The organism is Bacteroides sp. 2_2_4, assembly GCF_000157055.1.
In the GTDB taxonomy this organism is placed as follows: Bacteria; Bacteroidota; Bacteroidia; order Bacteroidales; family Bacteroidaceae; genus Bacteroides; species Bacteroides ovatus.
This window is the reverse complement of the sequence record NZ_EQ973358.1, coordinates 373190-430860: the sequence shown is the minus strand read 5'-3', so window position 1 is coordinate 430860 and position 57671 is coordinate 373190. Positions and strand designations below refer to the sequence as shown.

The following is a 57671-nucleotide window of genomic DNA, read 5'->3' as shown; positions in this document are numbered from 1 at the left end:
GTATGGTAGCCTTCGCCCTGCAAGCTGTAAAAGATTTCATTAATCTTTCTCATCATCAAAATTTGTTTGGTTTGCTATTCTTGTCCTTCTGCGCCGCTGGGTTCTTTCTCGTAGATGACAATGTTTCCTTCCGATTCCTGCACTTCTACTTTATAGCATTGAGGAATCTGTTTGCATACCCACCGGGCGATATTCTCCGCTGTGGGGTTAAATGGGAGTACTTCGTTCAGATTTTGATGGTCGAGTTTCTCCATGACCACTTCTTTGATGCGGGTGAAATCTACCACCATTCCTTCGGAGTTGAGCCGCGCGGAACGGCAATAGACGGTGATAATCCAGTTGTGACCGTGTAAACTGGCGCATTTACTGCGATACGGGAGTACCAGCTTATGAGAAGCCGAAATCTCCATGCGTTTGATTACTGTAAACATGAGTGTATGTATTTTAATAGTTACACGCATCTAATGTCACCTCGATGCAACGGCAAAGGTAATATAAAATAGAGTTTTCATCCAGCAAAGAGTGTTATTTTTTCCCTTTTTTTGCACTATCTTTGCCGCATGAAAACTCTATATATTGTTTTAGGTAGTATTTCCCTTGCGCTCGGCATTCTCGGCATCTTTCTGCCGCTACTGCCCACTACCCCTTTTCTATTGCTCACCGCCGCCCTTTATTTCAAAGGGTCGCCCCGATTATATAACTGGCTGCTCAACCATCGGCACTTCGGTCCTTACATCCGCAATTTCCGCGAGAACAAGGCGATTCCTCTCCGTGCCAAAATAATTTCTCTCGTATTAATGTGGGGAACGATGCTTTATTGCATTTTCTTCCTGATTCCTTTTATATGGGTAAAGATTCTCCTGGGATTGATAGCCGCAGGAGTCACTTATCATATTCTTTCTTTCAAGACGTTAAAGTAATGCGATAGTCCCTGCCGTGCATCGGCAAGTTTATCTTCCCAATGTTTCACGGAGTTCTGGCCAATAATGTCAGTCACGTACTTCACGGAAATAAACGGGATTTCTTTTGAACGGCAGACAAATGCCTGTGCGTATGCTTCCATATCTACAACATCTCCGCTAACGTGAGTCAACTCGGTGAGGAAGCCATCTCCCGTATTACAGATCCCATGTTCCGTCCAATGCGTGCAATAACCTTTTTCTTCGAGCAAAGCTGATGAATCGATCTCACACTCCAATCCGAACTCTTTCATTTTCTGCATATCACGGTCTATGAACTTGCGACATACAAAAATATCTCCTACCTGATGATTGACTGTTCCAGCACTTCCGATATTGAGCACCAAGTCCGGTTGTACCTGACGGATTGCCTCTGCCAAATGAAAGGCTGATTTAACTTTACCAATACCTGTACGAACGTAGTAAGGTTCTATATCCGGCCATTTAAGTTCTACAAATTCGCCTTGTACGGCGTAGGTTACTAATATTTTCAACATGGGTTCCTTTATTTCGTAAAAATTACTATTCAAATCCAATTGTACTCAACCGCTCCACGAGATAGACTATAGCCCTATTTATCCAGGCTATTTCATCTGACAAACTTTTGATGTTCCATCTGAATGAACTCCAATTTTCTATTTCATGGATAAACATACCATCAGTTATTTCTGCAAAAATAACTATTTAACTGGAGTTATCTATAAAATGCGGCCAAAAGAGGTATGCTAAGCCGCAAATTCTGCGGTTAACTAACGGAATTAAACTGCAATCAACAAGAACAAGGCATATCCACCACGCTTGGTTTGAAGAATCATTCAAACCAAGTACGAAACTTCCTTATGTGGAGTACCCAATATTACTTTTTACTATCCGGCAACGGATTAATAGCCCCCCTTTGTGTACAAGTATATGCCGATACATCTACCGCTTTGCGGTGTGATTCAGCGACCGACGCCCCTCTAAGTATGTTCACAACAAAGGTAGCAGTAAACGAGTCGCCTGCACCTACAGTATCGGCCACCTCAACTTTAGGTGTATCTATGGATGAAATTTCCCCACTTACATCATATATGCCACTACGTACTGCCCCCTGTGTGAATATAACATATTTGAGCGAGAAACGAGCAATGAGTTCTGCGATAGCTTCCACAAAATCAGTCGAAAGAGAAAGGAGAGAGATCAATAATGGCAATTCGTCTTCATTCAATTTGAGGACATTTGCCTTTTGCAAGGACTCCACAATCAAGTCTGTCGAATAAAAATGTTGCCTGATATTAATATCAAACACCTTCAAAGAGGTATCCGGCACGGCATCTATGAGTCTCAAGATTGCAGCACGTGACTTTTCGCTTCGCTGTGCCAAAGAGCCCCAACAAACAGCATCTGCATCGCCGACAAGTTTCATGGTCGCAGGACTACACTCGATAGTATCCCAAGCAACATTCTCAACAATGTCATATTGCGGTACACCGGCCTCATTCAACGACACAAGCACTTTACCTGTCGGCAAAATATTACGGGAAATATATCCTAAATCAAGTCCGGTCTCTTTAAGCACTGTAAACGTTTCATCGCCGAGTTCGTCCTCACCTATTGCCGTAACGGGATATGATTCTGCTCCCAACTCCTTTGCAAAAAAACAGAAATTGATAGGCGCTCCGCCAAGTCTCTTACCTTCCGGGAAGCAATCCCAAACAACTTCTCCTATACCTATTATTTTCATGGTTTTATAGTTTAATAATTATTTTCATGGATGTTGCACTATGCTCGTCTATAAATTTATATGCCTCGTCATACTGCTCGAACGGGAAATGATTCGAAATAAGCGGTTCGAGACGGATAGCTCCCGAACTTACCTGATCGATAGCCGTAAGATAATCTTCATGGCGATACATCATCGTTCCGTTCACCTTCAGTTCGTGCTCTCCCAAATAGAACATATTAAGCGACGGATCCTTGCCAAATACCGCCACTACAACGATGGTACTCCCTTTTTCAATACACTCCATAAGCGAACGAATACTCGACTCAACTCCGGCAACCTCAAACGCAGCTTGAAAATCTTCATCCCCGAAAAGCCTCTTCGCTCCTTCTTTGAGCGGCGTCTTAGCTACATTGAGCGTATCTATTATGCCACATTTACGAGCGATTTCAAGTCTGAAATCACTCACATCGGTAATAAGAACCCGTTTGGCTCCTCTTGCCTTAGCGAACTGCGCCACGAGGTTACCGATTGTTCCGGCACCCGATACAACCACATTCTTACCTTTCAAGTCCCCGCCACGCATGGTTGCATGCGCAGCTACTGCCACCGGTTCTATCATAGCCCCATAATCAAGTGACATACCTTCAGGCAACACCGCAACCCTGTCATCATCAACCACAAAAAAGTCTTGCGCAGCTCCATTTGCCTGAAAAGCCTGCACTCTTAGCTCTTCACAAATATTATACTCTCCCCGCTGACAAGGCTTGCACTTCCCACACGCGAGTTGCGGACGTGCGGTGACAACGTCACCCGCCTTGCAGATCGTAACCGCCGCCCCCGTAGCGACTACCACTGCCGAATATTCATGCCCCTGAACTACCGGATAGAAAGTTGCCGGATGACATCCGTGATAAGAATGTATCTCACTTCCACAAATACCAATTCTCTTAATATTCAGAAGTACCTGATGTTCTTTCAGGTCCGACGCCTTAGGCGCCTCAACCTCACGAAATTCAATATGTTTTGGTTCTACTAATACCGCTTGTCTCATTTTATACCATATTTACTTAAAATTTCTATTACCGGAGTCTCTATCGACTTCGCCCAAAGTGCATATCCATAACTACTTGGATGAGTTCCGTCGACCGATGTCTCATGCGCATCGGAAGCATCAGGCGTAATCAGATAAACGTCTTTATATTTCGGGTTCGTGCGGATTTTTGCAAACAACTCCTCTACGGTTGCCGCCTTAGCCCGTTCTTTCGCATCAAGAACTGTATCAAATGAACGTCGTTCACGATAGATCGTACGCTGAAATATCAACGGAGTAGCCGGATGTGCCGCTATAAGCCGATCGATAAACGGCATCAGGCGCTCTCTTATCAGTTCTGCGTCAGGATTTGAAAAAGTATCGAATATAAAGGCATCAGCCTTGACTTCCGCAAGAACGTCGAGCATGTAAGGTTGCATCAGGCAACGTCCGCTTGTTGCGAGCGACACGACTTGAAGACCTGTATTACGCATAAATTGCATGGGATAACTCATACCGGATCGATCCGTGCTCACTCCCTGCGTAAACGAAGAGCCATATACCGCTATCCTGTGACGAAAATCGGACTTCAACGGTTCGATAACAGCATCGTCATCTATCCCTATCTTACAAGAAATGACCTCCGAATACATCGGCATATACATCATACATTCGTGCATCGTACCATCCATATTCTCAATGAGCGTGAATGTCTCGGTTTTCTCGCCCTTATACGCTTTCAATGAACCGCTTGCCGCATACTGCCATTGACCGTCTGCATTTTTGATATAAAGATCATATCCTTTATAAGAGATCGGCATGGTTGAATGGCTCGAATATACATATCCCCACTTTGTCGTAATCTGTATATTACGCGTGTTCGTTTTAAACAACACAGCCATACCGGCAGAGCAACGGAGTTGTCGATTCTCCGTCCTGTTAAAACCTTTATAAACCAATGTATCGACTCTATGATACGGATTGGGAGTCGATTCAAACGGCTGACCTATCAGGTTAAGCGTTGACGCCTCCGTCTGTTTTTGTGCCGAAACCGACAATACGCACGAAAGCGACAGAACAACCGTTATGAAAAACTTCTTCATTGCCTTGTATTTTTTAGTTGTTTACTGTAATAAGACCTTCAACCCTTCTGCTACCTGCATAGCATAAAACTGCTCATACTTTTCCATAAACACAGGGTATTTGTCCAGTCCCAATGACACAAAAGGTGATATCTTCAAGAACTCGGCCGGCGATCCTCCCGAAATCAACTTCCTGTCCGCCGGGGTGATGTGAGGTTCGGAGATAGCTATATTTTCACCGGACTCGGTGCGCGCACCTATCAGGTATTTGCAATAAACAGCTATCAGGAAAGCCTCTATCGAAATATCCTTCCCATCCTGCAACATCTGTTTGAGTATGGGTACCACATAAACCGCAAACTTAGCAATGCCATCGCCGCAAAGCCGTGATACCTGATCGCTGATCGCCTTGTTTGAAAATCGTTCGATAAGCTGGTCTTTATACGCTTCAAGGTCAACGCCTTCGGGAACCGGAACATAAGGAGTAACGTCCCTGTTCATAAACAGCTTTATCATTGCACGATACCTCTCGTCTGCCATTACAGCATCGACCTTCCTGAATCCTTCCATATAGGCAGGATAAGAAAGAAGAGTATGTGACGCATTGAGAAGACTTAATTTCATGATTTCATACGGGGTCACATCATGGGTGAATGTAACTCCCACCTTCTCCCATGCAGGACGGCCTGCAATGAAATTATCTTCAATCACCCATTGTATAAAGTCTTCACAACACACATCTGTACCCTTACCCGGTTTTGTTACGGGAGTGATTCGATCCACCATCGAATTCGGGAACGTCACTTTCTTTTTCGCCCACGCTGCCACCTCGGGATATTTCTCTTCGAAGTATGACATAAACGCACATTTGGCGACATTGCCGTTCATCTGCATGTTGTCACACGAAAGAATCGTAATCGGCAAATCTTTCTCCATCCGGCGTTTAAGTCCTTCGGCTACATACCAGAACACACTGCGCGATTGGTTAAAATCAACCTTATATCCCCCTTCGGTAATGGTGAGAGAGATGATTTTTATCTCCTCCGATGCTATTTTAGCGATGATAGGCTCACTATCTATTTCCCCCCATGCCAGTTCTACAAGCGAACCAATCAGCATACTATCCTGTTCGCCGGAAGGGCTGCATGTCGTCAACTGATATATGCCGTCGTCTTTCTTGAGGGCGTTGAACAATACCCCGTCCGTAGGCATAATCATGGCTCCGAATACCCCCCAGCATCTTTGTGACGGATCTTCAAGTAATAGATTTGTGTAAGCTTCGAGATGTGCACGATGGAAGTTTCCAACGCCGAAATGTACTATTCCGGCCTTTATTTCAGCACGATTATAATTAAAAGTCTTCATACGATAATTTCAATGTTTCGGCAAGTGATTTTTCCACCTTGTCGCAATGTTCTATATAGAATTTATAAACCTCATTCCATTTGTAATAAGATGCTTCAACCGCTTCCAACGGCAACCGGAGGTCTTTTTCATTCAGCATAAACTTAACTAAAACGTCCGGATTGCCTTCCGATTGGTAAAAGATCATCTGAAGGTTCGCCCCCATCGGAATATCCCAGTACTTCCAACTCTGCAACGCTTCTTTGGAATTACTAGCCTCCCGCGCCCACGTCCCGGCTTGCAGATTAGTCAAGATGGCCATCAGAACGCCATCGTGGCCGAAGTTGAGATTGATGCCATGACGCTTGCGAACCAGATCTTCGGCAGATTCGTCTAACAAATGGCGTAACGTGCGGGATGCAAGTCCCCAACTACGCCCGTGAGATACCGGTTCAGGACCTTTCTGCGCAAAATACTTATAGTTCTCGATTTCCGCCCAAACCAATATTTCCTCTTCTGTAAAAATATCCCATATAGGCACTTGACGGTCGAGACATTGCATCAGTGACGCCATTAACCAGAAACGATGAATCAGGTCGTACTTGTCATACTCACTTTCTACTTGTGTTACGTCTATAAACAGTCTTCTAAAAAAAGCATCCACATCCAACTTTTCATCTATATATGAACGATATTTTTTATACCAACAGTTTTCCTTACCGAGTATATACTTATCAAGCGGACTCCTGCCGGGACATACGTTACCGTATGGATTCAGTGTGGTAAGGAACGAACGGGAGTTGTCTATCTCCGCCCATTCAAGCCCGGGGCGCAGTGACAAAATGCCCGAATTTACAGATTGCATGGTGGCCGCCACCCGAAGCACATTCGTTGCGTTAGTCTTCAAATAGGGATGGCCTTCAAATACTTCCGGATAGTTTTGTACCATCCTCCGGCCTATCTCCCTTGTCTGACGATAACCGATTTGTGTCAGATCGCCTTCTTTGTAAAACACATTCTTCTTGAACGGTTCAAGACGTTCGTACAGGGCTTTCCCAAAATCGGTAAGGTTGTTTGTGGCATGAGCTTTCTCCAATACGCCGTATATGGCAGGATAAGTCACCTCATCGTCTATCTGACGCGCTCCGTGACGGAAATAGCCGTTTATATAAAAAGGCGTATATCCTTTGGGTGCCGGCGTAACCGGATGTGAAAGATCGGTCACATAATACACGCCGCCCGCACGTTCCGGGTCCCTGCGTATCTCGTCGAGAGGATTTTCGGCCACCGGCTTTTCTTTCGGAAGAGAGAGCTTGAATATGCAAGGAAGATCAGACGTCTTTTTCGCATTCGTATTGGTATTGACATACATAACCCCGTCTTTAACCACAATATCTTCCGGTTCGTAAATAACCTGTTCCTGCACATTGTATCGGGCAGTAATCGTCCGCCTATCCGTATCGTACACCCGGATGCAGGAAGGACGGCTGTCATCCTGTTTCCCAACTCCGAAGCAGAAATAGATTTTACCATCATGCATACAGCCCGCTTGTGTGAACCATACCTCATAGGGGAACACCACCTGATCGAGAATGTCATTTTCGTCGAGGCGCACCTTTGCCCCCTCACTCAACGACGGTATGCGGAATTTGGTGGCGACATACTGGTTTTCCCATGCATGCTTTGTCACCTTCGCCACAGTACGTTTACGCGCCGAGAATATCCATATAAAGCCCCGTTCCCGATCGACCAGCCAGCTTGGCGCACCAAAGATGGAGACATACCCTTTCTCCGCCCACTTCGAGCCATCGAGTTCAATTGTCTGTGCGATTTCGCTGCTAAAACGTTTCCCACGACGGGTGATGCTCTCCACAAAACACAACCATTCCAACTCGCTTCCTACCTTCCCGTTTGTGATATACAAGAGAGGAAACGATGCTCCGCGTTTTGTCTCGACGCCAAAGCATACATTATTTACATGGTTGTCCGGATGGGAGGACGCCAACTCAAAGCCTGCCACAGGTTTCGGATCGGCACTTTTGAAATCATAGATATTCACGTGCCCTCCATCCTCGCACGAGAATATGTAATCATCCCATATTTCAAGTCCTTGCTGTGCCCGCCCCCGTCCTTCCTTTGCCAGGAAGACAGAGCACTCCACCTCTTTCTCCGGCTCTACATACAACTGGGCGATAAGGGGAATAGAGATCAGTAAGCACACGACAGACAAATATATCTTTTTCATAAGTATGCTCTATAAATTTAAAGTATGATTATGTTCTACGTTAATCGAACAGCTCTACGCCTAACGACTCAAGCCGTTTCTGCAACTCTCCTACATCGAGAGCCCGCGGAGTACAGTGCTGTGACGCACTCATGGCAGCAGCAATACCAACTGCCTCTCCCATCGCCATGCAAATACTCATGACACGATATGAAGCGTGAGCTCTGTGAGTACCCGATATACACCGTCCCGCCACCAGAAGCCCTTCCAAGCCCAACGGGAGAAAACAACGATACGGCAAATCGTATGGTTTGCAATATTGGATGGTTGGTTCCGCCTGTCCGGCTCCGTCAGGATTATGTATATCGACAATGAACAATGCTTTATGTACCACCACATCGGCAAAACGGCAGCCTTCCGCCATTTCATCGGCATCGATCACATAGTCGCCCATCACCCTGCGGCTTTCGCGCACTCCGGTTGTTGTACCACTTCCGATCACTCTACAGTTTTCGTAACCCGGCAAATTTTCTTTCAAGAATTGAGTCAGGAGGCGTATCTGTTGCCTAAGTTCAAGATCGGCGGCGAAAATAGAGCTTACCGAAGTAATATCCACTCTATTGACTTGTGTCGTATTTACCTGACGGCAACCCGGTCTGACCGACGGATGCAAACGCACGGCAGCAAGCATCCGGGGAAGTTTGCCCTCATCGGCTTTCTTTTTACACCAATCAAGAAAACACTCGCCATTCAGTTGAACATTGTCTACATCTCCAATGCAGATAATTCCTTTCGATTCATCTACGCCGTCAATGGTGTATTCAAGGGTTACAGGCTGCATGAGTCCGTCAGCACGTCCTTTTTCTATTTTTGCACCGGCAAGAAAAGATACTATGGCATCACCGGTACAATCAATTGTAACCGCGGCTTCAAAACAGAGCGTCCCCTCGTTACTTGCACACTTAATGCCTTTTACCACCTTTCCGTCACGAATAACATCCGACACGCAACATTGCAAAAAGACATCGACGTTCTTTTCCCTGGCGACAAATTCTGCCAATGTAAGTTTTGCCTCTTCGAAATCGTGAGCATTTCCATGTTCGCCAATCCAGTCATTGTCTTTGACGCCAAGAATAGCACAAACCTCATCGCGCATCGTGTTCTTGCTTACACTACCGAGAATAGGGCCGACATACCCGGCGGTCAGGTTACCTCCGATGACTCCGTATCTTTCGATAAGGGCAACACGTGCTCCTTGCCGGGCGGCGGCTACAGCCGCACATATCCCGGCAGGACCTGCACCTGCTACTATTACATCATAATATTTTGTATTCATTATCTGCTTGTATATGGACCGGAAATAGTCTTAACAGTCATTGCCCCGTCAGAATCTGTGATTGTCACAACTCTGTATTTGTTTCCCCCATCGGTCACACGAACTACAATATGTCCATCATATCCCTTTACTCTCGCAGCCTCTTCCGCCGTAACCCGGTCGTCTACTCCGCTGGGGCGATCGCCCTGCCAGAAGTTAGTGATAAACATGTCACACGCAGGGAGTGTTGTCTCCATCGAATTCAGTATATCGGTACGGGGATGACAATCTACCCACGAATTGACAACAATCGTTTGTGGATTGAGTGCTTTCAGAGCATCTACTTGATTGGTGTTGGTTACACCGTGATGGTTAGCTTTCAAGAGTTCCACCTGACCTACTGCTTTTGCACAGGGCAGTTCGGCATCTTTCCACGCATGACTCGAACGTCCGTTATACTGAAGGTCACCACCGGCAAAGAAATCAAAGTTGCCATACGAAACTTTCATCACACAACTGGTTATATTCTCCGGCGGACAATTGTCACTGGAGGTAATGTTCTTACTGTTTTCGTATGTAATCTCCGAGAGTTCAGGGAATGTCTTCTTTGTGGTAGTGCCCGAACCTGTCCAGATCTCTCCATTCACTGCCACGTTTTGCACCTTTGCAGTAGGATACTTTGCAGGATTATACTTCTGAACGATCTGATCATTCGCCCCTGCTTTGAATATCGCAGCATCGAACTTTTGATTGGCGACATGCCATTTCACTGCATTGATATAGTTGCTGCAACTTGGAGCATTGTCTGCCATTGTCGCCATATTGAACGGATAGTTATAATCGGGATAGCCACGATCGAGAAGCGTACCAATCTTGAAATTATCGAAAATCTCGGCAAAACCTATCAACGAATAAGTACTGGAATTAGCTGATTTTGGCAAAGAAGAAGTATAACCGCCAAAGTGGTCATTATGGAAGTGGGTAAGTACGGCATAATCAATCGTACTGTTACCTGTCCATACCATACACTTACGAATGTAATCAGTTATAATCTGTGAACCACGGGTAGAAGTCAGAGTCGGATCCCAACGACTACGGATACCGGTGTTGGTCGTATTGCTATTAGAGTTGGTCGTAACACTCGAACTTGCGGCATCAATAAGCATTTGCGTACCATCCGGGAATATTACAAACATGCTTTCACCGGTAGTTGTATTGATGAAATGAATATCCATCACACCCTCCTGCCAGGCAGGAATCGTTTTACCTATCTCTATTTCAGTGGCAGCATCTTCCCCACCTCCATCCGGACGAATCAAAAATGAGTGAGACTCATTGGAGCTGCATCCTACAATCGCAAGAATGAACAGACTAAGTATAAATATTAACCTTTGCATGCTATATGAAGATTTAAAAACATCTCTCCGCCTTCAATGCTGACGGCAAGACGAATATAATTACCAAAATTTGAATTTACCTTTATAATATGTTGGCCAAGTCCTTTGAAGATTACAGGATCACTACCGTCGTCAGCCCAATGTATACCGTCTTGCGATAGTTGCACACGACCTTCGAATACGGGATCTCCTTCTATTTTCTCAACCATAACAAAGAATATAGCCTCATCTGCCCAACCAGCCTCGTAAGGATGAGTGAAGAAAGTACCTTTAAAGAACTTCTTTACCTCAAGATGGGAATCATTAAACATTTTCATATATTACATTCCTCCTTTTATTCTTGTGAAACAACAACAGAATCTATATAAAAGAATACACGACGATTGGTATCAGTACCCACCCAGAAAAGAGGATTGATAAGATTGTCGATGCGTCCATATCCGTCAACGGTATCGGCTGCAATGCCACGCATATCCCAAATTTTGTCCTGACATTGGAACTCTACATATTCACGAAGCTCTGTGTCAAGTTTCAGACGCATGTATTGCCAATTGAGTTTACAGTCGGTCTCATTGTAAATGAGTTTCTGATGACCATCTTTCAAATCCTTGAATCCATCGTGGTCGCCATTAGGATAACGGCGGCCGAACCACCAGGGATCGACTCCCCTCTTACACCAGTCTCCGTCAAGTCCATAAGCCCAATCGCGGTCGGTTATGTCTTCATTGGAATGTTCATACTGCCACTTCTGCATTAATTTGCCATCTACTGCATTGAGATAACGAATTCCTACATGGTAACGTTTTCCACCCTCCTGTACATCGAATCCCATACCAAAATCGCGGATGGAACTCTCATGTAAACCCGGTTGCGGACGGTCACCGCCATCCACCACATCCTGTTCCGCCGTGTATGTAAACCAACATTCTATCTGCAAATATTTGCAGCCCGGACGAGAGAACGAAAGCCGCTTAATGGCATGTCCCAGACAACCTTCCGCCGGAATCTCCGTATAAGGAGCGGCAACAGGTCTTGTCGAAAGTTTAAGAGAGTAAGTGCCGGACATAGCTCCGTGAGTGCCCGGATACCTGAAAGTAGCGGAACTAAGCATGACCGGTGGCCACTGGTCTTTATTGACCAATGTCTTGGGAACATCAAAATCGGGATATTCCGTAAAGTTAGGCATCAATGTCATCCAGCCGTTAAAGCCGGTGTTGAATACATCATAGCTCAACACCCTTTTCAATGGTTGATAGCGACTGCGCAATAAAATTTCTCCAATGCTCATAATATCATTTATTTAATAAAGTTAGTACCCTGGATTTTGAACAAGTTTGCCATTCATTATCAATACATCATCACTTGGCAATGGCCATAAATAAATCTTCTCATCATACTTACGTTCACCATGCTGGACGATATAGGTTCCGTCGGCCATCGCTTCAAAAGAAGGAAATCCGTCTTTGTCAAATGTCGGAGTCTCCGGCCAAAACCAGTTGCCTGCCGCAAAGTATTCCTTTGCCCTGTTGGCTGTACGGGTAAATCCGTACATATTGTGTCCGAAAGCATTCTCAAACTGATGCCAACGAAGCAAGTCGAAATAGCGCAGATTTTCCCATGCAAACTCCACACGACGCTCACGGCGGAGCACTTTGCGCAATGCCGTCTGATCGGTTGTCGTGATGGACGGATAGTCGTTGGTTTGTGTACGGGTGGTGCCATAAGCACGGGCACGGACATCGTTGATGCAAGCAAGGACAGTAGCGTCAATCTCCCCCAGTTCAATCTTAGCTTCGGCATACATCAACAAAACATCGGCATAACGCATGAGAATAACGGGGTTGTCGTTATACAAAGTAGTACGCCATGATTCTTGCGCGCCTTTGCGCAGGCAACAACCATTGTAAGCACAGTTGGAAGCATCCGAACCGCCTTTGGAATCTTTGTTTGTAATCATACGATTTTGCGTATAGTCCATTACTTCGAGTGCGTTTGGCGCAGGGTTCCACTCAATACCATAGATACGGCTGCCGGGAGCAGCAAATGTTTCCAGGCAACGGGGATCACGGTTGGCAAATGGAGCGTGAGGATCAAAGCCACTGCCCGGTTCATCAATCGTCTTGCCATTCGTCATTTCGTAGACAGCAAGAAGTTCCCACGAAGGTTGTGCATTATGTGTACCGCCTGCCGAACGGGCAATAAAGGAACCGATAGCCTGTGTAGTAGGTTTACCGTTTTCATCCAACTCAAGGTCGCTTGAGTGAGCAACAGAGAAGATAACTTCTTTGCTTCCTCTTGTCTTGTCGCGGAAAAGTTCTCCATAATCAGGGGCCAAGTCATATACTTCCAGATCCATACAGTCTTGCGCAGCGTTTGCGGCAGTCCCATAGTCGTGTTGATAGAGAGCGGTACGAGCCTTGTAAGCATAAGCCGTTCCTTTGTCCACACGGGTGGCGCCGCTATTATTATTTGCGACCGGCAAATTTTCTGCGGCATAGTCATAATCTTCATAAATTTGTTTCAGAACGACAGCTTTGTCGGTACGCCCCATCTCAAATGCTTCCTCCGGAGTAATCGAAGTCACGTAGAAAGGAACATCTCCCCAAAGAGTAATCAAACGTGAATAAGCAAATGCCCTGAAAAAACGGGCTTCGGCACGAAGCGTATTCAGTTCAGTGGTGGAATATTTGCCTTCAAGTTTGTCGAGTGCCTCCAAAATTCGGTTGGCACGACTAATGTTCTTATACGTGTAACTCCAAACAGTCTTGATGTTAGGATTACTTGTAGAAGACGCATTCAGTGAACCTGCCGCAATGGTATAAATGTTGGTTCGTTGCGCCCAGTCATCCGTATTACGATCCAGCGTCCAACCTTCTTCTATAACAAAGAAGGTACTGCGATAAAAATCGTTCAATGAGATTCGAACTTCCTCCGGTGACGAGAACCAGTTTTCACTGGATGCGGCTGAAGGAGGATTCAGATCGAGGTTCACACAAGAAGTTACAGATAGAAGAGCTATCATGCAAATCAATACATGTATTTTTTTCATATTATGTAATTTTTTCATACTCCATTAGAATTTGATATCCACTCCAAATGTATAAGTGCGTGTGATATAGGTAGAAGCGCCTGCTTCAGGGTCCCATCCCGAAAGATAACTATCAAAGCAGTATGGATCATCGATATTGACGTACACCCGAAGTCCCTTGATTCCGACTTTAGAGACGATTTTTTTAGGAACTGTATAGCCAACGTTGATATTCTTTATACGCATATAGGCACTACTCTTGAGCCAGTAATCCGACATTTTGTAGTTGTTGTATTCACCGCCCTGATGGCTCAAACGGGGATAGCTGGCTGCCGCGTTCTGCTCTGCAGTGTTATACACACTCCAATAATTACGGCTGCCATTGTCGTTCAGAAGGACTGACGGAGCCGGAAGCCATTGTCCCTGCATGGGGCGAATCATACTTTCGGTGAGGCGTGAAAGTTGTTTCCCGACACCATTGAAGAGTAAGGAGAAGGAGAGACCTTTCCAGCCCAAACTAATAGAACCTCCATATAGATAGTGTGGCAATGAGCTGCCAAGCACTACACGGTCGTATGTCTCATTGATAATTCCGTCAGGAGTGCCGTCCGGACCGCTGACATCTACATATTTCACATCACCCGGTTTGGTAGAAGCCGAAAGCAGAGCGCTTTCACTGACTTCCTCTGCGGTCTGGAATAAACCAGCAGTCTTATATCCATACCAGGAGTTATATTCTGCGCCTTCGGTAATAATGGTACCATCGCTGTTAAACTGCTGCCTGCCATTAAGATTATCTATTATAGACTTGTAATCAGAGATATTAAAACTTACTGCATAAGTTACATCTCCGATACGATCAGACCAGCCGAGTTTCACCTCCCAACCACGGGTGTGCATTTTACCTACGTTCCTGTCAGGTGCCGAATAACCTGTAAACGACGGGATTGCCACCGACAAGAGCATATCTGTTGTCTTCTTATAATAATAGTCTGCGCTAAAGTCTAGACGATTGTTAAAGAAAGCGGCATCCACACCTATATCCCAGCTCTGTGTTTTCTCCCAATGGATATTCTCATACGCATAATCCTGTTGAGCGGCAGACATCGAAGATTGGGGCGTAGAACCTGCACTGTCATACATAATGGCATTATTGAACGAAATGTATGTCTGATAAGGATAATTTCCAATCCGCTCGTTACCGAGAGTACCGATAGAGGCACGGAACTTCAGATAGTTTATCGGGGTTATGTTTTGCATGAATTTCTCGTTAGAGATGACCCAACCCACCGATGCGGACGGGAAGAATCCCCAACGGTGATCCTTGTGAAAACGTGAAGATCCGTCTTCACGAGCATTGAGCTGGAGGTAGTAACGGCTGTCGTAATTATACATGACACGGCCAAAAAATGAACGGTATGCATTCTGATAAGAATTACCGGCTACGGCAAGAGCATTCTTATTCGCCAAATCAAGATAAGGGAAAGAAGACAAAGACATATCGTTTGTCGATCCCGACATCGTTTCATACGTATAACTATAATCTTCATAACCGACCATGGCATTGAAGTTATGTACCTTGCTGAAGGTCTTGTCGTATGTAGCGATGAATTGTTTCTCCAATGATTTGATGTTACGACGTTCTTCACTTAGCGAATTGGAAGTATATCCTGAAACATATCCCAGCATAACATCGGTTTCGTATGCATCGTAAACAGGTATGGCTTTCTTCATCTCCTTGATCGAAACAGTTCCGACGGTAGGAGTCAGGTTGGCAGTAAGGGTCAAATCTTTTATGGGCTTATAGCTCAACGAGAATTTACCGGTCATTGTGTTGGATACGGTCTTCTTCTCTCCGCCTTCCAATAAGGCGGCAAGCGTATTGCTAAGACTGCCGTCTTTACCGGGACCTACACGGCCGTCCGGATAAAGTCCCAAATAAATGGAAGGATACATATAAGCTGCACGAATCGGACTACCGGAAGTCGGGTCATTTTTCGTGGCATAACGTACCGAGAAATCGATAGAACCGGAGAGCTTATCGCTAATCTTGAGATTATTACGCGAACGGATAGAGATTCTTTCGTGGTTTGAACCTTTATAGATAGCGTCGGCATTTTCGTAGGTAGCGGAAGTGTGGCTCTTGATTACCTTGTTGCCATACGTCATGGTCAAGTTGTGCTTATGGCGCATAGCGGTATTCGAAAGAATAGCGTCTTTCCAATCATAGATAGGATATTGAATGGGATCATACCTGTTGTTGGTAGCATAGTTGTCGATGTAGTCCTGTGAATAGTTGGCAAACTCGCCTCCCGCAGGATTACCGGCATCGTTCCACGACCATTCGTTATACATTGTCATGTAGTGATAAGGGTCTGTCAGGAATTTCGGAAATTCGGTAGGAGAAGACAACGAAATCTCTCCGTTATAACCGATCGAAAGCTGTCCCTCGGTTGCCTCCTTAGTCGTTATCAAGATAACACCGGCAGCAGCACGGGCACCATAGATGGATGCAGAAGCTGCATCTTTAAGTACAGTAATCTGCTGTACGTCTTCGCTTGCTATATTGTCGAGGCTACTGACCATCATACCATCGACAAGGATAAGCGGACTCGAATCAGACATTGTTGTCACACCACGCACCTGAACCGTAGCACTCGCTCCCGGCATACTGCTCGAACGGGTAACCGTCAGTCCCGGAATCAGTCCTTGCAAAGATTGTGAAAGTTGAGACGTGCTCTGTTTCTCGATAAGCGAACTGTTGATTACACCGACCGCACCTGTAAGATCTTTCTTCTTTACAGATCCATAGCCGATAACAACCGTCTCTTCAAGTTGTACAGCATCCTCTTTAAGTTTTATATTTACTACACTTTTACCATCCCATACCACAGTCTCGGTCACATAACCAAGATAACGGAATTCTATTGTATGGCCTGATTCAGCGCCATTGAGCGCATACTTTCCCGACATATCGGAGGTAGTACCTTTTGCATTGTCTTTATCGTGGATCACCACTCCGACAAGAGGACCATTGGCATCGCTAACGACACCCTTCATTACATTCTGTGCAAAAGCCAGATTGATTTGCAGGAAACATGCCAATAACAGGCTTAATATACTTTTTTTCATACTCTTTATTCTACGATTTCAAGCAATACATGTTGGTTATACTCTTTGATTGCCGCACCTGTTTCAGGATTACTCGGATGTTGCGCTGAAAAACGTGTCTGGCCGCTTGCATGTGTCCAGTCGATATATTTTCCGGCATATCTGGCACCACTAAGACATAAACGGCCTGCCTGTCCGAATCTTAGCACAATCTCATCCATATCCTTAGTCGTGGTAAATATTCCTTCGGCAGGGATATATGCGCCATTGTTACTGCTATCGAGCAACATTCCCGCAAAGTTGTAGGTAATAGTCGCCGAGTAATTGATAGGTGCACCCGACAGTGTCTCTGTCGCACTTTCCTGAAGAGTCGAAGTCGGAAGAGCCGGTTTCCATTCTTCTCCATCCTTGAACTCGATCATCCAGTAGTTGGAACACATCGTTCCTAATTTGGTCACAAAATAGAAGTGTATCTTGGTACCGGCAGGAATGGTCGTACCTTTCATATCCCCATAGACATACCAATAATCACCCGGAATAGCTCCTGATACATACGGGTCACCATTAGCACCCACGGCACGGCTGCATACGACTTTCTGCGCTACATAACCTGTCCGGTCACATGCCCAATACTCAATCTTACCACTTCCGGCACTCGGAGCAATATACTTGCCATTGGTTCCCGGGAATACCGATTGTGCCTCATCATCAGCAAATGTTCCACTTGTGTTGGCAGTTAAACTATTCAAGTCCCAATCAGCCAAAATGCCCGAGAAAGCATCTTGTACAAGAGTATAGGTATAGTCTGTATCATCCTGGATGGTTACCGTTACTTTAATTGTCCTTTTGGTAAATGTCTTGTTCTCCGGGAAAGTAAGTTTAATATCACATTCGCCTACCCCATTTGCAGGAGAAACGGTCACATCCGCATCTGTACACACAGCCTTCCACTCTTTATCTCCAAAGACTTTGAACGAAGATTCTGTTGTAGTTGCGTCAATCGATTCGGTGGTAGGACTGATACCTTTCGGAACAATCATCTTTTGGGTAATAACCAGCTTTAGAGGAGTTACATCATCGCCAATGAAACGAATGGCACCGACACGTGAACTAGTCGATGAATTTTCAGAGACTTTGATTGTAAACTTAGTAATCTCACCTTGTGTCTCATGCGAATCAACAACTGCCCAATGGCTATCGCTTCCATCAGTCTGACAGTCGTTATTGACTCTGTAATAGACATTAGATGAAAGGTCAACAGTGAAAAGCCCACCTTCTGCTTCTACATCAAGTGTCTTTGTCGCGAGTGTCATATACGGATCATCCGAGTTATGACAAGATGCAAAAAGCACAAGCGACACACTTGCAAACAATAACATCTTTAGATTCATTTGATTAGTATTTAGGGTTATTAATAATTGACTAGCTAGACATTTTCAGACGTCTTGCATATATAATTCTGTATATCACATAAGCAAGTATCATGGCAATCATCAGTACGATACTTCCTATCACAATTCCTTTGACCGCAAGGGTCTTCGGATCGCCGGCAATAAGCAGACCTATCAGTAAGAGCGCAACGACACCAATGGTAATACAGAAGCAGTTAACAGCCAAATGCGAATAGATTAATACCGCTTTCTTCTCCTTTAATGTCGGTTCGCGATCGGCTTCAGGATCAGTATATTCACAAATGGCTTGATAACCATTGTCTTCATACTTTTTACGTGCCGACCAAACTTCCATAATTGCAAGGATAAGTACAGGAAGTACACAACCGGCAACTGACTCTATAAGGCTTGGACTAATAACGGAGGCGGGAATTATGACGCGAGCCATAATACCAACGAGCCAGGTAAGAATCATTGCAGAAATAAGTTGGTTGCCTGTCAGCCGCTTCGAGAACAGTCCCCATATCGACGGAATATATAAAGGACACATCACCATAGTAAGAAGGGTTACTACCACCTTTTCGGCACCTCCGGCAAACGGGATGAGCATTGACAAAGCGATAATCACAAGTCCAAAGACAAATGTGAAGAGACGTCCTACCTTGATACGCTTTTTCTCATCTGCCTGACGGTTTTTCTCTTTGTGTCCCCAAATATCATAAGTATATACATTGGCATATACATTCAAAATGCCCGAAACATTACTCAATGTAGCCGATAGCATCGCTGCCAACATCATGCCGACCATTCCTTTCATGAGCACGAGTTTGCTCATATTCACATAAGCGTGTTCGCCGTTGAAAGTCATTGTGGTTGCATCCAAATCAAGCGCAAGTCCGGGTTCCATCACACGATAAATCATGGTAGGAAGATACCAGATGAGAGGAGTGACGATATAAAGAATTCCGATTAAATAAGTACTCTTTTTTGCGTCTCTTGTAGTAGGCACGCTTATGTATCGCTGTACAAACGGCCAGTCGCCGCCAATCATGGACACATTGAGAAATATCCACAGTAAAAGCCACCCCCATGTATAGGTCGGAGATGTGCCCGAGAAGAATCCCGGTATCTCACTGGCCTTATCAATAAATGCACTTACGCCTCCAACTGCATTAAATGAAAGAGGTATCATAAATACAACCACGGCCAGAAGTACTCCGAACTGAATTACATCAGTCATTAGTACCGCAAGAAATCCTCCGGCAATGGTATATCCAAGAGCGATGGCACCAAGGATGAGAAGCGCCCACCAGATACTTAGGTAACCCATCGGTGAATCGCCCATCATACCTGTACTTGCAAAAATACTGCCACCATCGACTTTGATTAATGCACACATCACAACCGCTACCGCATACAGAGACACTGCCGTATGTACCGCACGGGCTATAATTCCTGAAATCGTGTAAAAACTCACCGTGCGGTGTCCGAACCGGATAGTAAGGAACTCTCCCGGCGATTTAATACGTAGCTCCCGCCATTTGCCCGAGATCCATTTACCGACAATAAACGATGCTATGCCAAGACAAAGTGCAACAACTACCGCAACAAGTCCCGATTTATAAGCAACGCCTCCCCAAACGACAAAGGTACTTGCCGAGAAGATAGTCATGTAGGAAGAGACTCCCGACAGCCACCACGAAGAATTTCGCCCGGCAATAAACATATCTTCGGAGTTTTTGATTTTCCGGGACATCACAACACTCACGGCAATCAGTCCGAGAAAGTAGAGTAAAATAATAATATAATCTAACTGTTCCATATTCTGGTTCTTCTTTATATAATTGCTCCAAGTTTCTTCAATTCCTCTATGAGATTGTGAATATCAGCCTTTTGTACGGTCACACCTGCCTTTATACATTGTGCGGCTGCTACTCCTGCGGCTTGTCCTACCCCCATACAACTTGCCTGAACGCGAAGTGACGCAAAGGAAGTCTTATCAGCACTAATACAGCGCCCTGCTACGAGCAGATTCGGGAAATCTTCAGCTATAAGAGCGCGATAAGGTACATACGCCGCTTTTTTAAGGAAAGTTACGCTCTGTTCCGCACCTGCAGCGACATGGATATCTATAGGATGTGCGCCGCGTGATATGCTATCAGGATATTTATAAGCATTCACATATTCTTCTGCTGTAATGGTATGTACACCTTTGATACGACGTGTCTCACGAATACCGGCATGTACGGCGACGGTCGTCACATAACTGTTTTTAAACTCTTCAAAGTTCTCTTTAAAGATTCGTGCTATTTTAAATACGTCTTCCCGTAAGCGACATTCCGCTGCGGTAAAATTTCTATTATCGATGGCATTTCCTGCAGTACGGGTCATATTAACCGTTACTTCGCCCGGACGAAGAGTGGTGCAAAACCAAGGACCTCCGAATTCGGGGATGCCAAGTGCCTCTTTCATTGCTAAAAGTTTCTCACGAACTGCAATGCAATGACAATTCTGCCCTTGTTTATTATGGTGCATGGCATCGATTATCATGGGCGAATCTGTATCCACACCTCCTAATATAAAATAGGTGGAAAGAGGTTGCAGCGGTTTACATTCATCAGTTTGCATCGGAACACCCGCCATAGCGGCAAGGTCACCATCCCCAGTGCAGTCGATATACATATCGGCACTGATGGCTTCTGTCCCATTCTTATTCTCAAAGAGGATACAGGATATTTTGCCGTCTTTTGCCTGACAACCGCTTAAGTAAGAGTGCATATACATATCCACGCCGGCTTCCAGCATCATTTGCTGGCATAAAAGCTTGTAAAGCTCCGGATCAAAAGCTACATTGCCAAGAGGTTTCTCAATGATACAGCCTCCCATCTTCTCCAGCCGTTCGATAAATTCCCATGGAATACCGCCTATCACCTTTTCATTATTATAGGTGAAAACACTCAAAGGAGTAACAAGCCCCATTGTAGCCATTCCACCTAAAAACCCATATTGTTCCACAACAGCAGTTTTCGCACCACTGCGAGCAGCCGCAATGGCCGCTATGAAACCAGCTGGTCCGCCACCGCAGACAACTACATCATAGTTGCCCACAATTGGAACCCGTTTCGAAATTTCTATACTTCGTACTTTCTTGTCCATGACCGTTTTTTATCCTTTAATTATTACCAATTCAAATAGATGGTAAACTTTGATGTGCTTTCGACCGCACTTATAAGAAAAGAGGTGTGTTTTCATAGTTCTTTTTCTTTAGTTCGACATCATGTTGATGTAGCAAAGATAAAGAACAAGAGCTTGAAAAAAAGTTTTTTCCTAACTCTTTTGCCTGCAAACGATTGCGGGAACGTTCCCAAAATCTGCAAACGTTACAAAAGCATTACACAAAGGCAAATGGGATTCGTATTTTACTCCAATATTAGGATTTATTGTTTGAAATCAATATCTTTGCTTTGATTTAAACAATCATTCAGCATGAAGTATATAACCATAAAAGACATCGCTCGACATTTGTCAATATCCGTCTCCACTGTATCTCGTGCATTGGGAGATGACAAGAATATCCGTAAAGAAACGAAAGAAAAGGTGATAGAAGCAGCTAAAAGATTGGGATATAGACCCAACCCTGTAGCAATCAACCTTAAATACGGACATACCAATACCGTGGGGGTGATCGTTCCTGAAATGGTTACTCCGTTTGCTTCACGAGTAATAAACGGCATACAAGAAGTGCTTCACACCAAAAATATAAAGGTGATTATTGCAGAGTCGGGAGGAGACCCGGAAAAAGAAAAAGAGAACCTGCAACTGATGGAAGGATTCATGGTGGATGGCATCATCATCTGCCTTTGCAGTTATAAAAGGAATAAGGAGGAATATGCCCGTTTGCAGCAAGCGGGAATGCCTATGGTGTTCTATGATCGTATTCCCTATGGACTTGAAGTCCCGCAGGTAATAGTGGACGATTATATGAAGTCATTCTTTCTTGTAGAAAGTCTGATCCGAAGCGGACGCAAACAGATTGTTCATATACAGGGACCGGACGATATTTACAACTCCATAGAACGTGTCAGAGGATACAAAGATGCTTTGGCTAAATTCGGGATTCCTTTTGATAAGAATAATATGCTAATAAAAACCGGTATGACTTTTGAGGAAGGGAAAAAAGCTGCGGATATATTAGTGGAAAGAAATATTCCTTTCAATGCTATTTTCGCTTTTACGGAAACATTGGCCATTGGAGCTATGAACAGATTGAGGGAACTTGGAAAAAAAATACCCGAAGAAATCGCCGTAGCCAGTTTTTCAGGAACCGAACTTTCCAACATAGTCTATCCCAAATTGACTACAGTAGAACCGCCTTTGTACCAGATGGGGAAAAAAGCTGCCGAACTTATTTTAGAGAAAATCAAAGATCCGGCATCTCCCAATCATTCAATCGTGTTGGATGCGGAAATCAAAATGCGTGCATCGACGCCACGTTTGGAGGTATATTAATGACTTATCTATCAGATATTATATCTTAATACTTTCCTGAAAAACAGACCGAAGTTACAAAAGTTTACTGAATAGTATTTTTTACGATACCAACAAAAAAGAAGAATTCAGATTTATATAGTTTTGAATCATTCAATGCTCTTTCTCTATAATACGTCCAATTCTTCCAGCTCCTTCACTTTTCTTCTGTATGGCCGATAAACAAGCTGTTTGCAGGTGAATAGCCGCCCCTTCACCTGCTCTTCATCGTGAATCAAATCAAATTGCAGCCTCCAGATTCCACCATTGAGTAAAATTAGTAAAGCTATTTCGTAATTAGTTTCAACCTTGTTTGAAACTAAAAGTTTCAAGGCGGGAAACACTTTGTTTCAAGTAGCGAAACGAAGTGTTTCTCGGTGTGAAACAGATTGTTTCAAGCCTTGAAACTATTTTTGAAACTACTCGCTACAGGTGAAGAGATGGTGAAATTGTTACTCTTCACCCGCAAACTCCTTATTCATCGAAGAGACAGAGAAAAGGTGAAAGAAGAAATAGAAAGATTGAAAATAAATACCCAGTAGAAAAATTTAATCGATTTTGTAATGATTCAGAATCGTACAAAAATGAATGACAATTCATTTTCAATTACTAATTCGCATTAATTTAAAATATACCATAATATTATAAGCAGTCTGTATTTGCTTCCTATGCAATACTCTACTTTCCCCTCCGTTCATAGCTAATTTAGACGAAAAAGAACATTTTCTCCCGAAAAGTTTTTGTAATATCAGAGTTAATCGTATTTTTGTGTACAATTTTGGTGTAGTGATGACAGAAGAAGAAAAAAAGTTATTGAATTCCTTTGAAACGCAACTACGGCATTTGATTTATTTGCACGATGAACTTAAGCGTGAAAATGCCGAGTTGAAGAAGCTTCTCGAAAATGAAAAGCTGAAAAACGAGAAGGTACAAGCTCAATACGATGAATTGGAAGTCAGCTATACAAACCTAAAAACAGCTACGGCAATCAGCCTTAACGGCAGCGACGTAAAAGAGACGAAGCTGCGATTGTCAAAATTAGTGCGTGAAGTCGATAAATGCATCGCTTTGTTGAATGAATAAGAAGAAGATGTATGAACGATAAAATAAAGATAAACCTGCAGATAGCAGACTCAAACTACCCGTTAACCATCAACCGTGAGGAAGAACAAATGGTACGGGAAGCCGCCAAGCAGGTAAATATCAGGCTTAATAAGTATCGGGAAGTCTATAAAAATCTGGAACCCGAAAAAATTATTGCCATGGTAGCCTATCAGTTCTCGTTAGAGAGACTGCAATTGATGCAACGTAATGATACCAGCCCCTATGTGGAGAAGGTAAAAGAACTGACAGAATTGCTGGAGGATTATTTTAAGGAAGAATAAATCCCGACCGGCTATTCGCTGATAAGAGATAAAACAACCACGCACTGCACAATATCCAAGCAAAAATAATTGCTTTGATATTTGGCGGTGCGTTTTTATTTATATACTTAAATTAAATGTAGAATGATAGCAATAATAGCAACAGCAATTGCTTGCTTCATCGTAGGAGGAGTCCTTTCATATATACTATTCCGGTATGTACTGAAATCCAAATACGATAATGTCCTGAAAGAAGCGGAGACGGAAGCGGAAGTAATTAAGAAAAACAAGCTGCTGGAAGTGAAGGAGAAATTCCTGAATAAGAAAGCGGATCTTGAAAAGGAGGTAGCATTGCGGAATCAGAAGATTCAGCAAGCGGAAAACAAGTTGAAGCAACGTGAAATGGTACTTAGCCAGCGTCAGGAAGAAATCCAACGTAAAAAGATGGAAGCCGAAGCGGTAAAAGAGAATCTGGAAGCGCAACTTGTGATTGTTGACAAGAAAAAAGAAGAACTCGATAAACTGCAACAGCAGGAAATCGATAAACTGGAAGCAATCTCCGGATTGTCTGCCGAAGAGGCCAAAGAACGCCTGGTAGAATCACTGAAGGAAGAAGCTAAAACGCAGGCACAATCATTCATCAACGACATTATGGATGATGCTAAATTAACTGCCAGCAAAGAAGCCAAACGTATCGTTATCCAGTCTATCCAACGGGTGGCTACGGAAACTGCCATTGAAAACTCTGTTACAGTATTCCATATCGAATCGGATGAAATCAAGGGACGTATTATCGGACGTGAAGGACGTAATATCCGTGCTCTGGAAGCTGCTACCGGTGTTGAAATCGTTGTAGACGATACCCCGGAAGCAATCGTTCTTTCTGCCTTCGACCCGGTTCGCCGTGAAATTGCCCGTTTGGCCCTGCATCAGCTTGTGACTGACGGACGTATCCATCCGGCCCGTATCGAAGAGGTGGTAGCTAAAGTACGCAAACAGGTGGAAGAAGAAATTATCGAAACGGGTAAACGTACTACCATCGACTTGGGTATCCACGGTCTGCATCCTGAATTGATCCGTATCATCGGTAAGATGAAATATCGTTCTTCATACGGTCAGAACTTGTTGCAGCATGCACGCGAAACAGCCAATCTTTGTGCTGTGATGGCATCAGAACTGGGACTGAACCCGAAGAAAGCAAAACGTGCAGGTTTGCTGCATGATATTGGTAAAGTGCCTGATGAAGAACCGGAATTGCCACACGCATTGCTGGGTATGAAACTTGCCGAGAAATACAAAGAAAAACCGGATATCTGCAACGCTATCGGTGCTCACCATGACGAAACAGAAATGACCAGTCTGCTGGCTCCTATCGTACAAGTATGTGATGCCATCTCCGGTGCACGTCCGGGGGCACGCCGCGAAATCGTAGAGGCTTATATCAAGCGTCTGAACGATCTCGAACAGCTGGCAATGGCTTATCCGGGTGTAACAAAGACGTATGCTATCCAGGCAGGACGCGAACTCCGCGTTATCGTTGGTGCAGATAAGATTGACGACAAGCAGACAGAAAGCCTGTCAGGTGAAATCGCCAAGAAGATCCAGGATGAAATGACTTATCCGGGACAAGTGAAGATTACCGTCATCCGTGAAACACGTGCGGTAAGTTTCGCTAAATAACGTAACGATTCAAAAGAAGATTCATATAAGGGCGAAGAAATTCGCCCTTTTTTAATACACGACTATGGGAAAGTATCAATTTGAGATTTGTACCAATTCAGTGGAAAGTTGCCTGGCCGCACAGAAAGGTGGTGCAGACCGTGTGGAACTGTGTGTCGGAATACCGGAAGGTGGAACAACGCCCTCCTATGGTGAGATCGCCATCGCAAGGGAAGTACTGACTCATACCCGCCTGCACGTTATTATCCGGCCTCGTGGAGGAGATTTTCTGTATTCGGATATCGAAATCCGGACAATGCTGAAAGATATTGAAATGGCACAGAAATTAGGGGCAGACGGAGTGGTATTCGGTTGCCTGACAGCAGAGGGTGAAGTAGACTTGCCAGCAATGCAGAAACTAATGGAAGCAGCTCAAGGGCTATCTGTGACTTTTCACCGGGCATTTGATGTATGCCGTAACCCGCAGAGAGCATTGGAACAGATCATCAAACTGGGGTGCAACCGTATTCTGACTTCCGGCCAGCAACTTACGGCTGAACAGGGAATCCCCCTTTTAGAAGAGTTACAGAAACAGGCTGTCGGAAGAATCACATTACTTGCCGGATGCGGAGTAAATGAAAATAATATCGCACGCATTGCCGCAGAAACCGGAATCAACGAGTTTCATTTCTCGGCACGCGAAAACATTCAAAGTGAGATGAAATTCAGAAATGAAGCCGTCTCTATGGGAGGCACGGTACACATCAACGAATACGAACGAAATGTAACTTCCATACGAAGAGTAAAAGAAACGATTGATGCCGCTTTACATGGATAAATATGGCAGCAAGGGATGAGATATCGTCTCATAATAGTACTAATACAAGACAGAAATGGTGAACATACAGCCTTCAAGCCTTTTGTTCACCATTTCTTTTTTGCATCATTACCAACAGTATCTCAAAAAACTGCTATACTTTTATTTATAAATATGGAATTATCGTAATATAAATACCAGTAATAATAGCCGAAGTAATTACTCCCGAGATATTAGCTCCCAAAGCATCTCCCAGAACAAATGAGTCCGGATTATCTTTGCTTACAATCTTTTGTGCAACCTTCGCGGTAGTGGGTACACAGCTAACAGCTGCAATACCGATTACCGGATTGTAATTACCCCGTTTAATAATATACATGATATATCCTCCGATTATTCCTCCGATACCGGAAAGTAATAATGCTACAATACCTAATACTAATAGTTTCAAGATCTTCGGATCGAGCAACAGATGTGCATCACAAAGTACACCCAGCAGTACGCCCAACATAAAAGTGGAGCCATAAAGCAACGGACCACTCACAAAATCATAGATATGTTTCATACCCGACTCACGAACAGCAACACCCAGGAACAAAGAGAAAAACAAAGGAGAAGCTACCGGGAACAAGAAACAGAGAATAGCACAAAGAACAGCAGAGAAAGCCAGTTTCACTTTAGCGTCGTAATTCTTCGGAGCTTTCTTTGTCACCATCTTAATAGCGCGGAAGCGTTTGGGAACCAACAGTTTTACCAAGTAAGGATAGCCTCCATACGTCAAGCCCAAATAAAGATAGGCAACCACCGTAATAGGGACAAAGAGATGCTTTGCCAATGCCAACGAAGTAAACAACACCATTGGTCCGTCGGCTCCACCCACCATAGCCACAGATGCACTTTCTTTCAGAGTCAGACCAAGAGCAGAAGCAATAGGTACTGTCAGGAAAGTGCCCAGCTCTGCGCACAAAGCCAGGAATATACTTGCAAATGGTTTCTGAAGCAGGAAGCCGACATCTAGAAGCGTCCCGATACCCATAAAGACAAAACAAGCTATCAGCCCGTTACTAAACGTCAGGGTATAAACAGGTTGCAGGAAATCTATCTGCATAGTATTCATTAATTGGTCCGTATCTGAAAGCATCGGATCGAGAAAGAGATTACCCAGTGTACCGTCGGGCATAATGAGGGTTCCGCAGTTGATAGCTACCATTCCCAGTCCCATCGGAATCATTACCATCGGTTCGAGTATACCTTTCCAGCCTAAATAGATCAGTAACAAACCGAGAAGTACTAAAAAAACTCTTGCAGAAGCAAGCACCCATCCGCTTGCCATCATTGTACCAATACCTTGAAACAAGGTAGCAAAATCTATATTTTCCATAAATTAGTTTTCTTTTATTGTTTGTTGTTAGTAAGTTTCTTTGAGTTCTTCTTATTGACATGTGCCTGCTCTTCTTCCCGAAGAAAGAATTCGCGGGTATCCTGTGAATAATAATAATTCATCAGATTATTTTCAGAAGCTCCCGGACTCACGCCATGATAATAGCCGGAATAGCCAGTAAAGTTTCTGTCGATCCCCTTACTGTAATCTTCACGGAAATCTCCCAAAGCATCTTCATCTGCAATGGGAATCTGTCGGACTAATCTCTCCACCTTTTGCCGATGCTGACGCCAGCGTCGCAAACGGAGTAGCTCCAAACGGTGAGAACTATAAAAATCAAATGAATCGGCCGCATAGGCAATCAACTTAATGACCGTAGCGACAAAAAAACCGATGAGGAACGTAAGCCCCATCATCGCAAGAGTAGATAGTAATAAATGAATCATAGTAATATAAAAAATTAGGTTGTATAATCTTATTCAAAAAAAGAAGAGGCGCCCAATGGTAAAACCATTACAAAATTTAGACACACATGAAAGTTAATCCCATTGGGCCTTCCTCATCACCATATAGAAGCAATCGGCGGATAACACTTGCCTGAAACCACTTCGGTATATATCCTTGCTTTTATACGACGTAACTCCCGTTTCACAACGGGAACACAATATTTTAATCCTTAAAGACAGGCACATCAATATCCGTCCTTTGTTCCAAGTCATAGGAAATACATTCTTTGTTTTCCATGTTAACATGAATAAAACTAAGATAATAAATAAAGGAAATGATGGTAGATGGAGGAGCTGAATAGGCACCTCACCTTACCCAAAGATAAGAATATAGTCTAAATGAGAATATGCGCCAATGTATAGACGTAATACTTACACGAATATTTAGTGTAATTGACATCAAGGCCGGTATGCCCCAAACGATTCTCCGGAAGCATAACATTCAGAGAGCTCAATATCTGTATAATGACAGTATTGGTATTGAACTTCAGGTTCTTGAAAGGAACAATGCTCCTCGGAAAAGAGATATTGTCAAAAATGCAGTCACTAACTTTGCAATTGGATGTCTCGTCAACAAACTGCGAATGAGAATCTTTACCTGGCTTGTCGAAGCCGGCAGAAGAAACGCAACAGCATGACACTGCTTCATATCGCATGTCATTAGACGAGGTCTCAGTTTTTTTCTGAAATCCCTGCAATTCTTTATTGGAAACATTACTAAATCCCAATACCAGAAATGCACATGCTAATATGCAAAAAATGTACTTAGTCATAATTTGCTGCAAACGTAATCATTCTTTTCCGAAAAAACGCATTAAGGGCAAGAATTAACGATTATTGCATACCTCCTCTTTTCTACAACCCATGTACAACTTTCATCAATTGCTCACCCAAACCGATTGTATATCCTTGAGAAACAAAGACTACCCTATTAAATGTATCTGCAATGATAAACACCGGCAGAATAGAATTGTTTAAATTCATAGCCTGTACAATTTCTTTGCGGATGCTATCATCGACATCAATACCGTAGGTGATGGTAGACGGAAGTCCTTTAAATTCGTCGGCATTAAATTTCTTGTATTGTTCTTCCGAAGGGAAAAGAAAGACCATCTTACGCCCCCATTGTTCGAAATCATTGCCCAAAGCGGCTATATCTCTTAGCGCATGATTGGTAGGTTCCTGCCCTACTCCAAGCACAGCTACTACAAAATAACCACGTCCACAGGTTTGCAGAATACTCCGCTGTTCAGTGCTGTCAACCGGACGATAGGTCGCTTCCGAATTAAAATTGCCGATCACTTGCACCTGATCTTTGCTTTCACGCATCACAAGGTCAACGGTGGTTGTCTTACCGGGTTCTATAGTAAAAAATGTACTGTTGGAAAGCACCGCACCACTTGCCAACCGAGTTCCGGTCACCATCATATAATAGCCTTCATCAAGCTCTCTCCCATATTTTAATAAATTACGCCAGGTAGTTCCATCCCCCATATCCGTCTCTCCTTCGTCATAATTAAGTAACTGGAATGTGCCGTTTTTAAACTTGGAAAGAGTGAAATGCGAATAATATTTAGGATCTTCCACAGAACGGATAGGCGTGTAAGTCGCTTGTAACACTCCCTTTCGAGACTGTGCAGCTTCTGCCGTATCGAAGTTGACATCTTCCTTTGCAAATTCTTCATTTAGAATCTGCACCTTTCCGGTCACTTCATCAATCCAGGCAGCGGACGCCCATCCCATGCTCCGGTAAGCTGCCACAAAGAATATATCACGCGACTTTTCATCAGCCACCCGTGCTTTCCATACTCCCATCGGAGAGATAGGAATCTGTTGGGAATTCAGTTCATTATTGATTTTAATCTCTTTTCTGCACCATTCTATTAATACTTTGGGATCACGTTTCATGCTATCGGGCACAGACTGGTACACTGTTTTTTCAATGGCTTCACGAAGTACCTTTTTATAAGGAGTCAACATTTCATTAGCTATACGAGGAGGATTGAGGTACATTCTTTTAAATAAATCAGTCTCTATCTTCTCCCAATCCGAGATATTAGTCAGCAGATGATCATTCAATACATCCAGAGTTACATCGCGGAGATCTTTAGCCGAAAGACTCTCTAATATCCATATAGCCCGTATTTCTTCCCATGAAACAGCGTCTTTCTCTTTTCGGATAGCTGAAAGGAAGTCTTTCAAGGTTTGGTGGTTTCCTCGCGAAGCAACCAGGAAGTTTACTAATTTTTCTTTCTTTTCCGATTGTAAGGTATTTCCATATAGTTGATCTATCCACTCTTTGGCCTGTTTTTCCGTCATCATTGTTGCTACATACGCATTGCGGATTGAATCTTCCTGCGCCATCCGCCGATCATTTTCCGCCCGTTGTTCGGGAGTGACTTCGGGAATATTCGCTCCTTCCACCGGAGGTACAAGATCCATTGGCAAGGAATAGGCTTCACCTTCTTTCCTATTTAAAGAGAGTTGCAATGCATCATCTTTTCCAAATGAGATTTTGGCATAACCAAATTGTCCGTTGCGGGATGCCCAAACCAACATATCTCCTTTACCGGCAGTCAGGCTGGCTTTCCCCTCTGCATCTGTATATTTCGTGGCTACTGTATAAAACTCCGCATAATTGTATATCTTAAATTCGACTTTGGCATCTGCTACCGGTTGACCGTCGGCATCCGTCACCGTTACGATAGCTTTGGCAGTAGGGGCATAATTATCAATCACATTGATTTCTGTATAATTCGGCGTCTCAAGCATAATCTCTTCCGGACCGTTGTAACGTCCGAAAACCTTGGTATGCATCAACATTCCCCGACTGGCAGGGGAATTAAACCATCCCAGGTTCAAAACCGGTTCCGGTTCACAAGCTCCAAAGAAGTACCAATGTCCATCCGCCCATGCTTCCACCCAAGCATGGTTATCATCCGTATGCGCCCAGCGGGGCGTATACACTTGCCGTGCCGGAATACCGACTGCCCGGAGCGCAGCCACCGTAAATGTAGACTCTTCGCCACAACGTCCATACGCTGTTTTGACAGATGCCAATGGTGAGCTGGTGCGCGCATCACTCGGACGATAGACCACTTTCTCGTGACACCAGTGGTTCACCTCTAATATCGCGTCTTTCATCGGCAGCCCCTTCACCCTGTCTTTTAGTTCACCATAAAACACACGACGGGAATCATCCAGATTCTCGTTATTCACCCGGATCGGCAGAACAAAATGACGGAACACTTCATCGGGAATCTCTTTGCCCCAAGGCATCTCGTCACGTGTCTGCTTCGACAGCCGGACATTCTCCAAGTAATAATCTCCCGGATAGTCCGTCACATCCCCTATCGGCATATAAGCGTAGAGAAACATCAATGCTTCGCGCTCGTACACTGACAGAGCGGAATCACCAAAGATCGCAAATAAATCTCCATGAGGAAGTGCCTGTTTTTTCTGCTCAAAGTCTTGAGCTACTTGATTCCGGTAGGATTCTTCTTTGAGGAAGTGAGCATTGTTACAAGCAAACAGTACAATCGACAAAATCAGGACGCACAAAAGATGGGTGAATGTTTTCATATAAGTGTTTGGTTTATTCTATTAATAAGGTTGCTGACTGACAAAAATAGAAGAATATTTTCTGAATACCTAGATAAGTACATAAAAATGTGATAGATAAGAATAATATTGTCATTGATGGGAAAATCCGGGAATTTTGTAACAGGTTTGTAATATAGACCGTGTTCGAACCCTTATAAAAAGAAAATTCAAAAGAAAAAGAAGATTTTTATGTTTTACAGCATATAATTCGAAAACAATTTGTATCTTTGCAGTGTTATTAGAGAAAACAAGATGTAAAACCGCTCTTCAAAACGTGGAGGGCAAAAAAAGAGGAAACAAATTATGAAAAAGAATGCAAATGAAAAAATTATGATGTTACAGTACCGTATTAAACGCTATCAAGCAATGGGAAATGGTGCCATGTGCCAAACATTAAACGGTAAACTTCAAAAACTGCTGTCACAGCAGGTTGCCATGTAAATAAACACACTAATTATAATAAATAGAGCGAGGAACTTTCGAGTATCCTCGCTTTTTTTATACATTTGCAGAAGAAAGATAATAAAACACATTATGAAAAAGCTATTTATGTCGGTTGCGCTCCTCATATTGGTCGTAACCTCTTTTGCACAAACACCCGGTTATGAGTTCACAACCGTTGTATCTCACCAAGCAACGCCTGTCAAAGATCAGGGTTCCACAGGAACCTGTTGGTGCTTTGCCACCGCTTCTTTCATGGAGTCGGAACTGCTCCGAATGGGAAAAGGAGAATATGATCTCTCGGAAATGTTTATCGTCCGCCAAAAGTACATGAATCAGATGGAGGACAATTATCTCCGTCGTGGTAAAGGAAGTATCGGTGAAGGAAGTTTGGCACACACTTTCAAAAACGCTTATAAGAAAGCGGGAATCGTTCCGGAAGAAGTGTACACCGGATTGCCGGGCGATAAGAAAGACCACAATCACGGTGCATTGTCACGCTACCTCAAAGCATTGGTAGACGCAAATATTGAATCTAAAAAGCGTACTCCGCAATTTGATGCGCTTATTAATAATCTGTTCGATATTTATCTGGGTAAGATTCCCGAAAAGTTCACTTATAAAGGAAAAGAATATACTCCTCAATCTTTCACAGAAAGTCTGGGATTGAATATGGATGATTACGTTGAGCTGACTAGTTTCACTCACAAGCCTTATTATGAGACATTCTCACCTGAAGTTCCCGACAACTGGGAAAACCAGCCGATGTATAATCTTCCGTTGGACGAACTGATCGGGGCTATCGACTATGCACTGAACAAAGGGTATACCGTATGTTGGGATGGTGACGTTAGCGAACAGGGTTTCTCTTTCAAGAACGGAATCGCCATCAACCCGCAAGTGGAGGATGTGAAAGATTACTCGACCACCGACCGTGCCCGTTTTGAAAAAATGCCTAAATACGAACGAATGGACGAAGTGTTCAAGTTTGAGCATCCTTATCCGGAAATCAACGTAACACCGGAAATCCGTCAGGATGGTTACGAGAAGTTTGTGACAACTGACGACCACCTGATGCACATCACCGGCATTGTGAAAGATCAGAATGGTACTAAATATTATATCACCAAGAATTCCTGGGGAGCGGATAGCAACAAATCCGGAGGTTATCTGAATATGTCTGAAAGCTATGTACGTGCTAAAACAATCTGTGTGATGGTACACAAAGATTCTCTGCCTAAGGAACTGAAGAAGAAACTCGGTATTCAATAAATCGCATGAAATCAGTCCCGAAGGGAGATTGGCTGTTTCATACATTTATTTATTCGGAACTCTCCATTATATTCATATAACAAAAGAAATAGGGCAACGAAGTATCACTACTTCACTGCCCTATTTTTTTGTTAACCTACTATATTAAATCCTTTGCTCTTTATTTCTTTTTCAATGTCACGTCGCTGATTTCTACAACACCGCCTTTGTTCTGGGAAAGAATAGCCACATAACAATCTTTCAGAATAGCAGCATCATCGTCTGTATCAGACACTTCCAAGTTAGCATTTGCTTTCTTGCTGCTAATAGCATTTACCACTTGTCCCATATCATAATAAACCACTACTTTAGTCCATTTACCGGCCTCTTTAATTTTAAAATTGTATTGTGCACCCGAAGCATTCGGTTGAGCATCCGCGTCATAGTCTCTACGCATGAAGAAAGTGGTATTGTACTTGCCATTATCATTCTTTTCCTCATTGGTCTGTTTGATGTATACACTGACCGGAGTTCCTGCTTCTTTAGCTTTTGCATAGAAAGTAAGAACATAGATACCTTTGTCCAAACCATCGGTAATACGTTGTCCCAGGAAAGCTTTATACCAAGAGAGATTCTTTTCAGCACCGGAGTTATCCAATTTCATTGCATTCGGATATTTGGCATCTCCTGTTTCTTCCCAGGCAATAGTAGTTACTCCGTCAGCTTCATTATTCATGATAAACCACTCTCCTGCGGTAGCTTTGTTGGCATTAGTCACTTTAGTCTTTACTTCAGTGGCGAATTTTTCGTTTTTTATCAGGTTCTGCGCACTTACGCTTACTCCTGCTAGGACCAAAAGGCCGGCAAATAATACTTTTTTCATCTTACTGTGATTTAATTGTTTATACTTTATTTTTTCTAGCTTTAAAAATCTATTTCATCCTACTTCACTTGTTGAATAACAAATCCATATTTACCAGTCACTTTCTTTTCTTCAGTCTTTAGTGTGATGCGGTAAATCTCTTTGCCCCATACGTTAGACAGGCGCGGATCATCCAGTTTGATTGTTTCCAGTTCGGCTTTAAACTGCGGCGGATAGTTCATTTCCACCTTTTGTCCCTTTACTTCGATGCGGATTTTTCCGGCTGATGGGAAAGTCACATTGCCCCAAGTTAAAAAATTCATTTGATTAGGAGCAATAGCTTCATCCAACGTATAAATATCACCAATAATGAGTTTTTTATCATCAAGAGCATAAGAGCGAACCCAGCTTTTCACTTTCGCTTCTGCCGGATAAGCAGTAGCTATATCCGTAGAGAACATCCGTTTCTTCTCATTGCAAACGGTATTGGTAGCTTTATACTCCTGCCCGAATTTCTGCGGTACTCCGTTAATCATCGGCAAGTTATGATAGTTGCTCTGCATGGTCCAGATGGTATAGCGGTCCTTGCCGAACGTCTGTTTGGTATATGTACCTACACCGGCATCAATAATCACAGGAATTGTATTTACATATAAAGAGAAGGTTCCTACATCGTTGTGGTTATGGCTTTCGTTATTAAATCCGCCTTTAGCGGCAACAAACATACCGTTCTTGTTCTTCATATAACAAAATTCCGTTTCGGGATACCAGGTCACATCCGGCATATCATGTTTCGGAGTTGCTTTTGCCAGCTCATTACAGCAAAGTAGAGATTGAAGCGAACGAAAAGCATCGTTGCCCATGGTAGCATACGGTTTTCTTCCATTCAACAGGTATGCGGCAAAGTGCATCATTTCATCGCTGTTTACAGCTTTACCGAAGCGATAGATTAACAAAGGATCGCCCCCGCCTTGTGCCGATGCATCAGCAAAATTCACCACCCAGCCATTGCCCACGTATGAGCGGGACATATATTCTCCCATCCGGCGAATCATCGGTTCATTGAACAGAGACAGTTTACCGCCTGTGCCATCAGAGAGTATCTGCAAATAGTCGTAGAGCTTTCCGGCAGCATGTCCCCAGTAAGAGGTTCCCTCCTCACAGGCACCATCGGATTTCACGAAGTTGATAAACTTATCGACTGACTGCATGGAGCGATAAACAGCTTTCGCCAACTTATCCTTATTGTTCTCCATCAGTAAGAAACATTGCAGGGCATTGGAGTTACACCAGGGATTCCAGTTGTTGATGATTTCTCCCGGTTTCCAGTTAAAAGCCATCCACCACATTTCGTCGTCGTTCATATACGGATCGAGAATACGTTCTTTGATTGCTTTACGCATTTGCAAGGATACCACAGGATTGATTTTGTCGAATGGTTTGCGGAAGAAATAGTGTACCCAGGCCATTAAAGCTCCGTATCCGCCTGAACCGAGGTCGATAATCTGTTCGCGGAAGTCGGGAAGTGAACGTTTGCTACTCTGGCGGGGCAAGTGTGCGGATAGAACCCATGAATTCATTTCACAGCTCATATATGCTCCGTTCAGTAATTGGTCGATAAAACGTCCTTTCCCTTCGGCCAGTTCGGCGAGCATCAGGGTGTTGAGTGCCTGGCGGTTGGCGTCATAAGGAACTTCCATCACTTTGCGGTTACCGCTACGTTCGTATTCCAGATAGGCAGTGGCAGGTATCAGTTGCCATTTGTAGTCGAGAAGTTTTTCACCGGCTTCGATGAGACGTTGTTTGTTGGGTCCCATCAAGGAATCCCAGGCGGCACGATCGGTATAAGCAGGATAAGGCACCCAAGCCTGTTTCATTATTAACACGTTTTTCAACGTAGTCTCGTCAGCCGCTTTTTGCAGCATATTGCGTTCGGTATAAGCGTTTGCCTTGAAAGAGAAACTCCCCAAAGCTGCTACCAGAAAAACACAAAGCAAATGTTTCATTCGAGTCATGGTATTTTCATTCATTTAAGTATTGCAAAGATAGTGTATCTGAAGAAAAATGAGGTGAGTAAATCATACGAACCTGATGACAAAAAAGTACAGACGACAAAAATAGTACTCATAATTGCTATATTTTAGGCTTTTAAGTCATAGTAAGAACGATTTAAGCCATACAGAAACCGGGGACTCATTTCGGAAAAACAAAGGTACAGTTTTAAAAAAAACAGAAGCTCCGTTTGGGGAAAATAGAGGTTCTGTTTACTTCAAATAGAGGCTCTGTTTAGTGCAAATAGAGGCTCTGTTTTGACATTCTATTCTCTTCCTTTTTTCATTCGTTGATTCCCATTTTTTCATCCCCTACTCTTTCCTGTTCATCCCTCTATTTCTTCCTCCTCTTCGCCCTCAATCCCAATCGCTAAATTCAAAGCTCAACTGTTCCCAAACACCGTGTTGTTCATCGGCTTCCTCTCTTGGATTGGAGACAGAAAGGCCGATGAGCCGGATTGGATGTTGCTCGTATTCCACGCTTTTAAGTAGTTCCTTTGCCAATGGAAGTATTCGGTCTAAAGTCGTTAATTCCTGCGATTGAGTCAAACTTCGGGTTATCTGACTAAAATCATGAAACTTGATTTTCAAGGTAAGTGTATTCCCTTTGAAGTCTTTTCGCTGAAGACGCTCAATCAGCTCTACTGCAACGTGATATAATTCGATTATAACTGATGAATGGGCTGAAATATCACGTTCCAATGTACGTTCGCAGCCGATGGATTTACGGATACGAATTGCTTCGACAGGGCGTTCGTCAATTCCCCGTGAACATTCGTAATACAACGCGCCGGCTTTTCCGAAATGGGCTGTCAGCATTTCAAGAGAGCATTTCCGTAATTGCAGTCCGTTGTGGATGCCAAGTAGATGCATCTTTTTCGCAGTCACCGGCCCCACTCCCCAAAAAGATTCGATAGGAAGACGGGCGATAAAATCAAGGGCTTGTTCCGGATGAATGGTACATAAGCCATCCGGTTTGCGATAGTCTGAAGCTATTTTAGCCAGAAACTTATTATAAGAAATTCCGGCAGACGCAACAAGGTTGAGTTGTTCCCTAATCTTCTGCTTTATTTCCTTTGCTATATCCACAGCCAGGGAAATATCTTTCTTATTTTCAGTGACATCCAGAAAAGCTTCATCCAGAGACAGAGGTTCGATGATATCCGTATATTCGTGGAAAATCTCATGTATCTGACGGGAAACGGATTTATAAACATCCATCCTGCCAGGTACAAAAATGAGTTGGGGACAAAGTCGCTTCGCCTTTTGCGAAGCCATAGCGGAACGGACACCGTAACGCCGGGCTTCATAGCTGGCAGCAGCCACAACTCCCCTCTCTTCTGCATGACCTACCGCTAAAGGCTTGCCACGAAGTTCTGGATTATCACGCTGCTCTACAGAGGCATAGAAGGCATCCATGTCGATATGTATAATCTTTCTCTGCGTCATTGTTTGGGATTAGCAGAGCAAACTTACTACAAATTCCCGAATAATTCCTGTTTATCGGTTCAAGAAATAATGCGCTTATGATTTTTATAGAGATAAATCAAAAAACATTCAATATCCTGTCAAATCTAGTTCTTATAATATTATATTTGCATATCGTCTATTCAAAATATAGAAGTAGTTGATAAGTTTGTGCCACCATACAACTCTTTAAGATTATGAAAAACACATTATTTTGCTTATTCATATTTTGCAGTGTTTCCACATTCGCTCAAAATGGAATCACTTTTAAGGTCGAAAAGCTTTCAAAGCCCGAAGAATTACTTAATCTACACTCCCCGAATGAAATTTATGAGAGTCTTATTTTATCGGATATGAACATAGAGCCTTATGAGATAAAAGAGAAGAATATCAAGGTTCCTTATCATATCATTGCAAAGAGCGAATCTCCCGACAGTCCCGTTTCTTTTGGCCCTAATTCTTTTTTCAATGGTATGTATCAGGCTTATGCGGATCACAGGCCATTCGTATTGTCTCCGGACATGATTTGGCTATTAATCAGCCAGGGATTTGCACGGCATATCAATGCCAATCAGGAATCTATGAGAAATGAACTTGTTGATTTCTCCGGCAAACTATCCTTAATTGTAAGAGAAGACAAAAAGCTGGAAGACCCTACTCTTTCGTGGGAGAAAATCTTTCCGCAATTTACAGAACAAATATCCCAATACGCCGGTAAGCATCTGACCGAACTGCTCACCTGCAATTTTTCAACGACTACCTCTTTAGAGAAAGTTGCTTCCGAAATAACAATCATGGAAGCTGTAAAACCTTACTTTGAGTTTATCATCATACGCATTGTCTGTGGAATACCTGAAATAACTCTCGAAGGAACACCGGAGGACTGGGAAAAACTACTGCACAAAGCCAGAGGGTTGAAAGAATACAAACTCGATTGGTGGATTTCAGAACTGGAACCTCTTTTGGAAGAATTTGTCAAAGCATCTAAAGGAGAAGTCAATAAGGACTTTTGGCGCAACATGTTTAAATATCATTCACAGAAACGATACGGAGCCCCAAACATTATTGATGGATGGATCGTGAAGTTTTTCCCTTATGATAAGGAAGGAAAAAGAAATAATCTGCAACAGCTTGAAGGCAGAAATTGTCTTCCTGATGAGATAGTGAAGGTAGATGTAAAGTATCAGGAAGTATATACCGATGGCGTCAAAGAAACTCCATTAGAATTTTGGGCGGGTTTCATCGGATTAGAGCAAAACAGCAAGACTTTTGCTCTACGACCGCAAATTGGTTGGATGGTCAGGAAGAAAGATGTTAATAAGGATGGATTAAAAAGTAAATTAAGTACTGATGCTCAAAAGGATGGCTGGGGAAGCGGCATCAATATCAGAGTAAAAGAATTTCCGGCTGTACTGTTAGAACTCAAAGAAATAAAAAGGTTGGATATCCAATTTATCGACACAATTGATATACCTGATGAAATATCAAAGATTAAAATCGGATCGTTGAGTTTATATGGAAAGATAACCAAAGAGGGAATAGAACGTATCAAAAGATTATTGCCTGATACTGATATAAAAATAAACAGTTCGCGAGAAGTAATAAAACTCCATTGATAGCTCCATAATAGTAAAGAACACTCAATGTTGCAAAAGCAGCAATGAGTGTTCTTTTTATATATACTAATTATTTAGAAATGGTTGATATACCAAACGACTTCTTATATTTCGTCCAAAAGCCAACTAGCTGGTGATTCCCAATTATAGCTCCGATTATAGAAGTATATAGACGCAATAACTAGTTTGCCCTATACACACAGCGTATACGATTTATATTCGTTCTTAATTGTTTACCCGGATCATCGACAGGAGTGACCGGATTAATCTCCTCACGAGGATTTCCCCAAGTAACTGCCTCAAATATCGATGGTCTTCTGAAATTGAATTTTATCAAATAATCACTCATACCGCTTTTTACAGTATTGTATACAGAACTCTGATAATCTATCTTGGTAGCTCTGGCACTATATAAATTGTCGTTGAAAAAGTTACCATCTCCCGAGTTGAGTCCTCCAAGCCCTCTATAATGATAGGTATAGTAATCATAAGCAGGTTGAGACGACCAGTAATACTTATTCTGAAAATCTGTAAAAGTGCCATAAGCCCCCATAACGATATCTTCTATTTCGTCTATGGCGGGAAGATACCATTTTATTTCGGATACTATCCCTGCAGCATTACGCTTGTTCTTGTTATAACAATATTCAACGGCACTTCCTGCTGTTTCATTCAGCTTTAAAGGTCCGATACCTGCCGTAGCAACAATGTCACTTGTAAATGCATGTCCGGCACGCTCGTTTATTGTAACTCCATTGGTTCCCACTGTCGCTTCATCACGAGGTGTATAAAAGTCATAAAGATAAAATTGTGGATCAAGTTCTCTCAATAAACTTTTTATATTATTGGTAATAGAGTTAGATAAGATACCATCATACTTGAAAGCATCTCTCCGGTGAGAAAGTTGCATGCCATCGAGGCCCCAAAACATTCCGTCCGTCTTATTATTGAAAGGATCGTTGGGGTCGAAGTTATGGAGATACTCTTCATGAAATTCGATGTAATAAGTATGTCCATTGTAAGCCACCTCAAACAGACCTTTCTGCAAGAAAGTATAGGTAAGCACTGTCTGGTCACCCGTTGCTGTCTCAATGTAGGTGAATATGATTTTACCTATTCTATCCGACGTAGAAGTATTCTCATCAAAATAGGCCCATACCCGAAAATCGGAAGTGAAAGGCCCATAACTTTTAGGCAAGGTTGAAATCAGGTTTGTAGTGAAATAATCCCGTTTGACAACCTTACCATCAGCTATTGTTTCCCTATCCAAGCCTATCCAGCTCTGTGCCGCAGGATCTATTGCAACATTCACCGTATAACCGGGAGTTATATAAATATCCAGCGGACGAACTTCATAATGGCAATCAAGCTGTGTATCCCGCTTGACCGAAACGACTACCGGGCCGGAATTTACTGTGACGCGGGCATCAAACGAAACAGTCGATTCATCATAGCCACTGTTACTGGTCACTCCTTTGATTGTTATATTATTGTTATACTGATTATCACGCAGGATATAGAAATCATCCACAGCGTTGGCGCCGAGATACAGCTTGTAAGTGGTCTCGTGCGTGACAAGCTGATGATCGACATATATTCCGTTGATAATCATATAGGCAGCATCCGTATCTTCGTTCACAAACTTTGGTTTGAAACGCTGTTTGGACATTTCGTCGATACCTTCCAGATAATTCACGGTGTTCAACTTATTGCGCTTGTGCTCCAACATATAAAAGGTATAGGACAGGGATTGGGAGACTCCCACCGGATTGGAACCGGAGTATAATCCCGAAGGGCTGGAAGGTATCTTATCACCATGCGAAGGTGCGGTTTCATCGGTAGCATCGGGCGCACCGAGAGTTGCATAGCGCGGAGCGTTCACGACCTCCCAGCTAATCATCCGAAAGCTCTGGTCGTTTCCGGACAAATGTTCCTCCGGACGTATTTGCAAATTCACAACGACTTTAGCATAGATGCTCACCATGAATATATCCTGAATATTATTACTTGTGGAAGGACGCTCCAAACTCAAGTCGACCTTTTCCTGTGTTTGTCCAATCATAACCAATCCCTTAAATGAAGGATCGGCATCCGGATGAATCGTTGTCGCTTCGACTTCGAAATTATAGAGTTCCGTAAGACTCCGTATACCGGCAAGATCTCCATTATTCAAATTACCCACCAAAAAAATATCACACTGTAGAAGCGCCTGTTGATCGTGATTGACAAAAGACGGACTATGTGTATCTATCAAGAAATCAGGCACACCACTGGCTATAAATTGCGGAACATCTACCAACTGCCCGTTGGCATCAAAGATGAGCATATATAAGGTAGAGAGTTTAGTCTCGAACTCATTCTTTCCCGAACGAGTCGAAACTTCCACTTCAGAGAATCCTTTGGGATACCCGTTTATACGTATATACCGGCTTTCGGCCTGTCTCTTCTGTTCCACAATATCGCTACTGCATCCAAACAGTACACCAACCGATAAAACGAGTATCAACAAGCGTGTATAGCTAATTATTCTTATCATTAAATCAAACCTTCCTTAATCAAATTCTATTTCACTATTATTATCATTCCACTCATTATTTCGAATGATTCTGAGATGAATGGCATCTCCTACGAAATAGAGCGTGAATGTATACCTATATCCTGCGCGATACTCCGTGTCGGGGTCGTTGAATTCAACCACTTTCGTAGTCGTTTGTCCGCCCTGAGTGACATCGAAAGAAATAGTCCCCTGCAAACCTCGCTGCGGAATCAGCATTAAGAACCGATCGGCATCCGTGATATTTATCGCCCCCGTTGCCGATGTATTGGATACATTCACGCTGCTTGCCATCAGGTAAGACGCATTGGTGATGGTTCCGCCAGTATCCGGTTCGCTTTTATCCATCTTTATCCTATATGTGCTGTATAAAGGGGATGTAAACCGACATATCACATTATCCAACCGGATGGCCTCATCACGATAATTATTCACTGCGATATTGATGCAGAAAAGTATATGCGAAAATTGCATCCTGACCTGACCGGTATTCAATGCCGTACAGTCGAATGTTGACGCAACCATGACATCCTGATGTTGCGTCGGGTCATTGGCCGACAGACGATACTCGATGTAAGGTGTCGATTCGTGATTTGCATCGGAAACAGTTACACCGAGGGTATTATACGGATAATAACCGAAAAATGTGTAGTATTTGTTATCCAGCCATGACTGGATAGGGGCATACGTACAGACTCCCGAATCACTACAGTCAATCCTCACATTATTCCAATCAGTGTCTGGCTTTGCATTATATCCTGCTGCAGCCCATAGGTTATCCAGTATATAAGCCTTCACACCAAAGCTCTCGCCACGCAATTGAGTGACAGGCAGAGCACGCGTAGCCGTCCCCAAACAGAAAGTGATGGAACGTTCGGGAATAATCTCTATTTCTTCATCCGGATTATCAGGGATTATATTACTGCCGTTACACGCCGCCAACAATATGGCAATCATGAAGTTACCGGATAATAACCATATATATTTTAAAATAATAGATTCTTTCATACTCCATAGTTTAATTTACAATGATGGTGCCACCTCCTGATGGACTGTCAATCCACGGTTCAACGATAGGTTCACCTATTTCAATATAATTTTCGGGTTTAAGTGTCAATACATAGGTTATTTGTTGACCGGGTTGCCAGTCTGCTCCCGGCAGAGTTATATTATCCTTATCATACGAATAGGTCAGGTCATTGTGCCGACGTGTATAACTCAAATATACTGTGATGCCGGAAATCTGTTGAGGTACCATCAAAGCACCATCCTCCCAGGCAATAATTCCTTCGTATGAAACTTCCTGTGGGTTTGTAAATCCTGTACTGTATCCAAAGGTATTTGTCGGGGCGGATGATGTGTCCCAAATGATCCGGTTGCCGTTATGGGTACAATTACCGGATGATTTCAGGTTATACATACGCAATACGTTTAAGTGAAGCGCATCAGTCAGGGAAGATTCTTTCTTTATTCTAAAATTAATTCTTGTCAGCGCCGGGTCGAATGTAAATACCACTGGGGACATATCCAAGCCACCTGCTCTTACCTCCCGGTCAACCGGATGCGAAAGCAAGAGAGATTCCTGATTGTCAACATTCTGACTTACCATGAAACCTGTTATCATCGGAAATCCTTCCGGATTGAATGAGAAATTCCGGGAGGAATTATAAGGAGCATAAGCTCCGAACTTGTGATCGGCTTGTGTATTCCAATATTTCAATGGGGAATAAACCCAGAGGGTACTCTCGTTATTATACTCTATCTTCTGATTATTGAAAACAACCGAAGTATTGCCGGCATCTGTTGCAGTTCCGTAAAGAGCAAAGGTACTCGATATAGTATTTAGGGATGCACGTGTCCGGGCACCGTCAAAAGAAATGGAAGCTTTTCCGGCAGGAGTGTCGGGAAGCTCCATAAAGCGGTCATCACTTCCACTATTGCAGGCGGTCAATAATGATATTAAACCTATAATGAAAGCTGTTTTTTTCATTATACTATCCATTCTTCTTTTCTATTGTTCAAATAATACATCTTAATCAGTATATAACGGAGTATCTGTCATTCTGGGCGTGGCCGAAGATTCTCATTTCCGTGTATTCATGCCAGAGAAGGAACCGCCCGGAAAGCACAGAATGACAGGGATTAATATTCTCTCATCATTAATTGATAGAAGGAACTTCTACATCCGGGATTGTTGTTGTCCAATCTTCTACTGTAGGATCACCGAATTCTATCGCATTGGCACTGATAATGAAATTATACGTTATTTTCTGGTTCTGTCCCCACGCAGCCGGATTGTATGTTCTGTCCGAAGCGTCATAACTAAGGTCGAGCGTCCTTGTAAACGGCTGTTCAGCTCCTGATTCACCAAGATTGTAAGTGACATCCACTTTCACACTGTTCGTATTCTGCGGAATGAACAGCATATCGTTAAACGTTACTGTTGTAGCAACATCAAGTACATTGTCATTTGCCAGGTTCTCCAGATTTGAATCGCTTGCTCCTACTAAATCAGTATCGGATATAGCCCATTCAGGTACCTGCGACTGAACAAAAGTACCTTTTTTACTCATCCCGTAAATCTTCACTGTCTTCAATGTAACCTTGGTTTCAGCAATGCCAACATCTTTCTTAAAGGAAAGATTGATATTCGACAGTAAATGATTAAAGTTAAAAGTAACCTGATTGACAGGAGCATTGGCCAATCGTGTCACTTTGTCTGCAAGCATCAAGTCTACGTGATTGGCAACTAAAGGTTCTACGGTGAAATCTGTAACGGTGATGTTTTTATTATCATCGATAGTCACTCCACTGGCTTTATAAGGATAATAAGCATAGAACTCATAGGACGAACGCGTATCCCAGTATTTCAAAGGCGAATATTCCCATGCACTTGTAGTTCCATTATACTTCACTTCCTGATTCAGGAATACATCAGTATCCACGGTTTCAAAAGTAGAATACCCCCAGACTCCGAATGCTTTCCCATCAGTCTTGAGCGTGCTACCCGTTTCAGCTGCACGTGTGTTCTTGTTGGCAAAAACAGAAAAGTCCAGCACTTTCTGCTCTGGCATTGCCACATCTTCGATATTGGTGCATGCGGTAAACGTCAATGCAACAACTGCTGTTAAAACAGCAAACAAATTGGTTTTTCTCATCATTCTTTCTTTTTTAAATGGATTCAATAATTAAATTAATTACTTATTTATATTTATGAGATGGGAATATCCACATCTACATTTTCTTCCCAATCGTTCACATCCCCGTCGAATCCGGAGCCGCCGGGTCTTTCTCCTTCTTCAGGAGTGACTACAATGCCATTGACAACAATGACTCCTCCCTGGGGTTGTCTGCTAACTTGATCAGTGACATCAAACTCCACCATTTTAACTTTACCACTCATCAGTTTCAATTCCAGCACAAGTTTATGCGTGGCGGCCGTCTCCGATCGCCCGAAAGAACGAGCAATGGTTTCGACGCCGTAATCACAGGTATAGCAATTGAGCAACAGGGTAACTGCTTTGTCGTTGTCGGTATGTCCATCTTTCAAAGAAACTTTCCCTGCCATCCCCGATAAGTAGGCACGGGCTTCGGAAACATACTCCCGGCCTGAAATGAATTCATATCTGATTAGGTAAGTCCATGTTCTAGGAGCCAGTTCAACCTTCATCCTCGCATAGGTTGTCTCTCCATCTTCATTTTTCACCAATTCCTGTTCGGACAGAAATGCGGCAAACAGCATATCCGGAACATTAGCGGTCAATTCATCGGGATACTTGTTCGAATAGGATGCCGAACGCGTTCGGGTACGTGTAGTTGCAACCGCTTCGTTTACCGCATGCATATTTTCAAAGATGATCCCTTCCGTATCATTATTGTACAATAGCATATCATAACGTCCGCTATTGATTGCCACACGACCGCCATGATGCTCGAAATTGTGACTTGAAATGGGAGTCTTATCGCCGTAGTCGAAAACATGGAGCCTGACACCTTCCGGTACCCGAGGCAGCATCCTATCCCAATCTACCGTCCACTCGGCAGGCCATTTCTCATTCCAGTTTTCATCACATGGCAAGTGCCAATCCAAGGAATAAGTGATCTCCAGATGCAAGTCTACCTCCTTGAAATGCTCGTAATATAAATCCTTTCTACAACTTATAAAAACAGTCAAAACAAGTATATAAAACCAATATTCATATCGTCTAGTCTTATTCATTATAAAAGATTAGTTCACCTTTTCTGATACAGAATATTCCATATCAGAGTGATACCCGCTTTTGTCACTCCCCAATAATGCGTCTTATGCCTCGATTGGTATACGTAGCGGTTATCTACAGGCAAATATTTATCATAATTCGTGAATATATATCCTCCACCAATAGTGAATTCCAATGACATCTTCCCATTCAAGTTAAGACTGTATCCGTAGGTGAGACTCGTTCCTATGAACTCACCATAATATCCCGTTTTCTTATTTTCAAGATCATAGATACCACCATGGATATTGGCTCCCAGAAAATGTTTCCTTCCGGCAGCCTTGCTGTTCAGCCAATATCGGCCTTCCACGAGGTATTGCCTGATCTGATAATACTGGTGTTTGGATTTCCTTTTCCACCAAGGCATAGTAAAGGTACCCGATATAGACCAATGACTGTCCGGGAAATAATACTCGGCAGTTACATTTGGTGCAAGTGCCGCCCAATATAGTAGATTAGTACCAATAGTAAGATATGCAGGCATATTGTTTATTGTTTTCGTTTCTTGTCCGACATTTTCCGAATAAGCTACCCTAACAGCAAGAACAAAAAGCATCATTACACATAGAAACTTCTTTACTTTAAAAATCTCTAATTTATATCGCCATTTGGCTATATTCATAATTCTCCCTCTAATATTTGATTTCTGGAGCTTCATATAATTAGTCTAAAATGTCCGTATTACAAAGAAAACAGTTACATTCGAACTGTATGATAGTATTTGAGACGTTTAATCTACTTTGTTTACGGAAACATAAAACATACACTAATAAATGACACAATAACTGGGATTATAATAAACAAGCGAAAAGAACCTATTTCACTTTTTGAAAAAACGGGAAATTATTGTTCAAATTATCGAACTAAACATTATTGCTGTCGTTTTATATTTAGATGCTTAATTTTCATATTTACAATATTTAATAATACATTGACTCATGACTATGAATTTAAATAAAATTGTTTTGACAAAGATTCTGGATATCATGCCGGAAAATTTAAAACCGGTCACTTTGCTTATGGATGTCTTAGACATTGGCAAAGAATCCGCTTACAGGAGACTGAGAGGTGAAAAGCCATTCTCTATGGAAGAGATTTATAAACTATCTCTGGTGTTAAACTTTTCACTGGATGAGATTATCAGTAATGATAAAAGTGATGCCGCTGCATTCAATCATATAGGTACAATCAGACAAAACCCAAGCAAAAATCTTCTGGAGTTTTTTCGCTACTATGAAAGCTACCTGCAACGCTTGATTGACTCGGAGAATTCCGAAATCACCTGCACACTAAATCATTTTCTGCACACCATGTTTATAAACTATGAACATTTATTCAAATTTATCTATTACCGATGGATGCATCAAATGACAGATGTACCACTGAACTATCTATATTCGGAGGTAGTCATTCCCAAAGAGATTAAAGAAAGCTGTGAAAGAATGAGCTTCTTGAATACTAAAATAAGAAAGCTGTCTCTCATAGTTGATAATAACCTGTTTCTTAATCTGATAAAGGAAATGCAATATTTCTATGTGAGAGGACTGTTGAACGAGATAGAATTGGATACGCTCAAGGTAGAGCTGCACAAATATTTGGATGATATAGAAACAACTATAAATAAAGGCATTAATACCACCGGAACTCAAATTGAAATTTATCTATCAGTGTTATACATCAATAGTACCACTACTTATGCGACATGGGATGACAGTAGTGAATCTGCTTTCTGGCATCACTATGGTTACCCGATATATACAAGGAATAAGGAAATCACAGCCAGACACAAATTGTGGATAGATTCTCTGAAGAAGTATTGCACCGTCATATCGCAGTCCAATGAACTCCTTCAGGCTGAATTCCTGAATAAGCAGCGAGAGTATATAGACAACATAGCAGTAAATATCCTGCTCTGACAGTTCCTTTCAGAGCGCAATGTCATGCAATAAATATTCTTGTTGACCTAAGAAAACATTCCATTGCTTATCATATAAAGCATTTTTCTTTCATTCAATCATTTACAAACAAAGAATCCTATAATTCAATTGATTACAGGATTCTTCTTTTCATTATAATGTTGTGGAGCTGGAGGGAATCGAACCCTCGTCCAAACGAGGAAATCATAAGCTTTCTACATGCTTATCTTTGCCTAAATTTTCGTGCAGGAACAGAACCAAAGCCATCAATTCCTGCCTTATCCTCTAAAGTTTCATCAAAAGTGCGAGGCCGCCTTTGACTATCCCCGATGTAACTGCACCACTGAACCGGAATGCTTCGGAGCAACAGCTTCCGAGTGATGTCTCGTCCTGGCACCTAGTGCCTGGATTAAGCTAATCTACTGTGATTCGATTAAGCAGCAAGAGCGTAATTAGTTTCGCCAGATAAAATTTTGATAACTGATATTTAAGTGGAAATTACCGACCCACTGCATGCTTACCTACCATTTCTGCCCGCTGTCAAATCCAGTCAACCCCAAATTTTTATTCGTACAGAATAGCGATTGTTTAGAACGCTTTCCAAGGGTGCAAAGATAGGAAATGTTTTCTAATTTACGAGAAGACGTTAGCAAATATTATATCAAAGCACTATCTTTACGGAGCTATTTTATATTTAAGGTGAAAAAGCATCATGAAAAATCAACCAATAATAAGCTACTTATGATTAAGACATATCTATCTAAAACATCTATATTCAAAGCATTTGCCGCTGTTTGCATATTCGGAATCAGTATCAGTGGCTGTACTTCTAAAAAAAAGACTCCTATGGAAACAACCGATACAACGAAAAACGAACTAACCATGTTGGTGGGTACTTACACATCAGGAACCAGTAAAGGGATATATAGCTACCGCTTCAACGAAGAAGACGGGACTGCTACTCCGTTAAGTGAAACGGAAATTGAAAATCCTTCTTATCTTGTTCCGTCTGCCGACGGAAAATTCGTCTATGCAGTCAGTGAATTCAATAATGAACAAGCTGCTGCCAATGCATTTGCTTTCAATAAAGAAAAAGGTACTTTGGAATTATTAAATTCACAGCAAACGGGAGGTGAAGATCCTTGCTATATCATTGCCAGTGAAAATAATGTGATAACTGCCAACTACAGTGGTGGCAGCATTTCTGTATTCCCTATCGCAAAAGATGGTTCACTCCTACCCACTTCCGATATTATACAATTCAAAGGCGCGGGAGTAGACAAGGAAAGACAAGAGAAACCGCATCTGCATTGTGTCCGTATCACTCCAGATGGTAAATACTTGTTTGCCGATGACTTGGGTACAGACCAAATACATAAGTTTATCATTAACCCCACTGCAAATACAGAGAATAAAGAAGCATTTCTGAAAGAAGGATCGCCTGCTGCCTTTAAAGTGAAAGCCGGTTCGGGTCCCCGTCATCTGACTTTCTCGCCAAACGGCCATTATGCTTATCTGATTAATGAGTTATCGGGCACAGTAATCGCCTTTGAATACAAAGACGGAGATTTAAAAGAGATGCAAACAATCGCTGCCGACACGGTAAACGCACAAGGAAGTGCTGACATTCATATCAGCCCGGATGGAAAATTCCTGTATGCCAGCAATCGTTTGAAAGCAGACGGTATTGCTATATTCAATATCCACCCGGATAACGGAATGTTGTCAAAAGCAGGCTACCAACTGACAGGAATTCATCCACGCAATTTCATCATTACACCTAATGGCAAATACTTATTGGTTGCTTGCAGAGACAGCAATGTGATACAAGTCTATGAAAGAGATGCAGATACAGGACTATTAACAGATGTACAGCAGGATATTAAAGTAGACAAGCCGGTCTGCATACGGTTTGTGCAATAAGTTATTTCTTACTCTGGACAATCCGGTTATCAGGAGTATGCGTCTTCACAACGATTTTACTCCCGTTCTTGGTACACTTGATACATTCTTTCCGCAATGTTCTCTCTTTTAAGTCAAAAATGAGATTCGGATTAAAATGTTGCCCGTTAATACGGGTTTCGAAGTGTACATGTTCGGTAGTGGCACGACCGGTACGTCCTGTCAGTCCGATGGCTTGTCCGGCTTTTACAACATCACCAGTTTTAACCAGATTCTTGAAATTGTGGCTATAAAGTGTTTCCAATCCGTTAGCGTGGCGAATTACAACGATATTTCCGTAGGCATAATAGGGTTTCGACATACGCACCACTCCATCAAAAGCAGCACGAATCGTATCTTTTGCACAGGTCTTAATGTCTGTTCCCGAATGTCCTCCGCGAGTTCCATAGGCAGAGATTACTTTTCCTCCGGGTAATGGGAATGCATATTCGTGGTCTTTCAGAGAATCCAAATGCAGATAGATATGATTGCTTTTAGCAAATAACCCGGGAGTAGCTACCCGTACATCAGCCATTTCGCGGGCAGAGAAGGAAGGTTTATCCTGCCCGTCGGCAGTCAGTGGCAATAATAAAACTGTCAGTAAGATAAGTATGTTTTTCATGTCTTTTTTCTTAGAGCACTCATTCTAATTATTCGAAGAATATGATTTCGCCTCCATCCGATTCTGTATAGTTTCTTAATAAGGTTTGTATCATTTCAACAGCTTCTTGCAAACCATCTTTCCCATTATAACCGTTGACTATCGCCAGGATATGAGTAGTTCCGAGATCCATCTTCGTACGTTCGTGATCGCTTGTCGGTGTTCCGATTCCTCCGAATGAATCGCGATATACGGGTAATCCTTCAATATTCAACACACCGCGACCGATACCTTCAAACGGTTCTCCAGCTTTGCCGATACCGAGTTCAAGGCGTGTACCTTGTATTTTATCCGCATCGAAACCACCAATAGAATGTCCCGTACGAAGAGACACGAGGTTAATCAGGTCTACCAGTGTATCAATCTGATATAAAGGGATTCCGCGCATCAGGCGGCGACGCAAAGCTTCGGCTGACGGACGATAACGTCCGGGGTCTTTGCCACAACGTTTATAAGCCTCACGGGTAGCAAAGATAACAGGTTGATGTTTGATGTCTTCCATCTGTGTAGTGGAAGTCAGTTGTTCGGTGAAAGCATTGATTTCACGCCAAAGACCTTCGCTGTAAGCAGTATTCTTCACTGCAGCATACACGGCGGCTCCGGCGAAAACCGGGCATGCGTCTTTTATTTCTTTAGATACTTTTATTTCAAACATAACTTATCATAAACCAATCATCAGCGTCCTGCAATTACGGACACCAATTATTACTTTCTAATCATTATTCCCGACAAGATACGACCGGAATCTATTCCCAGTCTACGTGCGGAGAAGAATTCATCATGATGAATATAGGTACAGATGCCAGCTACTTCTATCTGTTCTGCAGGCACTCCGGCATTCAGTAATTCAATCCGGTTGGCTTCCCACAAATCAATATGATATTTGCCCGTCTCCTTCTTCTTCATAGAAATAAGAGACATATCGAAACCGCTTTCTTTAAAAGCATCATACACCTCATCACCTACTTCAAATGATTCGAGCGAAATGCTCGGCCCGATGCAAGCTACCACATCTTCGCCTTGCGTCCCGAATTTCTGATTCAAGTGATCCATCACATGACTGACAATATGCTTCACAGTTCCTTTCCATCCGGCATGAACGGCAGCCACAACGTGTTGTTTTTTGTCGTACAGCAATACAGGAACACAATCCGCCGTCGTGACGCAAACGCAATACCCCGGCACATTAGTTATCAAGGCATCCATTCCTCGCAAAAGTAGCCGTCTCATTTCTAATGACTCTTTAAAAAATGATTCATTGATAATCAGACTGGCACAACCATGGCTCTGTTCAGGAATAAACAACTCCTTTATCTGATGATTCATGCACTGAAACAACCAGCTCTGATTGCGATTGACGTTCATGCATGAGTCGTTGGTATAAGGCGAACAGTTGAAAGAGCCGTAAGCTCCGGTGCTTATACCTTCGTGACGCGTTGTTACGAAATGAGCTACCTCGGGATATACATCCAGTGACTTATATCCCTTCAACTCATTATTTTTTGTAAGTGAAATCATTTTTCTTCCCAATCTTCTTCCTCGTATTCATAGTCGATATCATCGTCATCATCATCAACATTGTCATCATATTCATAAACGATGTCTTCATCTTCGCCCATGTCTTTGAGCTCCTGTTGCAGACGGGTTACGTCCTTCGGACGGTGAACGATGTCCTCTATCTTATTGCTTTCCTTATTCAGTTCTTCCCAAAGAATGTCTTTCAACACCGAGATACCCAAACCGGAAACAGAAGATATGAATACGTGGGGAATGCCTTCCGGCAATGTAGGTTCTATTTCGTCCATCAATTCCTGATCGAGCATATCGCTCTTGGTGACAGCCAACACACGTTGCTTGTCCAACATTTCAGGATTGAAAGTACGCAGTTCGTTCAGCAAGACTTCGTATTCCTTACGAATGTCGTCACTGTCTGCCGGAACCATAAACAGCAGTAATGAATTGCGCTCGATATGACGCAGGAAACGCAGTCCCAAGCCTTTACCCTGACTGGCTCCCTCGATAATACCCGGTATGTCCGCCATCACGAAAGACTTTCCACCGTGATAGGAAACGATACCCAAATTGGGTTCGAGCGTGGTAAACGGATAATCAGCAATTTTCGGTTTGGCAGCCGAAATAGAAGAAAGCAAAGTTGACTTACCCGCATTCGGGAAACCTACCAGACCAACATCGGCAAGCAGTTTCAGCTCCATGATAACGGTCATTTCCTGCATCGGTTCTCCCGGCTGTGCAAAACGCGGAGCCTGACGGGTTGCCGTCTTGAAATGCCAGTTACCCTGACCACCGCGACCGCCTTTGAGCAAGATCACTTCCTGTCCGTCTTCTGTTACGTCACAAAGATATTCCCCTGTCTCGGCATTATAAACGACCGTTCCGCAGGGCACTTCTATTACTTTATCCGCACCGTCTTTTCCGAAACTACGTCCTTTACTCCCCGATTCACCATGACCGGCCATTGCGTGACGGTCATACTTCAAGTGCAACAATGTCCAGTAATTACGGTTACCGCGCAAGATGATATGACCTCCTCTTCCACCATCGCCCCCATCGGGACCTCCGTTAGGACAATATTTCTCGCGCCTCATGTGCGTAGAGCCTCTTCCGCCCTTACCCGAGCGACAGTATATCTTTACGTAATCAACAAAATTCGATTCAGCCATATTCTTTTTAAGTAGTTAAAGTAGTCAGTAGTTAGAGTAGTTAAGTAAAATACTCCGGCTACTGACTGACTTATTCATTTATAATAGTGTATTGATAATTAGTAAGATTACTAAATTACAATTTATCTACTGCTTCGCAGATTTCAGCAAAGATACCTTCCATAGTACCCAAGCCGTTGATGTGTTGGTATTTCTTTTCGTTCTTGTACCAGTCGATCAGTGGGGCAGTCTGTGAATGATATACGTGCAGACGTTTTTTGATTGTCTCTTCGTTATCATCAGCACGACCGGAATCCTTACCACGTTTAATCAGACGTACCATCAGTTCTTCTTCCGGAACATCCAGGTCAACCATTACAGAAACATCCTGTCCTCTTTCTGCCAACATTTTCTTTAATGCTTCAGCTTGTGCAATCGTTCTTGGGAAACCGTCGAAAATTACACCTTTGCTATCTTTGAAGCTGTCGAATACGCTTGCCAGAATATCAATCATTAATTCATCAGGAATCAATTGACCTTGGTCGATGTAACCTTTAGCAGTTTTACCCAATTCTGTGCCATTCTTGATTTCAGCACGCAATACATCTCCTGTTGAGATGTGATTGATTCCATACTTTTCTACAATACGTTCGCTCTGTGTTCCTTTTCCTGAACCCGGAGCACCGAAAATTACGATGTTCAACATTTTGTTATTTACAATTTAACGATTTACTATTTACCATTTAAACTGGTACCTATTTAATATTAACTGTTTAATCTACTACTGTATAAATATCGGGATAGTTGCGTCCGAAACCATCATAATCCAGTCCGTAACCTACGATAAAGTCGTTCGGGATTTCCATTGCTACGTATTCGATGTTCAGATTGACCTTGAGTTTTTCAGGCTTCACTAGCAGAGAAGCAATATGGATTGCTTCAGGGTTGCGTGTACCCAATGTATCCAACAGGCGTTGCATGGTTAGCCCGGTATCCACAATATCTTCTACAATAACTACTGTACGTCCGGCAATGTCTTCATTCAGTCCGATCACTTCCTTAATCACTCCGGTGGAAGTCACTCCCTGATAAGAAGCCAGTTTCACAAACGAAATCTCGCAAGGGATGGTGATGTGCTTCAACAAGTCGGCAGTAAACATAAATGAACCGTTCAACACACTAAGGAAGAGCGGATTCTTACCTGCCAAGTCGTGGTTGATTTCGTTCGCTACGCGAATCACTTCTTTCTGAATATCCTGTTCCTTAATAGAAACAGTGAACTGTTTGTCTTTTATCTGAATGGTATCCATAACCGGTAATTTTAAAAATAACCTTGCAAAAATACGATTTTTTATTCTACCCCGTGCATCATCTTCTGTAATTTCTTCGAGAGAAGGAACAGAATCAATGAAGCAACACCGGACATGACAACGAATACCATAAAGAAATCGTACATGGTAGCAATCTGATAACCAAAGATTGATTTCACTTTTCCGGCTTCCGGATAAAGTCCACTCAACATGCCTGCAAATTTATTGGCTGTGGCAGTAGACAGATACCAGATTCCCATCATCAAAGAGGCGAAACGTAGCGGACTCAACTTATTTACCATTGAAAGTCCGATAGGTGACAAGGCTATTTCACCCATTGTATGAATAAAATAAAGTCCTGTCAGCCAAATCATACTTACCTTCACTCCGGGGATAGCATCTTTCACTCCGAAACAGATGAAAAGATAACCTAAAGAAAGAAGTAACAAGCCAATCGCTTGTTTGGTAGGAGAAGCAGGTTCCATCTTTCGTTTGTTGAGGAAGCTCCACACACCCGGCATTATATATGCCAGGACAACAACAAACAGAGGATTGAAGGATTGAAACCACGAAGCCGGCATTTCCCAACCTAAAATATCACGATTGGTCTGTTCGGAGGCAAAGAGAGTTAAAGAGGCTCCTGCCTGTTCGTAAGCCGCCCAGAAGAAAATGACAAAGAAAGCTACTATATAGATAACGAAAATACGACTACGTTCGATCTTGGTTAATGAACCATCCAATAGGATGAGAACAGGGAAAACAATGCAGGCGGTAAAAATACCGATGCTCACCCAGTCACCCTCAAAAGCGTAATTAAAGAAGGCTATTAAAGCAACTGTAAGAATAGTGATTACAAGGGTATTACGCAACTTGGTACGCTTATCCATCTTCGGGTGTGAGATATGCTCGGCTTTATCCTCTTTCTTTTCACGTTTGGCATCGGGGATAATACCGATTGGCTCTCCGGAAGGAGAGAAAAGATATTTATTCTTTTGAGTTTCAAAAAGTACAACAGTGAACAGTGTCATGATTCCGGCTGCAAGAAATCCCCATTTAAAATCGTGCGGGTCACCGGTATCACCCAGATAACCACAAATCAAAGGGGCGGCAAAAGAACCTACATTCACTCCCATATAGAAGATGGTATATGCAGCATCCAGCCGTCTGTCTCCCGGTTCGTAGAGTTGACCTACGAGAGAAGAAACGGTAGGTTTGAAACAACCATTTCCCAAGATCAGGAATCCGAGTCCGCCATACATCATCCAGTGAGCAAGTTCCGTATTATCTAAAGTAGAGGCACTCATAAACATCAGGAATTGTCCGACTGCCATCATCATTGCTCCCCAAAACACAGAGCGACGGATTCCCCAATATTTATCGGCAATGTATCCGCCAATCAAAGGAGTTAAATAGACTAACCCGGTATAACTACCGTAAATGGATGCTGCCGCTTCTTTGTCAAACAATAATGCCTGCGTCAGGAAAAGAATAAAGATCGCACGCATACCGTAGTAACTGAAACGTTCTGCCGTGCTTGTCGCGAAAATCAGATAAAGGCCTTTCGGATGCCCTTTCAATGCACTCATGAATTTATGTGTTTAGTAGTTTATGGGGTGCAAAAGTACGAAAAATAGATTAAATGCTTCAAAAAAAGAAAGTTCTTATCAAACGGGAATATAGGGGGAATAATAAAAATGGGCATAAAAAATCCTACTGATCCACTTCATTATTTTTTTAGCTGTGTAAATAACAAAGTGGAGATCCATCTTAAATATAGGTTAGCTACCACCTTAGCCAAAAGTAAATTCGACATTTTCGATACTGGCAAAAAGCATTCCTTCTCTTTTCCTCAAAAAGATTTTGTCTTCTCGGGCCAGCCAACCAATAGCAAGAGCTACGTCTTCAAACGTCAAACTTAATTCACGGCACAAATCGAACATTGAAAGTTCACCTTTTTCATTTAAGATGCGCCATACTTTCCCGGCATTCAAGCCAATTTTTGTCTTTTCCATCATGCAAACTTTAGAAGATTAAACAATCCGTTATTTAGATTCTAATTCATTGTGAGCACAGGAAATTAATGTGATGCACATTATCTATCTCCAAAGATAACATTTTTATCGGAAACGGCAAATAATCAAAGGCTTAATCAGGGGAACCGCATTAAAAATTTGTTTAAGAAGGTATGGAGATAAACTAAACACAATTTCCATCCGCCCCTCTACAGAAAAAGATTTTT

The 57671-nt window shown here is 42.8% G+C and carries 49 protein-coding genes and 1 other RNA gene (1 of these 50 cut by a window edge); 11 read left to right on the top strand and 39 right to left on the bottom strand.

Annotation, left to right across the window (positions count from 1 at the left end):
* A protein-coding gene (locus BSCG_RS17835) for a 7-carboxy-7-deazaguanine synthase QueE (protein WP_008775565.1) crosses the window boundary here: on the bottom strand, window positions 1–53 show its 5' portion. It extends 493 nt beyond the left edge of the window; the window shows 53 of its 546 coding nt (coding positions 1–53); it begins with the start codon at window positions 51–53; its stop codon lies beyond the left edge, outside the window.
* A 21-nt stretch (window positions 54–74) separates the two neighbouring features.
* Window positions 75–431, bottom strand: coding sequence for a 6-pyruvoyl trahydropterin synthase family protein (locus BSCG_RS17840; protein WP_008775564.1), 357 nt, complete (start codon window positions 429–431; stop codon window positions 75–77).
* A gap of 129 nt (window positions 432–560) precedes the next feature.
* Here BSCG_RS17840 and BSCG_RS17845 point away from each other — a divergent pair, with 129 nt between their 5' ends.
* A complete protein-coding gene (locus BSCG_RS17845) occupies window positions 561–920 on the top strand; it encodes a YbaN family protein (protein WP_004304786.1) in 360 nt (119 codons plus the stop codon).
* On the opposite strand, the gene BSCG_RS17850 is transcribed toward BSCG_RS17845, so the two are convergent.
* The 15 genes from BSCG_RS17850 to BSCG_RS17915 all read right to left on the bottom strand — a co-directional run bounded on the left by BSCG_RS17850 (window position 890) and on the right by BSCG_RS17915 (window position 21742).
* Window positions 890–1456: an MTA/SAH nucleosidase gene (locus BSCG_RS17850; RefSeq protein WP_008775563.1), complete on the bottom strand. Its 567-nt coding sequence runs from the start codon at window positions 1454–1456 to the stop codon at window positions 890–892. The genes BSCG_RS17845 and BSCG_RS17850 overlap by 31 nt on opposite strands.
* A gap of 359 nt (window positions 1457–1815) precedes the next feature.
* Window positions 1816–2682, bottom strand: a complete 867-nt coding sequence (locus BSCG_RS17855) for a carbohydrate kinase family protein (protein ID WP_008775562.1) — start codon at window positions 2680–2682, stop codon at window positions 1816–1818.
* Window positions 2683–2686: 4 nt separating this feature from the next.
* The gene (locus BSCG_RS17860; protein ID WP_008016966.1) at window positions 2687–3715 is read right to left on the bottom strand and encodes a zinc-dependent alcohol dehydrogenase; all 1029 of its coding nucleotides are present in this window, start codon (window positions 3713–3715) and stop codon (window positions 2687–2689) included.
* On the bottom strand, window positions 3712–4797 hold the full coding sequence (locus tag BSCG_RS17865) for an SGNH/GDSL hydrolase family protein (protein WP_008775561.1): 1086 nt from the start codon (window positions 4795–4797) through the stop codon (window positions 3712–3714). Before BSCG_RS17865 ends, BSCG_RS17860 begins: the two co-directional genes overlap by 4 nt.
* Window positions 4798–4818: 21 nt before the next feature.
* Window positions 4819–6141, bottom strand: a complete 1323-nt coding sequence (locus BSCG_RS17870; RefSeq protein WP_008775560.1) for a mannitol dehydrogenase family protein — start codon at window positions 6139–6141, stop codon at window positions 4819–4821.
* The gene (locus BSCG_RS0127415; RefSeq protein ID WP_032849435.1) at window positions 6128–8365 is read right to left on the bottom strand and encodes a histidine phosphatase family protein; all 2238 of its coding nucleotides are present in this window, start codon (window positions 8363–8365) and stop codon (window positions 6128–6130) included. The genes BSCG_RS17870 and BSCG_RS0127415 overlap by 14 nt, the downstream gene beginning before the upstream one ends.
* 40 nt (window positions 8366–8405) lie before the next feature.
* Window positions 8406–9680: an FAD-dependent oxidoreductase gene (locus BSCG_RS17875; RefSeq protein WP_004308306.1), complete on the bottom strand. Its 1275-nt coding sequence runs from the start codon at window positions 9678–9680 to the stop codon at window positions 8406–8408.
* A complete protein-coding gene (locus BSCG_RS17880) occupies window positions 9680–11056 on the bottom strand; it encodes a ComEC/Rec2 family competence protein (protein WP_032849434.1) in 1377 nt (458 codons plus the stop codon). Before BSCG_RS17880 ends, BSCG_RS17875 begins: the two co-directional genes overlap by 1 nt.
* The gene (locus BSCG_RS17885; protein WP_004313403.1) at window positions 11044–11373 is read right to left on the bottom strand and encodes a hypothetical protein; all 330 of its coding nucleotides are present in this window, start codon (window positions 11371–11373) and stop codon (window positions 11044–11046) included. Before BSCG_RS17885 ends, BSCG_RS17880 begins: the two co-directional genes overlap by 13 nt.
* Window positions 11374–11390: 17 nt before the next feature.
* On the bottom strand, window positions 11391–12344 hold the full coding sequence (locus BSCG_RS17890) for a DUF6772 family protein (protein WP_004304775.1): 954 nt from the start codon (window positions 12342–12344) through the stop codon (window positions 11391–11393).
* Between the two features lie 21 nt (window positions 12345–12365).
* Window positions 12366–14105, bottom strand: a complete 1740-nt coding sequence (locus BSCG_RS17895) for a RagB/SusD family nutrient uptake outer membrane protein (protein WP_008775556.1) — start codon at window positions 14103–14105, stop codon at window positions 12366–12368.
* A 24-nt stretch (window positions 14106–14129) separates the two neighbouring features.
* Entirely contained in the window at window positions 14130–17216 is a 3087-nt protein-coding gene (locus BSCG_RS17900) for a SusC/RagA family TonB-linked outer membrane protein (RefSeq protein ID WP_008775555.1), read from the bottom strand.
* A 5-nt stretch (window positions 17217–17221) separates the two neighbouring features.
* Window positions 17222–18586 (bottom strand): BACON domain-containing protein, encoded by a 1365-nt coding sequence (locus BSCG_RS17905; RefSeq protein ID WP_008775554.1) that lies wholly within the window; start codon window positions 18584–18586, stop codon window positions 17222–17224.
* A 31-nt stretch (window positions 18587–18617) separates the two neighbouring features.
* Complete coding sequence (locus tag BSCG_RS17910) at window positions 18618–20408, bottom strand: sodium:solute symporter family protein (protein ID WP_032849433.1); 1791 nt, start codon at window positions 20406–20408, stop codon at window positions 18618–18620.
* A gap of 14 nt (window positions 20409–20422) precedes the next feature.
* A complete protein-coding gene (locus BSCG_RS17915; protein ID WP_008775552.1) occupies window positions 20423–21742 on the bottom strand; it encodes an FAD-dependent oxidoreductase in 1320 nt (439 codons plus the stop codon).
* A gap of 330 nt (window positions 21743–22072) precedes the next feature.
* Between BSCG_RS17915 and BSCG_RS17920 the strand changes: the two genes are divergently transcribed.
* From BSCG_RS17920 to BSCG_RS17945, 5 genes are all read left to right on the top strand, one after another.
* The gene (locus tag BSCG_RS17920) at window positions 22073–23095 is read left to right on the top strand and encodes a LacI family DNA-binding transcriptional regulator (protein ID WP_004313409.1); all 1023 of its coding nucleotides are present in this window, start codon (window positions 22073–22075) and stop codon (window positions 23093–23095) included.
* 807 nt (window positions 23096–23902) lie between these two features.
* A complete protein-coding gene (locus BSCG_RS17930; RefSeq protein ID WP_004313411.1) occupies window positions 23903–24196 on the top strand; it encodes a hypothetical protein in 294 nt (97 codons plus the stop codon).
* A gap of 11 nt (window positions 24197–24207) precedes the next feature.
* Window positions 24208–24498: a cell division protein ZapA gene (locus tag BSCG_RS17935; RefSeq protein ID WP_004304741.1), complete on the top strand. Its 291-nt coding sequence runs from the start codon at window positions 24208–24210 to the stop codon at window positions 24496–24498.
* A gap of 123 nt (window positions 24499–24621) precedes the next feature.
* Window positions 24622–26157 (top strand): ribonuclease Y, encoded by a 1536-nt coding sequence (gene rny / locus BSCG_RS17940; protein WP_004313412.1) that lies wholly within the window; start codon window positions 24622–24624, stop codon window positions 26155–26157.
* A gap of 64 nt (window positions 26158–26221) precedes the next feature.
* Complete coding sequence (locus BSCG_RS17945) at window positions 26222–26974, top strand: copper homeostasis protein CutC (RefSeq protein ID WP_008775549.1); 753 nt, start codon at window positions 26222–26224, stop codon at window positions 26972–26974.
* 145 nt (window positions 26975–27119) lie between these two features.
* Here BSCG_RS17945 and BSCG_RS17950 read toward each other — a convergent pair whose 3' ends face one another.
* The 4 genes from BSCG_RS17950 to BSCG_RS17965 form a co-directional block, all read right to left on the bottom strand.
* Window positions 27120–28334 carry a sodium ion-translocating decarboxylase subunit beta gene (locus tag BSCG_RS17950; protein WP_004308326.1) on the bottom strand — a complete coding sequence of 405 codons (1215 nt, stop codon included), beginning with the start codon at window positions 28332–28334 and terminating at the stop codon, window positions 27120–27122.
* Window positions 28335–28348: 14 nt separating this feature from the next.
* On the bottom strand, window positions 28349–28780 hold the full coding sequence (locus BSCG_RS17955; protein WP_008651141.1) for a hypothetical protein: 432 nt from the start codon (window positions 28778–28780) through the stop codon (window positions 28349–28351).
* 395 nt (window positions 28781–29175) lie between these two features.
* Window positions 29176–29613: a hypothetical protein gene (locus tag BSCG_RS17960; RefSeq protein WP_008775548.1), complete on the bottom strand. Its 438-nt coding sequence runs from the start codon at window positions 29611–29613 to the stop codon at window positions 29176–29178.
* A gap of 82 nt (window positions 29614–29695) precedes the next feature.
* A complete protein-coding gene (locus tag BSCG_RS17965; protein ID WP_008775547.1) occupies window positions 29696–32422 on the bottom strand; it encodes a transglutaminase domain-containing protein in 2727 nt (908 codons plus the stop codon).
* A gap of 324 nt (window positions 32423–32746) precedes the next feature.
* Here BSCG_RS17965 and BSCG_RS29915 point away from each other — a divergent pair, with 324 nt between their 5' ends.
* Entirely contained in the window at window positions 32747–32884 is a 138-nt protein-coding gene (locus BSCG_RS29915; RefSeq protein ID WP_004301914.1) for a hypothetical protein, read from the top strand.
* A gap of 93 nt (window positions 32885–32977) precedes the next feature.
* Window positions 32978–34156: a C1 family peptidase gene (locus BSCG_RS17970; protein WP_008775546.1), complete on the top strand. Its 1179-nt coding sequence runs from the start codon at window positions 32978–32980 to the stop codon at window positions 34154–34156.
* A gap of 160 nt (window positions 34157–34316) precedes the next feature.
* On the opposite strand, the gene BSCG_RS17975 is transcribed toward BSCG_RS17970, so the two are convergent.
* The 3 genes from BSCG_RS17975 to dinB form a co-directional block, all read right to left on the bottom strand.
* On the bottom strand, window positions 34317–35018 hold the full coding sequence (locus BSCG_RS17975; protein ID WP_004304719.1) for a DUF4627 domain-containing protein: 702 nt from the start codon (window positions 35016–35018) through the stop codon (window positions 34317–34319).
* A 59-nt stretch (window positions 35019–35077) separates the two neighbouring features.
* Window positions 35078–37012, bottom strand: a complete 1935-nt coding sequence (locus BSCG_RS17980; protein ID WP_008775545.1) for a heparinase II/III family protein — start codon at window positions 37010–37012, stop codon at window positions 35078–35080.
* A gap of 393 nt (window positions 37013–37405) precedes the next feature.
* Window positions 37406–38497, bottom strand: coding sequence for a DNA polymerase IV (dinB, locus tag BSCG_RS17985; protein WP_008775544.1), 1092 nt, complete (start codon window positions 38495–38497; stop codon window positions 37406–37408).
* A 215-nt stretch (window positions 38498–38712) separates the two neighbouring features.
* Here dinB and BSCG_RS17990 point away from each other — a divergent pair, with 215 nt between their 5' ends.
* Window positions 38713–40131, top strand: coding sequence for a DUF4419 domain-containing protein (locus tag BSCG_RS17990; RefSeq protein WP_008775543.1), 1419 nt, complete (start codon window positions 38713–38715; stop codon window positions 40129–40131).
* Window positions 40132–40312: 181 nt separating this feature from the next.
* On the opposite strand, the gene BSCG_RS17995 is transcribed toward BSCG_RS17990, so the two are convergent.
* From BSCG_RS17995 to BSCG_RS18020, 6 genes are all read right to left on the bottom strand, one after another.
* Window positions 40313–42667: a DUF4906 domain-containing protein gene (locus BSCG_RS17995; RefSeq protein ID WP_008775542.1), complete on the bottom strand. Its 2355-nt coding sequence runs from the start codon at window positions 42665–42667 to the stop codon at window positions 40313–40315.
* A gap of 15 nt (window positions 42668–42682) precedes the next feature.
* Window positions 42683–43693: a fimbrillin family protein gene (locus tag BSCG_RS18000; RefSeq protein ID WP_008775541.1), complete on the bottom strand. Its 1011-nt coding sequence runs from the start codon at window positions 43691–43693 to the stop codon at window positions 42683–42685.
* A gap of 10 nt (window positions 43694–43703) precedes the next feature.
* A complete protein-coding gene (locus tag BSCG_RS18005; RefSeq protein ID WP_229102914.1) occupies window positions 43704–44675 on the bottom strand; it encodes a fimbrillin family protein in 972 nt (323 codons plus the stop codon).
* A gap of 169 nt (window positions 44676–44844) precedes the next feature.
* Window positions 44845–45846, bottom strand: a complete 1002-nt coding sequence (locus BSCG_RS18010; RefSeq protein ID WP_008775539.1) for a fimbrillin family protein — start codon at window positions 45844–45846, stop codon at window positions 44845–44847.
* Between the two features lie 50 nt (window positions 45847–45896).
* Window positions 45897–46904: a DUF5119 domain-containing protein gene (locus BSCG_RS18015; protein ID WP_008775538.1), complete on the bottom strand. Its 1008-nt coding sequence runs from the start codon at window positions 46902–46904 to the stop codon at window positions 45897–45899.
* A 14-nt stretch (window positions 46905–46918) separates the two neighbouring features.
* Window positions 46919–47566 carry a DUF3575 domain-containing protein gene (locus BSCG_RS18020; RefSeq protein ID WP_229092334.1) on the bottom strand — a complete coding sequence of 216 codons (648 nt, stop codon included), beginning with the start codon at window positions 47564–47566 and terminating at the stop codon, window positions 46919–46921.
* Window positions 47567–47882: 316 nt separating this feature from the next.
* On the opposite strand from BSCG_RS18020, the gene BSCG_RS18025 reads away from it, so the two are divergent.
* Window positions 47883–48860, top strand: coding sequence for a helix-turn-helix domain-containing protein (locus tag BSCG_RS18025; protein ID WP_008775535.1), 978 nt, complete (start codon window positions 47883–47885; stop codon window positions 48858–48860).
* Window positions 48861–49021: 161 nt separating this feature from the next.
* On the opposite strand, the gene ssrA is transcribed toward BSCG_RS18025, so the two are convergent.
* Window positions 49022–49418, bottom strand: a transfer-messenger RNA (tmRNA) gene (gene ssrA, locus BSCG_RS28690).
* 183 nt (window positions 49419–49601) lie between these two features.
* Here ssrA and BSCG_RS18030 point away from each other — a divergent pair.
* Entirely contained in the window at window positions 49602–50783 is a 1182-nt protein-coding gene (locus BSCG_RS18030) for a lactonase family protein (protein ID WP_032849432.1), read from the top strand.
* 1 nt (window position 50784) lies between these two features.
* Here the strand turns inward: BSCG_RS18030 and BSCG_RS18035 are convergent, their stop codons facing one another.
* The 8 genes from BSCG_RS18035 to BSCG_RS18070 all read right to left on the bottom strand — a co-directional run bounded on the left by BSCG_RS18035 (window position 50785) and on the right by BSCG_RS18070 (window position 57447).
* Entirely contained in the window at window positions 50785–51423 is a 639-nt protein-coding gene (locus BSCG_RS18035) for a M23 family metallopeptidase (protein WP_008775533.1), read from the bottom strand.
* Window positions 51424–51451: 28 nt separating this feature from the next.
* Complete coding sequence (locus tag BSCG_RS18040; RefSeq protein ID WP_008651094.1) at window positions 51452–52117, bottom strand: B3/4 domain-containing protein; 666 nt, start codon at window positions 52115–52117, stop codon at window positions 51452–51454.
* 50 nt (window positions 52118–52167) lie between these two features.
* A complete protein-coding gene (pgeF, locus tag BSCG_RS18045) occupies window positions 52168–52980 on the bottom strand; it encodes a peptidoglycan editing factor PgeF (protein ID WP_004301904.1) in 813 nt (270 codons plus the stop codon).
* Window positions 52977–54143 (bottom strand): GTPase ObgE, encoded by a 1167-nt coding sequence (gene obgE / locus BSCG_RS18050; protein ID WP_004304678.1) that lies wholly within the window; start codon window positions 54141–54143, stop codon window positions 52977–52979. Before obgE ends, pgeF begins: the two co-directional genes overlap by 4 nt.
* Window positions 54144–54258: 115 nt before the next feature.
* Window positions 54259–54828 carry an adenylate kinase gene (locus tag BSCG_RS18055; RefSeq protein WP_004301902.1) on the bottom strand — a complete coding sequence of 190 codons (570 nt, stop codon included), beginning with the start codon at window positions 54826–54828 and terminating at the stop codon, window positions 54259–54261.
* A 67-nt stretch (window positions 54829–54895) separates the two neighbouring features.
* Window positions 54896–55432 carry a hypoxanthine phosphoribosyltransferase gene (gene hpt, locus BSCG_RS18060; RefSeq protein ID WP_008651092.1) on the bottom strand — a complete coding sequence of 179 codons (537 nt, stop codon included), beginning with the start codon at window positions 55430–55432 and terminating at the stop codon, window positions 54896–54898.
* Between the two features lie 41 nt (window positions 55433–55473).
* Complete coding sequence (locus BSCG_RS18065) at window positions 55474–57018, bottom strand: peptide MFS transporter (protein WP_004304674.1); 1545 nt, start codon at window positions 57016–57018, stop codon at window positions 55474–55476.
* A gap of 204 nt (window positions 57019–57222) precedes the next feature.
* Complete coding sequence (locus BSCG_RS18070) at window positions 57223–57447, bottom strand: winged helix-turn-helix domain-containing protein (protein WP_004301899.1); 225 nt, start codon at window positions 57445–57447, stop codon at window positions 57223–57225.
* Window positions 57448–57671 lie beyond the last annotated feature (224 nt).

Excerpts from the sequence above, each read along its gene's own strand:
- BSCG_RS17840 (WP_008775564.1), bottom strand. The coding sequence starts at position 431 with ATGTTTACAGTAATCAAACGCATGGAGATTTCGGCTTCTCATAAGCTG.
- BSCG_RS17845 (WP_004304786.1), top strand. The coding sequence starts at position 561 with ATGAAAACTCTATATATTGTTTTAGGTAGTATTTCCCTTGCGCTCGGC.
- BSCG_RS17850 (WP_008775563.1), bottom strand. The coding sequence starts at position 1,456 with ATGTTGAAAATATTAGTAACCTACGCCGTACAAGGCGAATTTGTAGAA.
- BSCG_RS17855 (WP_008775562.1), bottom strand. The coding sequence starts at position 2,682 with ATGAAAATAATAGGTATAGGAGAAGTTGTTTGGGATTGCTTCCCGGAA.
- BSCG_RS17860 (WP_008016966.1), bottom strand. The coding sequence starts at position 3,715 with ATGAGACAAGCGGTATTAGTAGAACCAAAACATATTGAATTTCGTGAG.
- BSCG_RS17865 (WP_008775561.1), bottom strand. The coding sequence starts at position 4,797 with ATGAAGAAGTTTTTCATAACGGTTGTTCTGTCGCTTTCGTGCGTATTG.
- BSCG_RS17870 (WP_008775560.1), bottom strand. The coding sequence starts at position 6,141 with ATGAAGACTTTTAATTATAATCGTGCTGAAATAAAGGCCGGAATAGTA.
- BSCG_RS0127415 (WP_032849435.1), bottom strand. The coding sequence starts at position 8,365 with ATGAAAAAGATATATTTGTCTGTCGTGTGCTTACTGATCTCTATTCCC.
- BSCG_RS17875 (WP_004308306.1), bottom strand. The coding sequence starts at position 9,680 with ATGAATACAAAATATTATGATGTAATAGTAGCAGGTGCAGGTCCTGCC.
- BSCG_RS17880 (WP_032849434.1), bottom strand. The coding sequence starts at position 11,056 with ATGCAAAGGTTAATATTTATACTTAGTCTGTTCATTCTTGCGATTGTA.
- BSCG_RS17885 (WP_004313403.1), bottom strand. The coding sequence starts at position 11,373 with ATGAAAATGTTTAATGATTCCCATCTTGAGGTAAAGAAGTTCTTTAAA.
- BSCG_RS17890 (WP_004304775.1), bottom strand. The coding sequence starts at position 12,344 with ATGAGCATTGGAGAAATTTTATTGCGCAGTCGCTATCAACCATTGAAA.
- BSCG_RS17895 (WP_008775556.1), bottom strand. The coding sequence starts at position 14,105 with ATGAAAAAAATACATGTATTGATTTGCATGATAGCTCTTCTATCTGTA.
- BSCG_RS17900 (WP_008775555.1), bottom strand. The coding sequence starts at position 17,216 with ATGAAAAAAAGTATATTAAGCCTGTTATTGGCATGTTTCCTGCAAATC.
- BSCG_RS17905 (WP_008775554.1), bottom strand. The coding sequence starts at position 18,586 with ATGAATCTAAAGATGTTATTGTTTGCAAGTGTGTCGCTTGTGCTTTTT.
- BSCG_RS17910 (WP_032849433.1), bottom strand. The coding sequence starts at position 20,408 with ATGGAACAGTTAGATTATATTATTATTTTACTCTACTTTCTCGGACTG.
- BSCG_RS17915 (WP_008775552.1), bottom strand. The coding sequence starts at position 21,742 with ATGGACAAGAAAGTACGAAGTATAGAAATTTCGAAACGGGTTCCAATT.
- BSCG_RS17920 (WP_004313409.1), top strand. The coding sequence starts at position 22,073 with ATGAAGTATATAACCATAAAAGACATCGCTCGACATTTGTCAATATCC.
- BSCG_RS17930 (WP_004313411.1), top strand. The coding sequence starts at position 23,903 with ATGACAGAAGAAGAAAAAAAGTTATTGAATTCCTTTGAAACGCAACTA.
- BSCG_RS17935 (WP_004304741.1), top strand. The coding sequence starts at position 24,208 with ATGAACGATAAAATAAAGATAAACCTGCAGATAGCAGACTCAAACTAC.
- rny (WP_004313412.1), top strand. The coding sequence starts at position 24,622 with ATGATAGCAATAATAGCAACAGCAATTGCTTGCTTCATCGTAGGAGGA.
- BSCG_RS17945 (WP_008775549.1), top strand. The coding sequence starts at position 26,222 with ATGGGAAAGTATCAATTTGAGATTTGTACCAATTCAGTGGAAAGTTGC.
- BSCG_RS17950 (WP_004308326.1), bottom strand. The coding sequence starts at position 28,334 with ATGGAAAATATAGATTTTGCTACCTTGTTTCAAGGTATTGGTACAATG.
- BSCG_RS17955 (WP_008651141.1), bottom strand. The coding sequence starts at position 28,780 with ATGATTCATTTATTACTATCTACTCTTGCGATGATGGGGCTTACGTTC.
- BSCG_RS17960 (WP_008775548.1), bottom strand. The coding sequence starts at position 29,613 with ATGACTAAGTACATTTTTTGCATATTAGCATGTGCATTTCTGGTATTG.
- BSCG_RS17965 (WP_008775547.1), bottom strand. The coding sequence starts at position 32,422 with ATGAAAACATTCACCCATCTTTTGTGCGTCCTGATTTTGTCGATTGTA.
- BSCG_RS29915 (WP_004301914.1), top strand. The coding sequence starts at position 32,747 with ATGAAAAAGAATGCAAATGAAAAAATTATGATGTTACAGTACCGTATT.
- BSCG_RS17970 (WP_008775546.1), top strand. The coding sequence starts at position 32,978 with ATGAAAAAGCTATTTATGTCGGTTGCGCTCCTCATATTGGTCGTAACC.
- BSCG_RS17975 (WP_004304719.1), bottom strand. The coding sequence starts at position 35,018 with ATGAAAAAAGTATTATTTGCCGGCCTTTTGGTCCTAGCAGGAGTAAGC.
- BSCG_RS17980 (WP_008775545.1), bottom strand. The coding sequence starts at position 37,012 with ATGACTCGAATGAAACATTTGCTTTGTGTTTTTCTGGTAGCAGCTTTG.
- dinB (WP_008775544.1), bottom strand. The coding sequence starts at position 38,497 with ATGACGCAGAGAAAGATTATACATATCGACATGGATGCCTTCTATGCC.
- BSCG_RS17990 (WP_008775543.1), top strand. The coding sequence starts at position 38,713 with ATGAAAAACACATTATTTTGCTTATTCATATTTTGCAGTGTTTCCACA.
- BSCG_RS17995 (WP_008775542.1), bottom strand. The coding sequence starts at position 42,667 with ATGATAAGAATAATTAGCTATACACGCTTGTTGATACTCGTTTTATCG.
- BSCG_RS18000 (WP_008775541.1), bottom strand. The coding sequence starts at position 43,693 with ATGAAAGAATCTATTATTTTAAAATATATATGGTTATTATCCGGTAAC.
- BSCG_RS18005 (WP_229102914.1), bottom strand. The coding sequence starts at position 44,675 with ATGAAAAAAACAGCTTTCATTATAGGTTTAATATCATTATTGACCGCC.
- BSCG_RS18010 (WP_008775539.1), bottom strand. The coding sequence starts at position 45,846 with ATGATGAGAAAAACCAATTTGTTTGCTGTTTTAACAGCAGTTGTTGCA.
- BSCG_RS18015 (WP_008775538.1), bottom strand. The coding sequence starts at position 46,904 with ATGAATAAGACTAGACGATATGAATATTGGTTTTATATACTTGTTTTG.
- BSCG_RS18020 (WP_229092334.1), bottom strand. The coding sequence starts at position 47,566 with ATGAATATAGCCAAATGGCGATATAAATTAGAGATTTTTAAAGTAAAG.
- BSCG_RS18025 (WP_008775535.1), top strand. The coding sequence starts at position 47,883 with ATGACTATGAATTTAAATAAAATTGTTTTGACAAAGATTCTGGATATC.
- BSCG_RS18030 (WP_032849432.1), top strand. The coding sequence starts at position 49,602 with ATGATTAAGACATATCTATCTAAAACATCTATATTCAAAGCATTTGCC.
- BSCG_RS18035 (WP_008775533.1), bottom strand. The coding sequence starts at position 51,423 with ATGAAAAACATACTTATCTTACTGACAGTTTTATTATTGCCACTGACT.
- BSCG_RS18040 (WP_008651094.1), bottom strand. The coding sequence starts at position 52,117 with ATGTTTGAAATAAAAGTATCTAAAGAAATAAAAGACGCATGCCCGGTT.
- pgeF (WP_004301904.1), bottom strand. The coding sequence starts at position 52,980 with ATGATTTCACTTACAAAAAATAATGAGTTGAAGGGATATAAGTCACTG.
- obgE (WP_004304678.1), bottom strand. The coding sequence starts at position 54,143 with ATGGCTGAATCGAATTTTGTTGATTACGTAAAGATATACTGTCGCTCG.
- BSCG_RS18055 (WP_004301902.1), bottom strand. The coding sequence starts at position 54,828 with ATGTTGAACATCGTAATTTTCGGTGCTCCGGGTTCAGGAAAAGGAACA.
- hpt (WP_008651092.1), bottom strand. The coding sequence starts at position 55,432 with ATGGATACCATTCAGATAAAAGACAAACAGTTCACTGTTTCTATTAAG.
- BSCG_RS18065 (WP_004304674.1), bottom strand. The coding sequence starts at position 57,018 with ATGAGTGCATTGAAAGGGCATCCGAAAGGCCTTTATCTGATTTTCGCG.
- BSCG_RS18070 (WP_004301899.1), bottom strand. The coding sequence starts at position 57,447 with ATGATGGAAAAGACAAAAATTGGCTTGAATGCCGGGAAAGTATGGCGC.